The 57671-nt window shown below is 38.2% G+C and carries 53 protein-coding genes and 2 pseudogenes (1 of these 55 running past the window's edge); 25 read left to right on the forward strand and 30 right to left on the reverse strand.

The annotated features are described in order from the left end of the window. Both L1264_RS12625 and rrtA read right to left on the reverse strand, forming a co-directional pair. Nucleotides 1-394 (reverse strand): hypothetical protein (locus tag L1264_RS12625; RefSeq protein WP_235404063.1); only part of this gene is annotated, 394 nt, incomplete at its 3' end. 47 nt (nucleotides 395-441) lie between these two features. Further along, nucleotides 442-1026, reverse strand: coding sequence for a rhombosortase (gene rrtA, locus L1264_RS12630; protein WP_199526516.1), 585 nt, complete (start codon nucleotides 1024-1026; stop codon nucleotides 442-444). An 86-nt stretch (nucleotides 1027-1112) separates the two neighbouring features. On the opposite strand from rrtA, the gene ggt reads away from it, so the two are divergent. From ggt to L1264_RS12645, 3 genes are all read left to right on the forward strand, one after another. Next, nucleotides 1113-2870, forward strand: coding sequence for a gamma-glutamyltransferase (gene ggt, locus L1264_RS12635; protein WP_199526515.1), 1758 nt, complete (start codon nucleotides 1113-1115; stop codon nucleotides 2868-2870). A 174-nt stretch (nucleotides 2871-3044) separates the two neighbouring features. Beyond that, nucleotides 3045-4739 (forward strand): NAD-dependent malic enzyme, encoded by a 1695-nt coding sequence (locus L1264_RS12640; RefSeq protein ID WP_135926277.1) that lies wholly within the window; start codon nucleotides 3045-3047, stop codon nucleotides 4737-4739. Between the two features lie 136 nt (nucleotides 4740-4875). After that, nucleotides 4876-5592 carry an SIMPL domain-containing protein gene (locus L1264_RS12645; protein WP_199526514.1) on the forward strand — a complete coding sequence of 239 codons (717 nt, stop codon included), beginning with the start codon at nucleotides 4876-4878 and terminating at the stop codon, nucleotides 5590-5592. A gap of 1 nt (nucleotide 5593) precedes the next feature. Here the strand turns inward: L1264_RS12645 and L1264_RS12650 are convergent, their stop codons facing one another. Further along, nucleotides 5594-6949 (reverse strand): DUF2254 domain-containing protein, encoded by a 1356-nt coding sequence (locus L1264_RS12650; RefSeq protein WP_235404065.1) that lies wholly within the window; start codon nucleotides 6947-6949, stop codon nucleotides 5594-5596. A 120-nt stretch (nucleotides 6950-7069) separates the two neighbouring features. On the opposite strand from L1264_RS12650, the gene L1264_RS12655 reads away from it, so the two are divergent. The 5 genes from L1264_RS12655 (at nucleotide 7070) to L1264_RS12675 (ending at nucleotide 10151) form a co-directional block, all read left to right on the forward strand. After that, nucleotides 7070-7444, forward strand: coding sequence for an MAPEG family protein (locus L1264_RS12655; protein ID WP_135924515.1), 375 nt, complete (start codon nucleotides 7070-7072; stop codon nucleotides 7442-7444). Nucleotide 7445: 1 nt separating this feature from the next. Further along, the gene (locus L1264_RS12660; protein WP_199526512.1) at nucleotides 7446-8351 is read left to right on the forward strand and encodes a substrate-binding periplasmic protein; all 906 of its coding nucleotides are present in this window, start codon (nucleotides 7446-7448) and stop codon (nucleotides 8349-8351) included. Continuing rightward, complete coding sequence (locus tag L1264_RS12665; protein ID WP_199526511.1) at nucleotides 8348-8986, forward strand: sulfotransferase; 639 nt, start codon at nucleotides 8348-8350, stop codon at nucleotides 8984-8986. Before L1264_RS12660 ends, L1264_RS12665 begins: the two co-directional genes overlap by 4 nt. 49 nt (nucleotides 8987-9035) lie before the next feature. After that, nucleotides 9036-9608: a tRNA-(ms[2]io[6]A)-hydroxylase gene (locus L1264_RS12670; RefSeq protein ID WP_199526510.1), complete on the forward strand. Its 573-nt coding sequence runs from the start codon at nucleotides 9036-9038 to the stop codon at nucleotides 9606-9608. A 171-nt stretch (nucleotides 9609-9779) separates the two neighbouring features. Beyond that, on the forward strand, nucleotides 9780-10151 hold the full coding sequence (locus L1264_RS12675; protein WP_199526509.1) for a hypothetical protein: 372 nt from the start codon (nucleotides 9780-9782) through the stop codon (nucleotides 10149-10151). Here L1264_RS12675 and L1264_RS12680 read toward each other — a convergent pair. Continuing rightward, nucleotides 10143-10859 carry a metallophosphoesterase gene (locus L1264_RS12680; protein WP_199526508.1) on the reverse strand — a complete coding sequence of 239 codons (717 nt, stop codon included), beginning with the start codon at nucleotides 10857-10859 and terminating at the stop codon, nucleotides 10143-10145. The genes L1264_RS12675 and L1264_RS12680 overlap by 9 nt on opposite strands. A 285-nt stretch (nucleotides 10860-11144) precedes the next feature. On the opposite strand from L1264_RS12680, the gene L1264_RS12685 reads away from it, so the two are divergent. After that, nucleotides 11145-12716 (forward strand): ATP-binding cassette domain-containing protein, encoded by a 1572-nt coding sequence (locus tag L1264_RS12685; protein ID WP_199526507.1) that lies wholly within the window; start codon nucleotides 11145-11147, stop codon nucleotides 12714-12716. Nucleotides 12717-13803: 1087 nt separating this feature from the next. Here L1264_RS12685 and L1264_RS12690 read toward each other — a convergent pair. The 3 genes from L1264_RS12690 to L1264_RS12700 all read right to left on the reverse strand — a co-directional run bounded on the left by L1264_RS12690 (nucleotide 13804) and on the right by L1264_RS12700 (nucleotide 16857). Continuing rightward, nucleotides 13804-16176 (reverse strand): TOTE conflict system archaeo-eukaryotic primase domain-containing protein, encoded by a 2373-nt coding sequence (locus L1264_RS12690; RefSeq protein ID WP_199526506.1) that lies wholly within the window; start codon nucleotides 16174-16176, stop codon nucleotides 13804-13806. A 73-nt stretch (nucleotides 16177-16249) separates the two neighbouring features. After that, entirely contained in the window at nucleotides 16250-16603 is a 354-nt protein-coding gene (locus L1264_RS12695; RefSeq protein WP_199526505.1) for a type II toxin-antitoxin system PemK/MazF family toxin, read from the reverse strand. Next, the gene (locus L1264_RS12700; RefSeq protein ID WP_175078322.1) at nucleotides 16603-16857 is read right to left on the reverse strand and encodes an AbrB/MazE/SpoVT family DNA-binding domain-containing protein; all 255 of its coding nucleotides are present in this window, start codon (nucleotides 16855-16857) and stop codon (nucleotides 16603-16605) included. Before L1264_RS12700 ends, L1264_RS12695 begins: the two co-directional genes overlap by 1 nt. Nucleotides 16858-17257: 400 nt before the next feature. On the opposite strand from L1264_RS12700, the pseudogene L1264_RS12705 reads away from it, so the two are divergent. The 7 genes and pseudogenes from L1264_RS12705 to L1264_RS12740 all read left to right on the forward strand — a co-directional run. Further along, a pseudogene (locus L1264_RS12705) lies at nucleotides 17258-17620 on the forward strand (type I restriction-modification enzyme R subunit C-terminal domain-containing protein); the annotation flags it as partial. Between the two features lie 332 nt (nucleotides 17621-17952). Next, nucleotides 17953-18938: pseudogene (locus tag L1264_RS12715) on the forward strand (DUF3644 domain-containing protein). Between the two features lie 519 nt (nucleotides 18939-19457). Continuing rightward, nucleotides 19458-19853 (forward strand): response regulator, encoded by a 396-nt coding sequence (locus L1264_RS12720; protein ID WP_135924536.1) that lies wholly within the window; start codon nucleotides 19458-19460, stop codon nucleotides 19851-19853. A gap of 7 nt (nucleotides 19854-19860) precedes the next feature. Continuing rightward, on the forward strand, nucleotides 19861-20754 hold the full coding sequence (locus L1264_RS12725; RefSeq protein ID WP_199526504.1) for an AAA family ATPase: 894 nt from the start codon (nucleotides 19861-19863) through the stop codon (nucleotides 20752-20754). A gap of 2 nt (nucleotides 20755-20756) precedes the next feature. After that, entirely contained in the window at nucleotides 20757-21719 is a 963-nt protein-coding gene (locus L1264_RS12730) for a DUF58 domain-containing protein (protein ID WP_235404071.1), read from the forward strand. 2 nt (nucleotides 21720-21721) lie between these two features. Continuing rightward, the gene (locus L1264_RS12735; RefSeq protein ID WP_235404073.1) at nucleotides 21722-23659 is read left to right on the forward strand and encodes a transglutaminase family protein; all 1938 of its coding nucleotides are present in this window, start codon (nucleotides 21722-21724) and stop codon (nucleotides 23657-23659) included. A gap of 8 nt (nucleotides 23660-23667) precedes the next feature. Beyond that, the gene (locus L1264_RS12740) at nucleotides 23668-24990 is read left to right on the forward strand and encodes a Na+/H+ antiporter family protein (protein WP_199526501.1); all 1323 of its coding nucleotides are present in this window, start codon (nucleotides 23668-23670) and stop codon (nucleotides 24988-24990) included. A 19-nt stretch (nucleotides 24991-25009) separates the two neighbouring features. Here the strand turns inward: L1264_RS12740 and L1264_RS12745 are convergent, their stop codons facing one another. After that, nucleotides 25010-26983, reverse strand: coding sequence for a response regulator (locus L1264_RS12745; protein ID WP_199526500.1), 1974 nt, complete (start codon nucleotides 26981-26983; stop codon nucleotides 25010-25012). A gap of 169 nt (nucleotides 26984-27152) precedes the next feature. Here L1264_RS12745 and L1264_RS12750 point away from each other — a divergent pair, with 169 nt between their 5' ends. Further along, the gene (locus L1264_RS12750; protein WP_235404075.1) at nucleotides 27153-28064 is read left to right on the forward strand and encodes a gluconeogenesis factor YvcK family protein; all 912 of its coding nucleotides are present in this window, start codon (nucleotides 27153-27155) and stop codon (nucleotides 28062-28064) included. Here L1264_RS12750 and L1264_RS12755 read toward each other — a convergent pair. Continuing rightward, nucleotides 28029-28361 carry an Hpt domain-containing protein gene (locus L1264_RS12755; protein WP_199526498.1) on the reverse strand — a complete coding sequence of 111 codons (333 nt, stop codon included), beginning with the start codon at nucleotides 28359-28361 and terminating at the stop codon, nucleotides 28029-28031. The two genes, L1264_RS12750 and L1264_RS12755, sit on opposite strands and share 36 nt — an antisense overlap. A 20-nt stretch (nucleotides 28362-28381) precedes the next feature. On the opposite strand from L1264_RS12755, the gene L1264_RS12760 reads away from it, so the two are divergent. Continuing rightward, nucleotides 28382-29416 carry a glycosyltransferase family 4 protein gene (locus L1264_RS12760; protein WP_235404077.1) on the forward strand — a complete coding sequence of 345 codons (1035 nt, stop codon included), beginning with the start codon at nucleotides 28382-28384 and terminating at the stop codon, nucleotides 29414-29416. On the opposite strand, the gene L1264_RS12765 is transcribed toward L1264_RS12760, so the two are convergent. From L1264_RS12765 to L1264_RS12830, 14 genes are all read right to left on the reverse strand, one after another. Further along, on the reverse strand, nucleotides 29385-30833 hold the full coding sequence (locus L1264_RS12765; protein ID WP_138557536.1) for a sigma-54-dependent transcriptional regulator: 1449 nt from the start codon (nucleotides 30831-30833) through the stop codon (nucleotides 29385-29387). The genes L1264_RS12760 and L1264_RS12765 overlap by 32 nt on opposite strands. Before the next feature lie 103 nt (nucleotides 30834-30936). After that, nucleotides 30937-32394 (reverse strand): SpoIIE family protein phosphatase, encoded by a 1458-nt coding sequence (locus L1264_RS12770; RefSeq protein WP_199526496.1) that lies wholly within the window; start codon nucleotides 32392-32394, stop codon nucleotides 30937-30939. Nucleotides 32395-32402: 8 nt separating this feature from the next. Next, nucleotides 32403-33101, reverse strand: a complete 699-nt coding sequence (locus L1264_RS12775; protein WP_135924562.1) for an AAA family ATPase — start codon at nucleotides 33099-33101, stop codon at nucleotides 32403-32405. Then, complete coding sequence (locus tag L1264_RS12780) at nucleotides 33098-35167, reverse strand: SLBB domain-containing protein (RefSeq protein WP_235404079.1); 2070 nt, start codon at nucleotides 35165-35167, stop codon at nucleotides 33098-33100. Before L1264_RS12780 ends, L1264_RS12775 begins: the two co-directional genes overlap by 4 nt. Nucleotides 35168-35171: 4 nt before the next feature. Continuing rightward, nucleotides 35172-36026 (reverse strand): OmpA family protein, encoded by an 855-nt coding sequence (locus L1264_RS12785; protein ID WP_199526494.1) that lies wholly within the window; start codon nucleotides 36024-36026, stop codon nucleotides 35172-35174. Between the two features lie 8 nt (nucleotides 36027-36034). Continuing rightward, on the reverse strand, nucleotides 36035-36355 hold the full coding sequence (locus tag L1264_RS12790; protein WP_135924568.1) for an STAS domain-containing protein: 321 nt from the start codon (nucleotides 36353-36355) through the stop codon (nucleotides 36035-36037). Nucleotides 36356-36514: 159 nt separating this feature from the next. After that, nucleotides 36515-38326, reverse strand: coding sequence for a sugar transferase (locus L1264_RS12795; protein WP_235404081.1), 1812 nt, complete (start codon nucleotides 38324-38326; stop codon nucleotides 36515-36517). A gap of 9 nt (nucleotides 38327-38335) precedes the next feature. Then, nucleotides 38336-39415 carry a glycosyltransferase gene (locus tag L1264_RS12800; protein ID WP_235404083.1) on the reverse strand — a complete coding sequence of 360 codons (1080 nt, stop codon included), beginning with the start codon at nucleotides 39413-39415 and terminating at the stop codon, nucleotides 38336-38338. Next, entirely contained in the window at nucleotides 39412-40887 is a 1476-nt protein-coding gene (locus L1264_RS12805; protein WP_235404085.1) for a GumC family protein, read from the reverse strand. Before L1264_RS12805 ends, L1264_RS12800 begins: the two co-directional genes overlap by 4 nt. Nucleotides 40888-41058: 171 nt before the next feature. Next, nucleotides 41059-42195: a glycosyltransferase gene (locus L1264_RS12810; RefSeq protein ID WP_235404087.1), complete on the reverse strand. Its 1137-nt coding sequence runs from the start codon at nucleotides 42193-42195 to the stop codon at nucleotides 41059-41061. After that, nucleotides 42192-42902 (reverse strand): acyltransferase, encoded by a 711-nt coding sequence (locus L1264_RS12815; RefSeq protein ID WP_235404089.1) that lies wholly within the window; start codon nucleotides 42900-42902, stop codon nucleotides 42192-42194. Before L1264_RS12815 ends, L1264_RS12810 begins: the two co-directional genes overlap by 4 nt. Beyond that, nucleotides 42895-44259 (reverse strand): O-antigen ligase family protein, encoded by a 1365-nt coding sequence (locus tag L1264_RS12820; protein WP_235404091.1) that lies wholly within the window; start codon nucleotides 44257-44259, stop codon nucleotides 42895-42897. The genes L1264_RS12815 and L1264_RS12820 overlap by 8 nt, the downstream gene beginning before the upstream one ends. Next, nucleotides 44243-45661, reverse strand: a complete 1419-nt coding sequence (locus tag L1264_RS12825; protein ID WP_235404093.1) for a lipopolysaccharide biosynthesis protein — start codon at nucleotides 45659-45661, stop codon at nucleotides 44243-44245. Before L1264_RS12825 ends, L1264_RS12820 begins: the two co-directional genes overlap by 17 nt. Before the next feature lie 9 nt (nucleotides 45662-45670). Further along, a complete protein-coding gene (locus tag L1264_RS12830) occupies nucleotides 45671-46822 on the reverse strand; it encodes a glycosyltransferase (protein ID WP_235404095.1) in 1152 nt (383 codons plus the stop codon). Between the two features lie 222 nt (nucleotides 46823-47044). Here L1264_RS12830 and L1264_RS12835 point away from each other — a divergent pair, with 222 nt between their 5' ends. Next, entirely contained in the window at nucleotides 47045-47962 is a 918-nt protein-coding gene (locus L1264_RS12835; protein ID WP_235404096.1) for a glycosyltransferase family 2 protein, read from the forward strand. Then, complete coding sequence (locus L1264_RS12840) at nucleotides 47959-48360, forward strand: response regulator (protein ID WP_235404098.1); 402 nt, start codon at nucleotides 47959-47961, stop codon at nucleotides 48358-48360. The genes L1264_RS12835 and L1264_RS12840 overlap by 4 nt, the downstream gene beginning before the upstream one ends. Here L1264_RS12840 and L1264_RS12845 read toward each other — a convergent pair. The 4 genes from L1264_RS12845 to L1264_RS12860 form a co-directional block, all read right to left on the reverse strand. Continuing rightward, nucleotides 48336-49286, reverse strand: a complete 951-nt coding sequence (locus L1264_RS12845) for an endonuclease/exonuclease/phosphatase family protein (RefSeq protein ID WP_235404100.1) — start codon at nucleotides 49284-49286, stop codon at nucleotides 48336-48338. The genes L1264_RS12840 and L1264_RS12845 overlap by 25 nt on opposite strands. Before the next feature lie 107 nt (nucleotides 49287-49393). Continuing rightward, nucleotides 49394-49828 carry an acyl-CoA thioesterase gene (locus L1264_RS12850; protein WP_135924597.1) on the reverse strand — a complete coding sequence of 145 codons (435 nt, stop codon included), beginning with the start codon at nucleotides 49826-49828 and terminating at the stop codon, nucleotides 49394-49396. Nucleotides 49829-49833: 5 nt separating this feature from the next. Beyond that, the gene (locus tag L1264_RS12855) at nucleotides 49834-50652 is read right to left on the reverse strand and encodes a M23 family metallopeptidase (protein ID WP_199526482.1); all 819 of its coding nucleotides are present in this window, start codon (nucleotides 50650-50652) and stop codon (nucleotides 49834-49836) included. Continuing rightward, nucleotides 50645-51502, reverse strand: coding sequence for a 6-carboxytetrahydropterin synthase (locus L1264_RS12860; RefSeq protein WP_135924602.1), 858 nt, complete (start codon nucleotides 51500-51502; stop codon nucleotides 50645-50647). The genes L1264_RS12855 and L1264_RS12860 overlap by 8 nt, the downstream gene beginning before the upstream one ends. Before the next feature lie 207 nt (nucleotides 51503-51709). Here L1264_RS12860 and fabA point away from each other — a divergent pair, with 207 nt between their 5' ends. Further along, nucleotides 51710-52225 (forward strand): bifunctional 3-hydroxydecanoyl-ACP dehydratase/trans-2-decenoyl-ACP isomerase, encoded by a 516-nt coding sequence (gene fabA, locus L1264_RS12865; RefSeq protein WP_054553819.1) that lies wholly within the window; start codon nucleotides 51710-51712, stop codon nucleotides 52223-52225. Between the two features lie 64 nt (nucleotides 52226-52289). Here the strand turns inward: fabA and rmf are convergent, their stop codons facing one another. Continuing rightward, nucleotides 52290-52460, reverse strand: coding sequence for a ribosome modulation factor (rmf, locus tag L1264_RS12870; protein ID WP_138557519.1), 171 nt, complete (start codon nucleotides 52458-52460; stop codon nucleotides 52290-52292). Nucleotides 52461-52835: 375 nt separating this feature from the next. Here rmf and acuR point away from each other — a divergent pair, with 375 nt between their 5' ends. The 4 genes from acuR to gloA all read left to right on the forward strand — a co-directional run bounded on the left by acuR (nucleotide 52836) and on the right by gloA (nucleotide 55749). Beyond that, nucleotides 52836-53468 carry an acrylate utilization transcriptional regulator AcuR gene (acuR, locus tag L1264_RS12875; protein ID WP_199526481.1) on the forward strand — a complete coding sequence of 211 codons (633 nt, stop codon included), beginning with the start codon at nucleotides 52836-52838 and terminating at the stop codon, nucleotides 53466-53468. 61 nt (nucleotides 53469-53529) lie between these two features. Beyond that, nucleotides 53530-54522, forward strand: a complete 993-nt coding sequence (acuI, locus tag L1264_RS12880) for an acrylyl-CoA reductase (NADPH) (RefSeq protein ID WP_199526480.1) — start codon at nucleotides 53530-53532, stop codon at nucleotides 54520-54522. Between the two features lie 90 nt (nucleotides 54523-54612). Next, nucleotides 54613-55029: a VF530 family DNA-binding protein gene (locus tag L1264_RS12885; RefSeq protein WP_105180503.1), complete on the forward strand. Its 417-nt coding sequence runs from the start codon at nucleotides 54613-54615 to the stop codon at nucleotides 55027-55029. 189 nt (nucleotides 55030-55218) lie between these two features. Then, the gene (gene gloA, locus L1264_RS12890; RefSeq protein ID WP_199526479.1) at nucleotides 55219-55749 is read left to right on the forward strand and encodes a lactoylglutathione lyase; all 531 of its coding nucleotides are present in this window, start codon (nucleotides 55219-55221) and stop codon (nucleotides 55747-55749) included. A 111-nt stretch (nucleotides 55750-55860) separates the two neighbouring features. Here gloA and L1264_RS12895 read toward each other — a convergent pair whose 3' ends face one another. Together L1264_RS12895 and L1264_RS12900 are read right to left on the reverse strand one after the other, a co-directional pair. After that, nucleotides 55861-56238 (reverse strand): hypothetical protein, encoded by a 378-nt coding sequence (locus tag L1264_RS12895; RefSeq protein ID WP_135924611.1) that lies wholly within the window; start codon nucleotides 56236-56238, stop codon nucleotides 55861-55863. Between the two features lie 211 nt (nucleotides 56239-56449). After that, nucleotides 56450-57671, reverse strand: partial view of a protein kinase domain-containing protein gene (locus L1264_RS12900; RefSeq protein ID WP_199526478.1) — the 3' portion only. 602 nt of this gene lie beyond the right edge of the window; the window shows 1222 of its 1824 coding nt (coding positions 603-1824); its start codon lies beyond the right edge, outside the window — the gene reads right to left on this strand; it ends in the stop codon at nucleotides 56450-56452.

Below are 57671 nucleotides of genomic sequence, written 5' to 3' on the forward strand. Positions count from 1 at the left end.
GGTCTGATGTGTAGACATAAAAGGTGCGATATTCAAATGCCTGTTCTTGGTGAACGTAATCAGTATTTGAGTTAAACATGATATTGAATAATATAAGTAAACCAATACCAAAGAACATTAAGCATGAATACAAAATACTAATAATAAGGGTCAAATGAGCAAAAATTTTATTTTTAAACGATTCTTTAACGATACTGTATTTTGCTAACAACAGACAAAACCCAATACAAATTGAGCAAAATACTATGGTGTAATAAATATTATCAAGACTTGCCATAAACGTTGGTGAAACAAATTTTAAATTTACCAATAGGCCAAATAGCCCGGCCAAGAGTGGTCCGTAAAGGCAAAATAGGATAATGCGAAGGTAAATATGTCCTTTATTTTCATTCATTTAAAGTTCCTTTTCGAGTTAAAAAGAGTTGGAAAAAGCGAGTAAGGCTACCCGCGATTTTTTATTATTTTTATAAAGACAGGTAAAGCCAACAGTGTGCCGCCAATTGCGCCGATAAAGTGGGCGTCAATGGCAACATTAGAGGCGATTAGCTGACTCACCGACTCACTCGGGCCGGCAATTTGCTCCCAAATCACTTTAGCCCAAGTACCAGCAAACAATAACCAGCCTGAAAACATGCCTGCTTGTACGTCTTTAATTGCCCCCCAAATAATCACACCATGCAGTAGGGCACTTAATCCGGTGTAAATATGGATATCTGGGCAAAATAGCCACACACCTAAGCCACACCACAGTGCAAGAATGGAAATATTAAACGCATAACGAGGTGGGCTTGTATGCTCAGCATGTAGAGCCCAAATTAATAAAATTCCGGCACAATTTAAGCCTAAGTGGGGCCAATTTGCGTGTACGAATTGACTGGTGAAAATACGCCAAAACTCACCATTTGCGACTAACTCACGGTTAAATTCGAGATATTCATTTAAGTTGAAAAGTGCAAACAAGGAACTTAGTAGTATTAAACACATTGGGGGCAGAATATATTCTAGTTTCAGGGGCAGGTTTATCATGTTATTTTTGTTGTATCTGAGATTGTGACACTATTGTGCACGTTTAATTTTAAGATGCCAAATACACTACGGGATTAAGTATATTTATGTTATTCAAAACCAAAGCTTTGTTAGCTCTTTCCACTTCATTTATCTATTCAACGGCTCTTTTAGCGACTCCTGCAAAAGTTGAAACACGCGAACCCGAAGCTGCAACCGGCTTTGCCCATAAACAGGTTGTTGAAGGCGATAAGTACATGGTCGCAGCGGCAAACCCTTATGCTGTAAAAGCAGGTCAAAAAATGCTTGAGCTAGGTGGCTCAGCAGTTGATGCTGCTATTGCAACGCAATTAGTACTGACACTGGTAGAACCGCAATCATCGGGCATCGGTGGTGGTACATTTATGATGTACTTCGACAGCAAAACCAAAAGCCTAACCAGTTTTGATGGCCGCGAAACCGCACCAAGTAACGCTGATGAAACACTGTTTTTAGATAAACACGGTAAAGCCGTTAAGTGGATTGAAGCCGTGGTAGGTGGTCGCTCTGTTGGTGTACCGGGTATTTTAGATGCCTTTGCTTCAGCACATAAGCGTTATGGTAAGTTAGAGTGGCAAACTTTATTTGGCCCTGCCATTGAATTGGCTGAGCAGGGCTTTATTGTGTCACCACGTTTGCATCAATTACTTGCCAAAGAGTTAAACCCAGGGGTTACAAAGCTTCCTGTTATTCGTGATTACTTTTTCCCTGATGGTAAACCGCTTGCTGTTGGTACGGTGAAAAAGAACCCTGAACTTGCCGCGCTTTATAAAGATATTGCGAAACAAGGCATTGATGCTTTCTATAAAGGTGAAAACGCCAAAGAACTTGTGCATGCAGTGCAAAACTCAGCGGTAGCACCGGGGACTTTATCTGTTGAAGACTTAGCGAATTATAAAAGCAAAGAGCGTGCTCCAGTATGTGTTGATTATCGCCAATACGAGGTTTGTTCAATGGCTCCGCCAAGTAGTGGTGGTGTTGCTGTATTACAGATTTTAGCCTTACTCGAACATAAAGATATGGCTAAACTAAAACCAAATTCAGTACAAGCGTTGCATTACTTTACCCAAGCATCACGTTTAGCTTTTGCTGATCGTAACGTGTATATGGGCGACCCTGATTTTATGCCAATCCCGACACAAGGATTACTTGATAAAGACTACCTTGCAGGTCGTGCAAAGCTTATCTCTGAAAAAGATGCTCACGCAGAAGCAGGTACTCCGCCAAACTCACTTGCTTATGCACAAGATGATGCTTACGAGCTACCTTCAACAACCCATGTATCGATTGTCGATAGCCAAGGTAATGCGGTTTCGATGACCAGCTCTATTGAAATGGCGTTTGGTTCAACAGTAATGGTGAACGGGTATATTTTAAACAATCAGCTTACAGACTTTGCTTTATCACCAACAAAAGATGGCAAACCTTTAGCTAACCGCGTTGAAGCAGGTAAACGTCCGCGAAGTTCAATGTCGCCAGTGATGGTGTTTAACAAAGACGGCAGTTTACGTTTAGTGGTCGGTTCACCGGGTGGTAGTCGTATCATTGATTACGTTGCTCAAGTGGTAGTAGGTGTGCTTGATTGGAACTTAGATGCGCAAACTGCCATTAATTTACCGCGTATTACTAATCGCAACAATTATACAAGCCTTGAAAAGGGCACTGAACTTGCAAACTTGGAAGCTGATTTTGTTAACCGCGGGCACACAGTTCGTATCCTAGATTTAAACTCTGGTTTACATGCTGTTGAAGTAAAAGACGGTAAACTTTATGGCGCAGCCGATCCGCGCCGCGAAGGTATCGCTTTAAGTGATAAAAGCCACTAAAAACAAGCTCAGCAGCCTTAAAGCTGCTGAGTTTTCATGTATACTATTCGTTGTGCCGTTTAGGGCATAAAATTCATTTTCTTCAATGGTCTGACAAGGTGAATTGTCATTGCAATTTCGCCTTTAAGAGTAATAATGTCAGGTCATAATTATGACGCATCAAAGCTTGGAAATATGACTACAAATACCGATCCAAATTATCTTTATATTCCTTATTCAGGCCCAGGTCTGATCGAAACGCCACTATTAAACAAAGGCAGTGCTTTTTCACAAAAAGAAAGGGAAAGTTTCAACTTAGCCGGTTTACTGCCACCGCGTTATGAAACAATTGAAGAACAAGTTGAGCGTTGTTACCAACAGTATTCAAGCTTTAGCGATAATTTAAACAAGCACATTTACCTTCGTGCAATTCAAGATAACAACGAAACACTTTACTACCGTTTAGTACGTGATCATCTTGAAGAAATGATGCCAATTATCTACACACCAACAGTAGGTGATGCCTGTGAAAAGTTTTCAGACATTTACCGCAGTGCCCGTGGTCTATTTATTTCTTACGAAGATCGTTTCCAAATTGATGATATTTTACGTAACGCTACTAAAGGCAAAGTAAAAGTTATCGTTGTGACTGACGGTGAGCGTATTCTTGGTCTTGGTGACCAAGGTATTGGTGGTATGGGTATTCCAATTGGTAAATTGTCACTTTACACAGCGTGTGGTGGTATTAGCCCAGCTTATACATTACCAGTGATGATTGATGTTGGTACTAATAACGAAAAACTGCTAAACGACCCTATGTATATGGGTGCTCGTCATAAGCGTATTTCGCAAGAAGAGTATGACGAATTCTTAGACCTATTCATCAAGGCTGTTAAACGTCGCTGGCCAAGTGTTTTACTTCAGTTCGAAGACTTTGCACAACCAAATGCAATGCCATTATTAAAACGCTACCGTGATGAAATTTGTAGCTTTAACGATGATATTCAAGGTACTGCTGCGGTAACTGTGGGGTCTTTATTGGCTGCATGTCGTGTTAAAGGTGCGAAACTTTCAGAGCAAAAAGTGGTATTTGTTGGTGCAGGTTCAGCAGGCTGCGGTATTGCTGAGCAAATTATCAGTACTATGGTTGCTGAAGGCATTAGCGATGAGCAAGCTCGCTCACAAATCTTCATGGTTGACCGTTTTGGTCTACTAACTGATGGTATGGAAGGTTTACGTGATTTCCAACAAGCGCTTTGCCAATCTAAAGAAGGTTTAAGTGAATGGACGTATAGCGGTGAGTACGCATCACTCTTAGATGTAATGCACTGTGCACAACCAGATATCTTAATTGGTGTATCTGGCCAACCAGGTTTATTCACAGAGCAAGTTATTCGTGCAATGCATGCATCTTGCCCACAACCGATTATCTTCCCGCTAAGTAATCCGTCTAAGCAAGTAGAAGCACTTCCTTCAGATGTTATTGAGTGGACAGAGGGTCAAGCGATTGTAGCTTCGGGTAGCCCATTTGATCCGGTTGAGTATAACGGCCAAATTTTCCCAATCCCACAATGTAACAATAGCTACATTTTCCCGGGTATTGGTTTAGGCGTTATCGCAGCTAAAGCTACTCGTATCACTGATGCAATGTTGATTGTATCAAGTGAAACATTGGCTGAGTCTTCACCTCGTGCAAACACTGGTAAAGGCAGCTTGCTACCAGCGTTAACCGAAATCCAAGCTTTAAGTAAACGTATTGCCTTTGCAGTAGCGAAAAAAGCGATGGAAGAAGGTGTGGCACTTGAGTTAAGTGATGAGGCTTTATGGGCTGCAATCGAGAAAAACTACTGGCTTCCAGAATACCGTAACTATAAGCGCCGTAGTATCTAAACTATATCGCTTTGAGTGGTTAAAAAAAACAGGCTTTTAATGCCTGTTTTTTTATATCTGAATAATAGGGGTTGTTCATATTGAATTAACCCTTTAAGGTGATAATGAACGGAGTTTTTAATTAAGGAACAGTATTATGCGTAAGTTAGTTTTTACCGCTATGGCCGCCGCACTTAGTTTTAATGTGTTAGCACAAGCAACACCAGATGCACCGCATATTTATATCCAAGGTAATGCAACGGTTAAAGCAATCCCTGATAACGTTAAGTTAACTGTAGGTATTGTTGAAGTAGATAAAGATTTAATTGCCGCTAAAAACAAAGCTGATGCAACCATGGCCAAAGCCATTAAGCTTGCTAAAAGCCAAGGCGTAGAAGAAAAGGGCATTTATGCGTCTAATATCTCAATTCAACGCCAAACAGAATACAACCGTGAAACAGGCAAACAGGAATTTGTAGGGTACAGAGTATCGCGTAGTCTGTCTGTTACTCTAACTGATATTAAAAAATACCCAGTTATGCTTCAGCAACTAGTGAATGCGGGTATCAACGAAATTAATCAAACGCAATTTGTATCGAGTCGCTATGAAGAGCTACAAAAGCAAGCGCAAAAGCTAGCCATTAAAGATGCGCGTGCTGCTGCGAAAGAGTTTGCCAGTGATTATGGGGTTGAACTCAAAGGCCTTTATACTGCATCAAGCAGCCCACTCGATACAGGAAGCCAACCTTACATGCGTGCTAGCAAAATGGTACTGGCAGATGCTGCACCAGAAAACTATGTACCTGATGCATACAATGGTGGTGAGCTTACTATTAGCGCAAGCAGTTATGCAGTTTATTTTATCGAAAATTAGTCTATTTATTGTTTCTGGTAAAGCGCGCCAGCAACTTTTCACCTTGTTGCTCTGAAATACGGGCAATAGCTTTTAGCATATTAGTAATTTGTTCACGGTCGTAATCATTACTAATATGCGTATCTATATCTTCAATAATCGCCCCTAAGTAAATAAACAAACTCTTAGTCGCTTTTTCGTTATCAGATGCTCTAAACAATATGTTTTTAAACGCCTCAAGTACGTTAACCATTACATAGGCGTCATTTTTTGCATAATTGCGAATAGGTGTGAAGTTATCATGCAGCAGCTCATCGAATGATGTTTCATGTAAAAACAACTTAGGATGGTTATCATCGCATTGTTTAAGCGAATAATTCACATCATAAATGTCTAATCGCAAAATGAGTAAAATACTCAGCATATCAATAGCTTTTACTGCAGTACCTGGATCATTAATGCCCGGACTCATTGCCTTAACAGCAATCTCAGATATTTGCGTCATTCCATATCGGTAATGATCGCTAACATATTCTTCAATGTAAAAAATAAAGCATAAAAGTAGCTCATCAATGAGCTCTGGTTTGTCAGTTAAATCAGTATCGCACTTTAAAAATGGGTAACCTTTTACAGTAAAAAAACCTTGTTTAACAGAGATATAAATTTTAATGTCGTGCTCTTTACAGATAGCGCACAATTTATCGCTATGAGCGCCTTTAAAATAACCTTCCGTTTTACTTTTTATGCTGTACCAGTCGTCAAAGGTCGGAAAATCATCAACAGGATGTTCATGCTGCATAGCTTTAATACTGTTAAGTTCACTTTTAGTATTTTTAAATAAGTCATTCAGTACATTATCGACTTGGATAGCTCTGGATATAGAGTGAATAAAATAAACAAAGAAACCCAGTGAAATTAAGCCAAGTACCAGTGATATAAATATACCCAGTGAAGGGATGCCCATATTACCATTTCCTATGGTACGAATATTGATGAGCATTAGAATGGTGTAAATTATACTGCCTAAATAAAAGCCTAAAACTAGTTGATGAGATTTACGAGTTATAAGTCCGGGTAATACTCGAGGAGAAAGGCTGGCGCTGGCGCTATTTAACACGACCATAACCATAGAGAAGCTAAATACAGTTAACGAAATAATGCTTCCCGCTAAAGTACTTAGGATGGTACGTGCATTTTCTTCACTGTCTACCAGCAATACACTTAAGACTTTCTTAACACTCATTGCTGGATCAGAATACTCAACAGCTGTTGTAATTAAAGCAAAAGTCAAAAATAAAACAGACAGCATAGACGGATAAAATCCTATGCTGCTGATCATTTCACGGTAATTATCGGCTATTTTTCTTGGCGTAATCATGCACTTCCTTAAGAACTGTTAGACTTTAATTAGGATTTTGAGCTAACCTAGCAAATTATATGTCAGCCTAGCAATAAACAGTGCTAGGCGTCTAACTTTAAATAATAAATGGAATAAATTGTGATAGTTTCAACTTTTGCTGCTATTTTGGCTATTTTGTATATTCAACTTAGCTTTCGCGTTATTAAAATCCGTAAAGCTAAGCGTATTTCTTTAGGAGACGGTGGTGATGCAAGTTTACAAGCCGCGATCCGCACCCATGCTAATTTTATAGAATATGTGCCATTTTCTTTAATTCTGCTATTTTTATTAGAGTATCAAGGGTTACCCAGCCATTTTACTTATATTTTAGGTGCGATGTTATTAGTAGGTCGTTTTTGTCATAGTTATGCATTAGCAGATGAAAAAATGCAGCTACGCGTCGTTGGCATGGTTTTAACGTTTTTAATGATCTTCATAAGTTCGGTTATGTTATTAATAACACAGGTTTTTTAATATGATAAGAGTTGTATTTACGATTGCATTCGTATTTGTTTCGAATCAAGTTGCCGGCAGTACAGAAGATACAGCTCATGTCAAAAAATCAACTATTCCACCAAAAGTTTTAAATATAATTTATCCTAAAACCTTGCCCAGTTTAGTTGAAGAAGTTTATTACCCACTTATTTTGTTGGATACAGCACTAAAACGCAGTGGCTACAAATACAAACTAACTGCTGCACCAAAGTTATTAGGTCAAAATCGGGTATTAAAAGAAATTGAACATGGCGGTGATATTGATGTCACCTGGACTATGACGAACAAAGTAAGAGAAGACAAGTTACTGCCGGTTCGTGTTCCTATATTTAAAGGCTTGTTTGGTTGGCGTTTAATGTTCACAACAGAGCCGAAACTACCTTATTTAAGCCGACTAAAAACCCTCGACGATTTAAAGAAAGTTTACTTTGTACAAGGACAAGATTGGCCCGATACCCAAATATTGCGTGACAATGGCTTGGTTATATCAACGTCAGGAAACTTTGATTCGTTGTTTGTTATGCTCGACAGAGGCCGGGGTGACTTATTCCCACGCTCTGTGCTTGAAATTGAAGATGAACTAGCAGTTTTTAAGCAACAAATGCCTCTGGTTGTATTGCCTCATTTAATGTTGAAATACACCAGCCCAATCTATTTCTTCTTCAACAAAGACAACACCGCAGTTGCAAAAGCAGTCAATAAAGGCTTACGCATAATGATAGAAAGCGGTGAGTTCGATGAAATCTTTTTTAAATACAATGGTAAATTAATAGAAAACGCCCATATTCATGACAAGATTATTGTAGAATTAGAAAACAAAGAACTACCACCGCTAACCCCAGTAGGCGATAAGTCCTTATGGTTACCGATCAAAAAAGTTAAATGAACAACAAAATATTTATTATTGGCCTACCTCGCACAGGCACTACCAGTCTGTGCCATAGTTTTTTACAATTGGGCTATAAAACGGCCCACACAGCGTATACCGAATCAGCCTTAAAAGAAGCAGACGTTATTGCTGATACTCCTGTTTTTAGCGAATTCCCGTTATTAGATGCGCACTTTGCTAATAGCCGCTTTATTAACCTTGAACGAGACTTGTCTAAATGGGTACCTTCGATCCGTCAACTGCTGGCCCGAATGCACACCAATTTAATGCGAAGTGACGGAGGCTTTAACACGCATTTAAAGCGTTGCTACTTTGAGACATTTGGTAAATATTCGTTAGCAGATATTCAGTCTGATGAGTATTTGATTAACTGCTATGAGCAACATCAACAACGTGTCTCTAATTTCTTTAAAGACAAAAAAGCCAACCTATTAACGTTAAATGTTGCACAGCCACACAGCGCTAAAGCGTTACAGACATTTTTAGGTACAGATGCAGATATACAGTTCGAGCAGCTAAATATGGGTGGTAAAGTAACGGCTTGGAATGATATTAAACACCCCGATAAAATTGCCTCCACCAGAAACGGCAAAATTGATAAGTCACTTGGTTACAATCACAAGATTTTATAACAGAAATACGCTAAAATCGCCGCCATTGTTAGTTAAGTAGTTCGTTATCATGTTTGAATTAAAATATCACACTCCATTTGAGTGGACAGAAGGTGTCTTGGCAGATTTTGATACCTTTTTACAAGATCATGCCGCTGCTGAGAAGAAAGCCTCAGGTATGGCAATGTCAATGCTATCGCATTATCCTGACCGTCGTAAGCTTGTAAAAGCAATGACAGACTTAGCTCTTGAAGAAATGATACATTTTAAACAAGTACTTAAGTTGTTAATGGAACGTGATGTTTCACTTGGTAATGACCAAAAAGATCCTTATATCAAACAAATTCGTGCGGTATTCAGAAACGGTCGTGATGAGTTTTTAATGGACCGCTTACTCGTTGCAGGTGTAATTGAAGCTCGAGGGCATGAACGCTTTTCATTGGTCGCTGAAGCATTGCCACCGAGCAAAGAAAAAGAGTTTTATGTTGCAATTGCAAAGTCTGAAGAAAAGCACAAAAACCTATTTGTAGAGTTAGCGTACGAGTATTTTGATAAACACGAAGTGGATGCCCGATTAGAAGAAATTCTTGTGGCCGAAGCTGAAATTTGTAAAAAAATTCCGTTTACCGCGGCACTACATTGATTTAAATACTTATGTATTAGGTTGTAAAACCTAATACATAAAATAGGTACTTATAAAACAACAATTAAGTATTTTGTAAATACTTACAACCATCCCAATTGATTAAATAAACGGTAAATCATTCATATTATCTTCTATAGTTAAAATAGAGCTTTTAACAGGGATAGAAGTATGAAATGGATGATGACTCTTACAACTCTTTCATTAATTGGGATTGTTTTTACAGGTAACTCGATTTATACAGAGCTAAAACTATATAAGTCGAATAAAAAACCGACAGAAATTAGTGCTAGTATGTATCGTTCGCTAATTTGGCACAGTGATATATATAAAGATAATGTGTTTTTATATACCGCTGAACAGTATTTTAGTGATGGTATCATCGACACCAGTGAATATATTAAATTAAACCGCTTAGCAAAAGAAACCTCAGGGCCACTTATATTTATTCAGCAAGATAATGAGCAATTATGGCATGCTCGTTTGGCCTATAAACAATATCTTGAAGTACATGCATTAACACAGGTTGCAACCTTAGACTGAATTTAGCTGCATAAATGCTTTAATGAGTGGTTTAAGTTCAACAATGGTAGGCTTGCCACTCAAATAATGAGTATCTATATGATAAGTGTTGCCAAGCCAATAAGGTTCAGCAGTGGTGTTATGGCCATGCACAGAAAAGTCTATGGTGGCATTTATCTTTGTTATCGTTTGTTTTACAATAGTGCGATCCCACAACAACGATGCCGCGGCATATGGTTTATGCTCACTAGGAGCTTGCCAATTCCAATCTGCAGATACTGTGTGCGACAACCCTATTCGCATACCAGCATAGTCAAGCAAATAAGAAAGAGGGCACTGTAAAAGCTGCTCAGTTATCGCTTTTAATACATCATCGGTTGCTTGAGTATGCCAACGCCCACCATTTTCAACCCATAGAGAATAGTAGCTATGATCATCGGCAAGTAGCGACTCAAGCATCATGTGCTCATGATTACCCAGTGTCATATAAACACCCAGCTCTTTAAAGCGTGATAACAACGCAAAATTGTCGTTGCCTCTATCTATTGCATCACCAAGTGAAAATAAAACATCGTTGCTTTCATCAAAATCGACAGCGACTAAAGCTTGCTCAAACTTAGCTAAATTAGCATCGAGATCGCTGATAATAAACACACGTCTATTTTCGTTTATCTTAAGTTTTATTTGCGTTGGGTTATTGGCTATCGCTTGACAGTTAACGTGCTTCAAAATCCTTTCCTTTAATGCAATATCAAACAAACCCTAACATAAATTGTTGCCAATTTAATACTAACTGGCTAGTATAAAGGGCATAATTTTAGGAGTAATAGCCAACATGAACAACTAAACCTGTTATCCATTTTTACATTTTTCTTTGGAACAACAGGGCTAGTAGGCGTTGCTCACTCTTGTCAGTAGTATAAATCAATTACCATTTTGGTGGTCATACGCTTAGTTCAATTCGCTTTATAATTAAACGAATTGTATCACTGTCCCTGTATAACAGGAGGCAGTATGCCAAAATTACAAGCAGCCAACTTATCTTATCAACACGCCAATGGCGGCCAAGTTCTGAATAATATTTCAGTGTCGTTAAATGCTAAAACAACAGCTTTAGTAGGGCGAAATGGTGTAGGGAAGTCAGTATTAGCATCGCTACTTTGTAATCGCCTTATCCCGTCGTCGGGTAATGTTGTTTGCAATGGTCAACTTGGTTTTTATGAGCAACTAGTTGATAGCCACACATTAAAAAATAAAACGATTATAGACGTACTAGGGCTTAACCACTATTTCAAAGCATTACAGCAAATAAATAACGGTCATTTTACAGAGCACGAACTTAACTTACTTGATGGATTTTGGGATCTGCCCGAGCGATTTTATGCTGAGTTAACTCGTTTAGGCATTTATGGTATTAATGAGAACAGTTGTGCAACAGCATTAAGTGGCGGTCAACTAAGCCAACTCAGATTATGGGCGCTATTTACCATACACCATGACATTATAATCCTTGATGAACCTTCTAATCATTTAGATAAACAAGGTAAAAGCTGGCTTTTAAATCACATAGAACAATTCACTGGGCAGCTACTTTTAATAAGTCATGACCGTGAAATACTTCAAGTAGCCGATGAAATATGGGAACTCACATCTATGGGGTTATCAGTGTTTGGCACCGGTTTTAGTGATTACGTTACCCAAAAAAACTACCAGGTAGCAGCGCTTGAAAATAAGCTATCTCATACTACTAAAGAGCAAAATAAACTGCTATTAGAGCAGCAGCGCAGCAAACAAAAAGCAGCAAAAAGAGCCGCTAAAGGTGTAGTAACAAGAAAATCTGGTAGCCAACCTAAAGTGCTTATGGATGCTAAAAAAGATAAAGCGAGCGCTAATTTATCTTCGCAAAATAAAAATACCGCAAAGCGAGAAGAGCTACTTAATAGTAATAAAAAACATATAGTTAGCCAGCTCGAACAAATAAAACAACAGCAGTTTTATTTTACTAATCCTGACATTAAACAACGCAACGCACTAAATCTTGAAAACGTAATTTTACAATATGGGTCGCAAACCCCCATTAACCTACAGATATTCAATAATGAAAAAATACACTTAATTGGTGTAAATGGCGCAGGAAAATCGACGCTACTAAAAACCTTAACAGATGAGTTAAAAATGAGAGCAGGGCACATACATAGGAATAGCCCGTTATTGTATTTAGATCAGTACTTTTCCTTAATTAAGGCAGAGCTAACTTTGCTTGATAACTTAAAATCCTACTGTAAGACCCTTGATGAAAGCACCGCACGTACATTATTAGCAAGCTTAGGCTTTAGAAAACATGACGTATTCAAGCAAGCGACACATTTAAGTGGCGGTGAAAAAATGAAGCTTGCCATGTGTATCGTCAGTAATATTGAAAGCACCGCATTTTTGTTACTCGATGAGCCAGATAATCATCTAGACCTTGAATCAAAACAGCTCTTGGCTCAATCATTACAAAACTTTAAAGGCGGATTTATCCTAGTAAGTCATGATAATTACTTTGTAGAAAGCATCGGCTGTAATAGGCAAATTGTTCTATAAAATAGTCATTTAAAAATATACGTACTAGGGTGGTTGTAGTTAGATTACAAGTAATGACAATGAAATTTACAGCCACTAATTACAATGCTCATTGGTTGTGCAGCGATTTACATTAGTGTTATAACTTTTAAAAATGCTAAAGAAACAAGGTTACATAATGAGTTTTTAGAATTAAACACACTTAAAAGAGATGTAATAAAGCTGATTTCAGAAATGACAGCTGATCAAACCATTTCGACTAATCGAGTTAGAGAGCTTTGCAATGAAGCTATTTTATTAGATCTTGACTAACATGAAGATTATGAGTTCATAAATGCTGAAGCAGAGAAAATCCTCGAAGAACACCTCGTTGTTTATAATGATGTTAAAACAAACCTAGAGCATTTAATTTCTGTCATTCACAAATCAACAAGTATAGATAATGTGATCAATACAATTCATAATCTTGAAGAAATAAAGCTCAAAAATAAAAGTGAAACTGATGCACTTTATAACGAATATAAATTTAGATTTAAGTTAAGAGTTAAACAATTTGAAGTAGCCAAAAAAGAAAATTGCTTATGTAGAAGCTAATAATAAACCTAATCTTTGAGCTATTAAGTTAACCATAATTAATACAGACTTTGCTGTATTTGCTGCTATTAAGAAAGCTACAAACCATCTAACAATTTGTATGTCAGTAAAATGATCTCGTAATATGCTCATGGAAATGAAGTAAGTCAGGCTCAGGGTGATAGATTTACGAAATAGAAATAAGCATTTTATAGAAACAAAGAAATCGTGAAAAACCAAATTAAGCAAAAAAGGGGCTAAAAAACCTTAAAATCTAACGATGTAAATGGCACTTTAAGATTGGATCAGTTCTACTGATTTTAAAGGTGTTTTTTTGAGTTTTGACTGGATCACTTTTTTAAAAATGACACCATAAGACAGGATCCAATGTGTTTTTTAAATGATAACGCTGGATCCTACTTAAAATAACCTAGAAGCCACGTAAATAAGGGGCTGCAAGAAAATAGATGAACAGGGATATAATATATGAAAATGCTAATAATGTCGAGTTTTTAATCAGTGCTCACGAACTGTTTTAAATAAGCTTTTTATTTCTTTCTTGGGCTTTTTCTAAAACAGTGTAACCAACAGCTTTGTAACCGTTAGCTCGCTTTTTCCACATTCGTTGAAGCATTGGCAAATCATCTACAAAATCATATACAGTTACTTCTGATTTGCCTGGATGATGTCTTTGGATACGGCCAGCATATTGCGCAACCGTACCCTTCCATGAAATGGGTAAGGCGAGAAAAAGAGAATCTAAATATGGTAAATCAAAACCTTCGCCAACATATTTCCCTGTAGCGATGACGACGGTCTTGTTCGGTAAACCTGCTTGCATATCAGCAATTCGCTGCTTACGAATTTTTGCAGTTACACCGCCGTGTAGCTCAATGGCTGAGATACCTTTTGCTTTCAATAATTTCGATATAATACTGATATGTTCTTTGCGCTCACTGAGTACTAAACATTTTCTATCCAGTTGAACCACTTCAGATATTTGATTCGCAATAAGAAGACTACGTTCTTCATGATCTTGCAAGTACTGATAGACCTGTGTGATCTTGATTGCCTCGGAACCATCCAACCAGGTTTTAGGAAAAGACGTACCCGTATCACATCGATATGCCATTTGTGAAAATTTCACGCTATCTGGTTTTGATTCAAATAGCACATCTCCTAATTGAAAGTACATAAGCTTCTCTAAGCCATCTTGGCGCTTAGGCGTTGCTGTGAATCCAAGGATATATTTTGGTAATACGTTCTTTAGTAATGTCTCGTAGTTTGATGCAGGGATATGATGGCACTCATCAACAATGATTTGGCCGTATTGATAAACTTTCTCATTAATATCGACGCCATTCCGACCGATAAGGCTTTGATAAGTAGCGACATCCAATAACCCCGTGAGTTTATCTTTACCACCGAGTAAAGAGCCCATCTGAAATTCATTTAGGAAAATTTTACACCGTTCTATCCATTGTTCTGCAAGCGCTTTGTTATGAACCAAGACTAATGTGTTAACTTCACGCTTGGCAGCTAATGCCAAAGCAACAACAGTTTTTCCAAATCCGGTATTTGCAATAACCAACCCTGTTTCATTTGCCATTAACGCTTTTAATGCTTTGGTTTGCTGAGCACGAAGCACACCCGTAAATTTGACCTCTGACAAAGATTGACCGTTCTGCCGTTTATCCTGATAAGAAACAGAGCACTCTTGTTTATCCAGTAAGTTTTCAACCTGAGATTGCAATCCACGAGGTAGTTGTAAGTAGCCCGATTCAATATGCGCTGCACACAAATATCGCGGGACACCAATGGTTGAAAAGCGCATTGCTTGGCGTTTAAAAAATTCAGGATTACCAAATACGGCTAGTTTTTTGAGACTTGCGATCAGTTGGCTGGGAAGTGGATCGGTAGCGATGTATAGCTTGTCAGCCAGTATTATTTCTATTGAGTCAGGGCAACTTTGTATTTTCGTTGAAATAGAAGGCGATTGTTTTTCCCATGGTTTACTGTCTAGCTCTTGTGGTTCAATGGTGATGTATTCTTTAATTCGCTCAAGCAATGTGAGCATGACATCCGCAGTAATTTTGTCTGTACTTGCCAACGCCTGCCATTGATCACCAATCACTTCGCCATTCTTATCTATAAATGAAGCATTACCTAGCATACGTGGTTGTTTCTGCAAAGGTAGGGCGATGAGGTTACCGAAACCACCTTCAGGTAATTCATCTTGGTTGGGAAACATTCGATCAAAACAATCAAAATTAAGAGTCGGATAATTATCCATGGTCAGATTAAGCAGGGCTGTGCCTAACTGTCGAGCAGTTTTAGCATTTGTTGCTGTATCGAAGAACAGCCAAAGATGTCCACCGTGACCACTTCGAGACTTTTCAACCAAATTCGGAATGTGTAACGAATCACATACTTGACGTAAGGCGGTTATCGCTTCAAACCAATCAGCTTTATCGAAATCAAAAGCTAGAAAATAGCATTGATTTTGCTCAGTTAAAGGATAGATACCAATTGTTCGTTGTCCACGTAGATGCGCGTTTATGGCATTTTCATCTAATGGATGAAAAGCTTGATGATGACATTCAGAACAGGTAATTTTAGGTTTGTTGCAGACTCCAGTTTTCCATTCGTTGGCACATGATGGAGAATAGCCCGATTTACCTTGTTTTGATTTCCAGCGAAACGGATAGATATTATTCCGGCCACGAAAGTAGTTTTGAAATAAGGCAAGCTTAGCTCTCGGATCAGCGTATCGGTTAAAGTAGTGGGCCTGTTCAGCTGTCAATTGCTGGGTCAGTAGACGGCTTTCCTCAAGTAACGCCGCTTTACGAGTTTCAATCTCTTCCAGTTCAGCTTTAATATTTGCAAGGCGCTGCTCTGGGGTGCTCATGACATTGACCTTTTTATATACTTCACTGAATTAGGCCGCTAGCTCGATAATTATAAGCCATGATTTCCCTTCGTTATTCATCGAATAACGATTCAGCCCCAATCAACGGGATAATCCGTAGCAAAACATCTTCCATTACACCATTTTCAGCAGTGGTAATTTTCTTAGCACTGCGGTCTTTCCACGAAAGAGTTTGGATCAAACTTGAAGCTACAACACTTGGTTTATCAAGGTTATTTACTGGCACTTCGGTAGCTTGACCTCGAATGCTGGTACTAATAGGGCAGCAAATTAACAACCCCGTTTGTTGATTGTATTCTTTACTTGAAAGGACTAATGCAGGGCGATACTTCCCGATCTCCTTACCTTTCACTGGCTCAAAATCTAGCCAAATAATTTCATTGCGTTTAGGTATATACTGAGCCATTACTCACCCAACTCTTTACCCGATACTAACGCCAGCTCATCAGCATGAGCTGTATGTGCATCTAAACCATTTAATAGCTCTCGTTCACTGAACGGAAAGCGCTTCTTTTGACGTTTAATTGGTTCAATAATAATTTTCTTTCCATCGGCTTTAACCTCAATGTCAGCCCCTTCAACTAAGCCGAGTTGTTTGATGAAAGCGGCAGGGATTATATTGCCGAGACTATTACCGATTTTTCGTACTTGAGTGCGCATCTTTCACCTCTTGAGTAGGTACATTGTTATAACATGATTTATTGTACGCTTCCTATCTTTAGTGTCAACTTTGTTATAACAAACAAGCTCCATTACTAACTTTAGACCCGATATAACAATTCACCAGCATGAAAACGATTGACTGCTCATAATAATGAAAAAAAGCACTATTAATGACAATATCCGACACAATAGTGTAAAAAAGCAATATTATGGCGAGGCAGTATAGATAAGGCTCCCGGTGTTTAAGCGCAAAAATATAAAAGTATTTTAATTCAATTGATTAGGGTGAAAAATTAGTGACACTTCTGAGATTTTAGTGACACTTCCGAGCAATTAGAAACACTTCACGCTAATCTATTGCTAAAGATAACTAAACTTTGATTGCCTTTTAGAAGAGTTAGATAATAAGCTATTTGAAGCCAGCGGTATCGGTGATATGGATTCGTACCTTAAAACCATTCACCCAGACAAATCACTCGGTGTATTTATAAGAGAGCTAGTCGGCCTAGACCGAGGCGCTGCTAAAGAAGCCTTTGCGGAATACTTAGGTGAAACCAAGTTCAACAGCCAACAACTGCGCTTCGTTAACACCATTATCGACTATCTCACCCAAAACGGCGTGATGAGCCCAGCGATGTTAGCCAAACCACCATTCTCCGACATTCATTTCGAAGGCGTGTTTGGTTTGTTTGATGATGGCACGGTGATGGACTTACGTTACAAGATCAAAGACGTCGAAGCTAAAGCGGTAGGAGAGTAGGGATGGCAGGTAGGAAAAAGGATGATCGACAACAAAAGTTCTTTGAGTTTCTGAAGAAAAAACAAACGGATGGCAAACTGTTTAGCCGAGAGGACGTAATTGCAGCCACAGGATGGGAAGCGAATACGTTTAAAACATACCTAAACAAGAGGCAGATTTCACAATTCTTGGTTGAGGTTTCCCCTAATAAGTTTGAGGCAATAAATACCGTTGGTATTACGCTAACTGAGTTTAAGAAGCGGTTATCTCAAAGCAAGCACTTTCAAGAACTTGGGCATAAGTGTAAAAGTAATCTAGCCAAGGCTCTACTTAAAAAGTCTAAAGATAATATGATGCTGGCATTAGAGTTGTATAACAGACCCTCATTGGAGAATAAACTCGATGGCTTTGTGATGTTGTTCTGTACAGCATGGGAACAATTATTAAAAGCTAAACTAATTGAGAGAGATGGTGAGCACAAGATATACGAAAAAGTTAATGGTAAGAAAGGATTGAAACGCACGATACCGTTACGTGTGTGCTTAGACAGGATCTATGAGCAGAAGAATAATATTCGCCGCAATATTGAAATTATAGCGGACTGGCGCGATGAGCTGTTCATTTATTAATGCCAGAGATTCAATCGATTGCGTCCAGAATATTCCAGTCAGGCGTACTAAATTTTTCAGCTGAGTTTGAGTCATTCGCTGAAGTGCCATTTATTTCTTCCCAACATACAGGCATGTTATCTCTGGTTGGAGATTTCCAACTACCACCGGCGTCACTATTAAAGTCGCTTTATGGCTCCGCCGCAGATCAAATATTAGAATTAGCTAGCCAATTAGAACAAGATATCGAAGCAGCGGATGACATTACGTTTGCCATACCGATTAACGTGTCTTTGATGTATACGCAGGATCAGAATGGAACACAGGTGATACTTGCCAAGGCCAATGGCAAGAAAGAAGACATTGAGAATCTCAAGAACGTACTGATGGTAGAAAAAGCGGTAAACCCTGAAAAGTCTCATTCATTTACACGAAGCAAATTGCTGTCTAGCGTTTTAGAGAAGCTGCAAAAGTATGATGACGTAAAACTAGGGCGTTGCTTAGTGTACACAGCTGGTGCAAAACCATCTTTGAACACCAACTGTATCGACGCTTGTATTCATAAGTTGAAATGGAAATCCAACGACAACGAGTATCATCATTACATTAAAGTATCAGACAGACACCTTTATTCGATGAGTGCGGTCGATGAACTTGGAAAGAGAATTACAGAAAACGAAAACTTTGTAAGAGAAGCTAAAGAGAAATACAACCGGCGTAATAAAAAGTGAAAGTTATGACGCGCTACGTAAATAAATAGGCGTTGGTGCACGCATTTAAATTTAATTCACGTAGCGTCGCGTTATTAGCATATACAAATAATGTCAGTTTTCAGCCATCAAATGGCAGAATTGTTCAAACCAAATCCCAACAAAGGGATCCAGCGTTAAAATATCAAAATTTAAATTCCTTAAATCTAATGTATGTGTAACCAGTTGAATAGTGGTGTGAATTTTTGACACACAAGACTGGATCGATCCAGAGTTAAAGTGCTAATTACAACGACTAATGAGGCTGCTTATAAAGATAAATACTTTATTTAACATAATATAAATTATAGGAAGTAATGAATCTATACATAACCACACCTATACTCTGTGTATGCTAAGTCCAATACTAGACGGTATCGGACATTGCAGTGGTGTTTTATCAACTTATTCATTTAATTCGTGGCTGTTTCTTGAGCTTAGCTACTCCATAGCATATATTAAAACTATCAACTTGAGATGTAACGATAAGATGTAAACGATATGGAATTTGTGAAACCGTTAGAGCCAATTTTGATAATTGATGATATGCAAGATATCAGAGATTATTTAAATCAAATTTTAACTGGTCTGGGTTTTGACGATATTTTAGAAAGCCGAGATTTTGAATCAGCAAAAACTGTTATTGAGGAAAAGTCTCCAAATGTTATCTTTCTAGATATTGAGCTTCCTAATACAGACGGCACTGAGATCCTTGAATACTTAAATGACCATCACCCACATACTCATGTTGTTATGTGTTCCGGCCATAATAGTCTTGAGAATGTGCAAAATACTTGGGAACTTGGTGCTAAGGGTTTTATTGCAAAACCATTTAATGCCAAAAAAGTCGATACTGTCATGAAGCGCCTAGAAATGATGGAAACCATCGCAAGTTAAGTAGTTTATGAACTCAACAATCAATCTTATTATAGATGACCTATCTACTGTTATTCTTGGTAAACAACAACAAATTAAACTTGCTCTAGCTTGTTTGTTTAGCGAAGGCCATTTATTAATTGAAGATTTACCTGGGATGGGAAAAACCACATTATCTCATGCACTTGCGGCAGTCTTAGGGTTATCTTACCAACGTATTCAATTCACCAGTGATTTACTTCCATCAGATATACTAGGAACAAATATTTTTGATGCAAAGGAACATGCGTTTTCTTTTCATCAAGGCCCTGTTTTTAGTCAGGTTGTGTTAGCAGATGAAATAAATCGCGCGGGACCTAAAACACAAAGTGCGTTACTTGAAGCCATGGAAGAAAAACAAGTTACTGTTGATTCGGTTAAACATGCCCTGCCTTCTCCATTTTTTGTTATCGCAACACAAAATCCAGTAAATCAATCAGGTACTTACCCGTTACCTGAGTCACAATTAGATCGTTTTTTCATGCGTATTAGCTTAGGCTTTCCTGATAAACAAGCAGAAAAAAGCTTAATTTTAGGTTTGAATAACCGCAATTATGATGAATTACCAGTTCGCATTACCCCTGAGCAACTTGCTGTTATTCAAAAAGAAATATCTTCAGTTACATTGAGTAACGCGGTTGTTGATTATATTTTAGAACTGGTTGATTACACACGCCAAAGCTCTCATTTTGTTAATCCTTTATCGCCAAGAGCCAGTATTGCTATTTCGCGTGCAGCGAAATCATGGGCTTATATTGAAGGACGTGACTTTGTGTTACCTGAGGATGTTCAAGCTGTATTTAGCAGTGTGACTGATCACCGCCTTGGTTTGAACAATCAAGATAGTGGCTATGCATTAATTCATGTGCCTGTAAGCTTATAAGCATGTTAAAGCGCCCTGCTTTTATTATTTCTGAAATTGGCCAATCCATTTTCAATAAATTTTTGAAGAATAAACATAACGTTAATGAGATCTCTCTTCAACATAAAAACATTTATGTATTACCTTCTAAATTAGGCATGAAGTTTTTACTCATTGCACTGCTTAACTTTGTGATGGGCATCAATTATCAAAACAATCTGATCTTGGCGATGGCCTATTTGATGGTAGTTATTTTGGTGTTCTCGATTCTCACTGGTTATAAGAATATGCGCGGTTTATCTGTTAAGTATCTTTTTGTTATAAATAGTTATGCTCCAAAATCTCCATATGCGCGTTATCAGTTACAATCAACCTCTAGTAGCCAACAAGTAAAATTAATGATATCTGGCTCAGAGTCAGAGACTATATCGCTGGATAACTCGGACAAAAAAACCATTGAAATAGCACTTAACTGTACTAAACGTGGTGTTTACGGTCTTGAAAAAGCAAAAATAATAAGTCACTTTCCATTTGGTTTAGTGTCTGTGTGGAGTTATATTCAGCCGAGTGATGTGATCTATGTTTACCCTACTCCTAAATCAGCAGAAAACTTAGATATTGAGTTACATGAAGAGCTGAACGATGCAGGTGATAATGCACAATCTAGAACAGGTTCTGATGAGTTTTATCAATTAACACCTTTTATTAAAGGCTCAGCTTTGAATAAAGTATCATGGAAACACTATGCAAAAACACAGCAATTGTTGAGCAAAGAATTTACCAGTGATACGACTCAAGAGTTAGCGCTTAATTTTAATATGCTAAGTGGTAATACAGAGTATCGCTTAAGTCAGCTATGTTCTTTAGTTAATCAACTTACAGAACAACAAATCGCTTTTTCATTAACTTTGCCAAAAAAGAAAATTTCAAAAGCGTCTGGTGATGTCCATCAAACAGCTTGTTTAAAAGCCTTAGCGGAGCATTAGTTGTGAATTTATCGCTTATTAATGCCGTTTTATCATTCCTATTTATAGCAATCAGTGGCTTATTATTTAGTGAGATCCCTAGTTCGTTTTTATTCATATTAGTCGGCTTAAGTTTTTTTAATCTCGTGTTAGACCGTTTTTATAAAAAACTCACTGCACTGATGGCAAATATCCTTGCGGCACTGTGTTTAATTGCACTGTTTGTAACTGTAGGGATTAGCGATACAGTTAAACTGTTTGTATCTATGATGTTACTCGCTAGTACTTTTAAATTGTTGCAAGCTAAAGCTGTAAAACACTATCAAACCGTATGTTTACTGGTATTTTTTAACCTTTCCACGGTATATTTGTTCTATCAAGGCATTTTAGAGACCCTGCTTGTCAGCTTGCTTTACATCATTAACTTTGCGGTTCTGGGTTATTTATCAAGCCCTAAAAGCTTCAAGTCTGCCAATAAGCAAAGTATTAAAACAGTTTTACTCGCATTACCAGTATCGGTTTTTTTAATTATATTTTTACCTAAACTCCCTGCATTTTGGCAACTTCCGGGGCCAAAGCTTGCAAAAACTGGCTTATCTGAACAAGTTGACCCTTTTGCAATTGCCAAGCTTGCAGAGTCTGATGACCTTGTGTTCAGAGTTGAAGAGCAGCCGAACTCGACCTTACAAGCGCCCTATTATTGGCGCAGTTTAATTCATGATGCCTTTGACGGTCAGCAATGGTTAGTATCGGACATTTTGAAGTCTCAACAATTTAACGACAATCGTAGTGTCAATATTGAAGAACCTAACGTTGAATATAATGTTATTGCCGAGCCGTCATCATCGAACTGGCTTTTTGCGTTAGGGTTTGCCACGAGTAGTCATAATAATGTGGCAAGCACATACAACGGTTTACTAAAACGTAAAGGCAATCTAAATAAAAATATTAAATATGCTGTGCAAAGTACGCAAGTAAGTTATAGCCTAACTCCTTTTGAGCAGCGGCTTTATACACAACTTCCCGTTGAAAGTAACCCCAAGACTCGTGAGCTTGTAAATAATTTAGCCAATAAAAATACTACCGCACAATCGTATTTCAATGCTCTATTAGGCTATTTTAATACGCAACAATTTAGCTATACCCTAACTCCTACTCCTATGCTTAATAAAAACACCATTGATCAGTTTGTGTTTGAAAATAAGAGTGGGTTTTGTGGCCACTACGCCAGTACAGCAGCTTTTATGTTTCGTGCGGCAGGTTATCCAGCACGCGTTGTATCAGGCTACTTAGGTGCGGAACGACAAGGCAAAACCCTTAATATTTACCAATATGATGCACATGCATGGGTTGAAGTATTTTACGATGAGCGTTGGCATGTTTTCGATGCAACTGAAGTTGTTGCACCTGAGCGTCTCAACGGTTCATTGTCAGAGTTTCAAGCGTTGAGCGAACGGTTTAATGATAATTTAAACTTTGGCTTAAAGCGCTGGAGTCACTTAAAAGCGATTAATTGGCTTCGTATTAAATTAGAAGAGCTTGATTACAAGTGGACAAATTGGGTTTTAACTTTTGACGAGCAATCTCAACAAAACTTATTTAAAGCGCTTTTTGGTAATAATGCATTTTGGTTAACTCCATTGGTAATTATGGTAACTCTCGCACTTTGTTTTACCAGTTACTTTTTATACAGCAAGCGTTTACCTCGCAGTTCTGAACCCCTTGTTTTTGAACTGATGCAACTTTATCGCTGGGCTGAAAAACAACAAATTCACTACGATGAAACAAACACTCCTTTGCAAAATATCGCTTTGATGAAGCGCTCAAAGCCAACAGTTGCCAGCAAACTAGCTAAATTTGAACAAATATTCATCGAAGTACGTTATCAGCAACAGGCTTTTAATCAAAACCGCAAAAAGCAGGTACGACTTCTGTTACACTCCATCAAAACAGCAAAATAGAGAAAACCATGAATGCAGTAATTATTGGCGTTATTTTAATGCTGGTACTAACACTTTGCCGAATAAACGTTATTGTCGCAATGACACTGAGTGCGATTGTTGCTGGTCTAACTACCGGGCTTGGTCTATCAGAAACACTGAATGCATTTAATGACGGGCTCTCTGGTGGTGCAGAAATCGCATTAAGCTATGCCATGTTAGGGGCATTCGCTGTGGCTATTTCAAAATCAGGATTGACCCGAATACTTGCTTCAACCCTGTTAAAACAGGTGAATGAGCACAGCCATAAAGGCGAAACAACGCTAAGTTATTTTATTTTAGTTATTATCTTACTTTGCGCGATCTCTTCGCAGAACCTAATCCCAGTGCATATTGCCTTTATTCCCATATTGATCCCACCGTTGCTGGTGATATTCAACAAACTGCGCTTAGATAGGCGTGCTATTGCGTGCATTTTAACTTTTGGTTTGGCAACCTCGTACATGGTTTTGCCCTATGGTTTTGGTGGAATATACCTATATTCAATTTTACATAAAAACTTAACCGATAATGGTTTAGAAATTGTGAATACCCAGGTGCCCATGGCAATGATCATCCCTGCACTTGGCATGGTTGTAGGTTTGTTAATCGCAGTGTTTATTAGCTATAAAAAACGCCGTGACTATGCTCCACACCCGCTTACTGAAACACCTCAAAATGTTGTTATCGAACAACCTAAAAAAGTACTTATTGTGGGAATTGCAGCTGTGCTTTGCTCGTTAGTAGCTCAAAGTGTTAGCAATTCGATGATATTAGGTGGACTAGTTGGTGTAATGATTTTCAGTTTATTTGGAGTTGTTAAGTGGGAACAAAATAGTGATGTTTTTAGTAAAGGCGTTGCTATGATGGCGATGATTGGCTTTATTATGATTTCTGCACAAGGGTTTGCTTCGGTAATGCAAGCAACAGGTGATGTCACCTCCCTTGTTAGTTCAGCAGCAGGCCTTATGGAAGGGAATAAACCACTTGCTGCTGCATTAATTTTACTTGTTGGGTTACTAATAACGATGGGCATTGGTAGCTCATTTTCGACGGTGCCTATTATTGCCACCTTATTTGTACCGTTGGCATTAGAACTAAACTTTTCAGTAATGGCCACTGCGGCGCTTGTTGGCACTGCAGGGGCATTAGGTGATGCAGGCTCCCCCGCATCAGATTCTACACTTGGGCCAACATCCGGTTTAAATGCAGATGGGCAACATGACCATATATGGGATTCTGTGGTACCGACATTTATTCATTTTAATATTCCGTTGCTGATCGCCGGTTGGATTGCAGCTATGGTATTGTAAAAGGCCCTTCGGGGCTTTGTTACTGACTAAATAGCACCCTCAAAGCCCTATTTAAATCATGAAAGCGAATCGGTTTAGTTAATACTTTGTTCATTCCCGCATCTATACAGATTGCTTTATCTTGATGCGAAGCATTGGCTGTTAACGCTACTATGGGTAAGGTCATCTTTAATTCATCACGAATGTATTTTGTTGCGGTTATACCATCCATAACGGGCATCATCATGTCCATAAGAACTAAATCAAAGTGTTGTTGTTGTAACTTTTCAATTGCTTGTTGGCCATGATCAGCCAATGTGACATGGTGATTAAGCTTTTCTAAGAAAGCTTTAATCAACACTTGATTGGTCTTATTGTCTTCAGTTACCAAAATAGCGATAGGCTCTAATGTGTTTTCGTCGTCAACTACTTTGGTATCAGCACTGACAACCGTATAGGGGATCTGAATAGTAAACTTAGTACCTACATTTTGTTCACTAACAACTTTAATATCCCCTTTCATAAGATCAACAAGGCTCTTTGTTATGCTTAAACCAAGACCAACCCCTTCAATCTGCCGGTTTACACCATAATCATGTTGTTTAAAGGCATCGTAAATTGAATCAATATGCGAAGGAGATATTCCCTGCCCAGTATCTGATATTTCAAAGTGTAGGTATTGGTCAGTGTAATCTGCTACAAAATTAACTGTCCCCACTTTGGTAAACTTAAAAGCATTATCAAGAATATTAAAAAGTATTTGCCCTACTCGCGCACTATCAATATTTATTTTATCCGGTAAGCCGTCTTTGATTTGTGTAGAAAAAACAACGTTAGTGCCTTGTGTTATCTCTAAAAACTGTGATGCAATATTCTTCACCAAGGCATTGATGTCGGTTGCTTTAATGTCTAAATCTAATGAGCCACTTTCAATTTTAGAAAAATCCAGTACGTCACTAATTAAATCAAGTAATAAATCGGCACTTGAATTAGCATAATCAAGCCAGCGGCTTTGTTTGTCGCTAAGCTTTGAATCAGCAAGCAAATCTAACATTCCGACTATCGCATTCATAGGGGTACGTATTTCATGTGACATCACGGTTAAAAATTTAGATTTAGCAAGATTCGCTTCTTCTGCCTTTTCTTTTGCTAATTGCAAAGCTTGCTCACGGTCTTTGTTTACTGTGATATCTTTTGCAATTCCGAGGTAGCCTCTAAACTGACCCTGCGCATCAAACTGTGGCTTGCCACTAAATGATACCCATGCCGATGGTGAGGAGTTAACTTCAAACTCAAAATCAAGAAACTCAGCATGCTCGGCTAAAAGGTGCTTAAAGTGAGACCATTTTTTAAGCTGTTTTTGTTCTTGCTGAGTAATTATCGCATCGAAATTTTTATGTAAAAAATGACGTTTATATAAATTACTGTGGCTAGCTGTGGTCAGCACATTAATAAACCGCTCTTCTTTATTGGTGCGCCAAAACCATTCACTGGCAAAGTCTCTAAATAATTCTGACAGCTCTCCAAGGCGAGTTAATAACGAGGTCGAATGAAATTTTTGCCTATTTAAACGTGTTAATTGTGAATACTGCCATGCTACTTGCTGTAATAGCACATGGAGCGCTGTTGATGCTTTTTTAGAAAAATAGTCACTTTCTTTAACTGAAAAAAACACAAAACATTGCATGCTTTCTTCAGACAAGGCGACTTTAAATATCAAGGCATCATTAAGTGGCTCTGAGCTTAGGAAAACATGGTTAGTATTAAAAAAACACCATTCGTCGTTACTGGATTTTAGTATTTCCTTTAGTAATTGTTCATCAAATTCAAGGTGTTTTGTGGTTCTCATTTCGAAAGATGCTTTGTCATGTTCGATATTGATTAAACAAAGTTCGTTAAAAGTAAAGTACGGCGCTAATACATGTTCAAGCTGCGCTTTCAACGCTCGACTGTCATTTATACCGTGAAACTTGCGAAGTTCACTCTGTAACTGTTGTAAATTTAATTCAGCCATTGCTTTTCCACGTTGATATTGCGTCGCATATTGCAAATAAATGCCCCACTTTTAGTGTAGACACTAAACCTAGAAAATAAAGTATTTAAATTTCATTACCTTATAAAACTTAACCTTTTGGTACAGACTATGCTTTTAAGTAGTATTGAACGAGTAAGGGGTAAGAATCATGAAAATAGTATGCATTGGTGGTGGCCATGGTTTATCTCATATGCTCAGTGCTATAAGACCTCATTGTGCAGAGCTAACTGCGATTGTAGCAACAACCGATAATGGTGGTAGCACTGGCAAGCTAAGAAATAGTCAAGATGTTGTTGCATTGGGTGACATACGGCGCTGTTGTTTACAGCTTGCAGATAATGACTCACTTATTCATCAAGTATTTCACCACCGGTTTAATGGCGGTGAACTCGATGGCCACAGCTTGGGTAATTTAGCATTATTAAGTTTAACGCAGCAAACAAACTCTGCGACTCAAGCAGTAGCATGGTTTAACGCAATGTTAGGAAACTCTGAAACTATTTTACCCATGTCAGATGAACCTACCGATTTACTTGCGGTGTTACCTTCTGGTTTAAAAGTATTTGGCGAATGCGAAATTGATTCTCTGGCTGAATTACCCGATTACGTCACCCTTTCTCAAAATGTAAATGCCGCACCAGGTGTTATTCAAGCAATAGAAAACGCAGATATGCTTATTATTGGCCCAGGCAGTCTGATTACCAGTGTTATGCCAGCCATGTTAGTAGAAGATATTGCCAAAGCCGTAGAAAACACATCTGCATGTAGAGTGTTTATTGAAAACATCGCTAAAGAAACCAGTGTTATTAAATCGCTCGATATGAAACCTGTTGACTGGCTTGAAGGCATGCTGGGCTATAGTTTTTGCGATTTAAGTATTTCTTTAGATGCACTTAGTGAAATTGTTTCGCATTTTAATGATGTGGTGAAATCGGCTAATCAACAACACGATATAGAGCAGTTAAGTACGGTGTTTGGGGAAATCTTAAAAATGCCGCTCAGTTTAGAGACTGAGCATGAGCAATTAATTCGCGCTGATCAAGCTCTGCGCGTGGGTTGAGGTCTGTGTAAATTGATCTTGCAACGTACTGATTAGGCTAACAAGTTGGTCATCGAATTGTTCTGCTTTAGCTTTCATTTCAATTTGTTCGGCAAGTTTTCCGACAGCTAATGCACCATAACTCAGGCTACTGCTTTTTAAGCTATGCGCATTGATTTCGATGTCAGTTTGCTTATTTGGATCAGCTAGGCTTGAAACAATTTGACTGGATTCAGTGATATAGACTTGCAAAAGCTGTTTAGCTAAGTCATCACCAACATCCTGTTTTAACTGAGAAAATGTAGCATTATCTATCATGGTCTCACCTTGGAGTGAATATGAAATACAGTGTTATTTTATTTGTTGATTCAAGCCTGATAGGTGGAATCGAAAGTCACCTAATTGCTTTAAATAAGCTTTTAGAACGAAACAATATTAAGAGTTCAATCCTATTTTATCAAGATCATAATAATCGGGATTTTTACTATCGCTTAGAGCAAGAAAATATCGTCTATGGTTTTGCTGGCGGGAGCTTAAAAAGTTTAAACGATATTTTAAAATCGTTTCCTCGTTCAGCGTTACTGCACACCCATGGGTACAAGGCAAGTATCATGGGTAAGTTAGTATGCCGCTGGCAAAACCGCCCTTGCATTTCGACTTACCATGCTGGAGAAGTTGGCCGTGGTAAAGTCTTTTTATATAACAAGCTTGATAAGCTTTTAAGCTTCTTTTCTAAAAATTTTGCAGTTTCAAATCAATTAGCTGCCGATATTTACAATGCCGAAGTACTTGAAAACTTCATTTCTATTCCTAATGCTAACCCGACATTAGAACCTAAATGCAAAAGCAATTTAAATGTTGGTTTTGTTGGTCGGCTTTCAATAGAAAAAGGGCCCGATATATTTGTAGATGTTGCTAAGCAATTTGCCACTAGTTCTTTAAATTTTCATATGTTTGGCGATGGACCTATGCGTGACGAACTTGAGCTTTCTTCAGTATCCTTTCACGGCATGTGCGAGCAACATGAAATTTGGCAAAAACTCGATGTATTAGTGGTCTGTTCTAGGGCTGAAGGACTGCCAATGGTAGTGCTTGAGGCAATGTCGCATGGCGTATTAGTTATTGTCTCTCCTGTTGGGCAATTACCTCATATTGTGAGTCACTTAACTAATGGGCTATTAATGGCAGACAACTCTGCACAAGCGCTATCTAAGCAATTAAATAATTTAATCAATTTAACCCCTGACCAAATTACTTACATGCTTACTAATGCACATACTTTGGTCAGGCAACGGTTTGGTGGAGAGCAACAATTCAAGCAACTTAACCGAGTTTATCGAACTAGCTTACTTGCATCTCTTCCCAGCTTTTAATTTTTCGGTATAAAGTTGAAGGGCTCACATCTAATAAAGCAGCTGCTTTAGGTATGTTGTTATCACATGCTTGTATAGCTTGTTCAATGTAACGTTTTTCAACAAGCCATAATGGTTCAATGTCTGCTTGAGTGAACGGCAACAAAGTGTCATTCATGGTAGCCTGTTCAGTATGCAAGCCTGTATCTACAGCAGTAATAATGACTTCTGGTTGCGGTACTTGATGCAACGATGCTAATTGATTCTGATTAGAGGATTGAGGTAATGCGGGGATCATATCCACTTCGATATATGATTCATCATGTAACACCATAATATTACGAATCGTGTTCTCTAATTGACGAACATTACCAGGCCAACTGTAGCCCAAAAATAAGTTTTTTACGCCTTCAGACATCCCTTTATATTGACGCTTTTCTTCTTTACTTATTTTTTTAAATAACGCATCAGCAATTTCTATAACATCTTTGCCCCGTTGTTTTAGTGGCGGTAAGGCTATTGGAATAACGTGTAAACGATAATAGAGATCTTCCCGAAAGCGACCTTCTTGTACTTCTAGTAACGGGTCTCGATTGGTAGCGCAAACGAAGCGTACATCCACTTTTACTTCTTTTTCACTGCCTACTTGTTGATAACATCCCGTTTGAATAAAACGCAGTAGTTTGCTTTGTAAGTTGATATCCATCTCACAAAGTTCATCAAGAAATAACGTGCCGCCATCAGCTTGACCTGCGGCTCCTTCTCGATTTGCTATAGCACCAGTAAAAGCGCCTTTTAAGTGTCCGAATATTTCGCTTTCAATTAAGTCTTTAGGAATAGCTGCACAGTTTAGAGCAACAAAAGGCTTATTAGCTCGAGGTGATGCTAAATGCACAGCACGTGCACACAACTCTTTACCAGTACCACTTTCACCGGTGATGAACACGGTTGCTTTACTTGCCGATGCAGATTTTATGATTTGATAAACTGACTGCATCACGCTTGAGCTACCAATCAAATCAAAATATTTACCATTTTCGTATGTAGTTTGATAACTTTTTACCGTTTGCTTTAAGTCTTTTAATTTAAGCGCGTTATTTACGGTGATCCTAAAACGATCGGCTTCTATTGGTTTTTCTAAAAAGTCACTCGCGCCGAGTTTAATGGCTTTAATGGCCATTTCTTTGGTGCCATGACCTGTAAGAACAATAACTTGTGGTGCGGTGTCTGAGTCTAACGAAGATAAAATATCCAAGCCATTTATATCGGGTAGCATGACATCTAAAATTATTAAGTCAGGCTCGAATTCTTGTAATGCACACATTGCTTGCTCACCGTTATAAGCGATGCGTGTTTTCACTCCCGTTGGAATCAGATAAGACTGATACATCAAGGCGAGTGACTCAGTATCTTCAACAATGAGTATTTTAGGTGGCATTACTGGCTTCCTTTTTATAGTTTTTATGCTGAGATAAAGTGATTATTTTACAGTTCCTTACTAGTAGCTTAGTGCTTAATTGGTGACTTTGTAAACTCTATATTTAGTGTTTATTGATGACAATTAAAGATGCATCATCAACTTCGTCTGATAGTTTAACTTGGCTTGATTGCCAAAGCTTATATGCAAATTGTTCACTGTGAAGATCTTCGGCCGTTAAATTTGCTATGTGTTGACCCACCTCATTAAAATGTTGGTTGTCTAACCAGCCATCAGTAAATAGTAAAATATGCTCAACATCACTCAGGTCATATTGGTAATGTGAGTAGTGATGTTCATCACTTAAACCAAGTAAAGGGTCTGTTCCAGTTAACTGTATTAACTGCCCTTTTTTAGTAATAACACAAGGAGCAGGATGACCGGCATTGAACCAATGGAATGTGTTGTTTTCTATAAATGTTATTAATAAGGTCACTAAACTCGATTTACACAGTCGTTGTTCACAGAGTGCTGTGTTTAAGGTGCTAAGAACATTTTGTAAGGGGATCTCTGTGGCCAAACAGCCACTCAAAAAACCTTTGATGGCGAAGCTTTCTTTTAAAGCTGTAATGCCATGCCCCATCATATCTCCTAAGATAACTGGTTTTTGTGGCTGGTGGGGATATAAACAGAAATCGCCACCATTTTGTGAAATAATCGAGCCAAAATTATAGGCGGTATGATCTGTTAAACTACGCTGTGTTTGCATTCGCTCTTCGTTAATTAAATATTTTAACGCAGAGAATCGATGAACAATTCGTTCAATACTTTGTAGTAATCGAGTTTTTGTTACGGGTTTTACTAAGTAGTCATCAACCCCTAATAAATTTATCCGTTTAATAAGTTCATCACTATCATCTCCGGTTAGCATGACTACTGATAAATTTGTTTTAATATTTGACTGATTTAATTTTTTTAATAATGGCTCACTTGTGCCATTTTTTAGTTTATGGTCAAGCAACAAAATCGTTGCGCCCGATGTAAGTAGCTCTTGCCAACCTGACTCTATATCTTCACAGCAAATTACCTGAAAGTGGTTGCAAAGATAAGCATTTAGCAAAGCTAACTGAGATTTGTCATCATCGATATAAATCAGTGTTGGTCGTTTATCAATGTTTGATAAATGAAATGAAAAGGTATTTTTGTGCTTCTCTGATGTGTACTTAGCATTTGGGAAGTAGTGCTTAATAAGCGCTACACCCATACCACCTTCTACTAACTCACCACTTTCTAGATGCCAATCAGAGCTATGATTCTCAAACAAATTATAGCTTGGCATTGCATCAGTGAACTCTATAAGCAATTTATTTTTAGGTAATTTATACATTGAAAACTGCAGCTTTTTATCACTTTCCTCGCTATGACGTAGCAAGTTTGTTAGGTACTCAGTAGCAACCAAGCCGGCAGCATCAATATCTTGATTTTTAACACTTATAGCTGTTAATACATGTTTTAGAATATGGCGGATCTCACTAACAATAGGCCAATCTAATTGAAATGATTTTTGATATAAACAATCCATACAAGGCCTCAGTAAGGAACAAATAACCAACGTTGTTTGATCACTTTATTAATTAAAAAATTAGTGAGTGTTGGCCACTTTTGTTGGTATTTATTGAGTGTATTTAAAATACGACTACCAAGCGGTGCAAACTGATGTTGAGCAACAACAATTTTTATATTTTTTATCCCCGCATTGTTTAAATTTGCGACCCCGTGACACAGCGCCTCTTCATTGTTGTAACCAAGTGATACTGTCAAAAAGGTTAATTCAGTACACAGACTTAATGCATGCAGCGGCACATTACCTCGGTTACGTTTCAAGGCCGGGCTCATATCTAAAAAAATAAAATCGTACTCTTGCTTTATTCGTTCAATCGCATCATTGAGTACTGTTTTATTTTTTACCGATTCCAGCTCTTTTAGGTGCTGCATGGTTAATAAATCAACATAATCAGTATTAATAATATTAAGCTGACAAGATATATCACTAAAACACCATGATTCTGCTTTTGTTTGCGAATTCAATTTAAAAGGGTTTAAAGGGTTCAAGTCGATAATTAGTACTCTTGAACCTTGTAAACTTAAACGTCTAGCAACACTTGCACACAATGACGTTGACCCTTCGTTGCCTGTTAAAGAAATAAAACAAATGCAACGTGCTTTAGCATTATCTATTTCGTTACACACAGCTTCTAGTTCTTGGTATTGCGCAGGAATTAATTTCATAAGCCCACCACTAAAGCTAGCACAGTAATAAAATCTAAGAAGTTTGATTTAAATTGACTCATTAAGTCTTGCCCTTTATCAGGGACATAAAGTGTATCGCCCGCTCGAAGAACTGGTATATAGGCTGAGTTAGGGTTTTTCACAAACTCTTCTAAATCAAATACTCTTGATTGCTCTTTGCAGCAAGAGTGGTTCACAACCACGATTTTGTCGATGAGTGCTGAACTTGATGGACCGCCTGCTTCTGCTAAAACATCAAGCACTGTCATGGTATCGTCAAAGCTATAGCGTCCTGGTTTTTCAACTGCGCCCATGATTCGAACAACTTGCTCTTTAGGTGTACGTAACCAGTCTTTGTTTTTTTCTGGGATATAAATGGTGTCGCCAGGTAAAACATGGGGAAATAATGTTTCATCGCCGGTTTCAAAATACATTGCAAGGTTTAACCTGCTAACTTTAGCCGTATTACCATTACGATGAGTAATACGAATATTACGTAGGTCTGCATTATCGGTCGGGCCATCAGCTGCAGCCAAAATATCAATAAAGTGCATGTTGGTATTAAAAGCATATCGACCAGGTGAACCAACCTGCCCCATAATATAAATTGATTTTCCAGACTCTTGGCGGATCCACTGTGATTTGTTGTCTGCAGGATCAACAGGTAACTCTTCAACTATAATGGTATCACCCGCTTGTAAACTCGGTAACGCATGCTTTTTAGCGCCACTAATTGTGTATTGCTCTAAATCAAAGCGTTTTGTCACTTCGCCATTTCTAACAATTTTAATGTCGTTTATATTGGCCCCTTTTGTTGGGCCGCCGGCATGGGCGAGTAAATCTGTAAAATCCATTTCTTGACTCCACTCATAGCGTCCTGGTGACATGATCGCACCAATGATTTTAATTGCTCGCTTAGGTGGAACCTTTAACCAGCTTTTCTCATTTTGATCGGTTTTCTCTGGTACAAAAATTACATCACCCGGATTTAAGTTAGGTACTTTTGCCGTGATAAGGCCTTCACTGTAGCCTTGTAAATCAAATAAGATGCTTTCACCTGCGGGAGTAAGAATTTTTATCTGGCGTGTTTCTGCAAAGCGTGTTGGCCCTCCAGCATTAGCAAGAATATCTAAAAAGCTTGTATTTTCTGCGGCTTCATAGGCACCAGGCTTTTGCACCTCTCCCATGATGTACACGGTTCTTGATGTGGTATTCACATCATCGACCATAATTGGTACATAGATAGTAGAGCCCGCTTTGAGCTCTGGCATGGTATCGTTGCTTGGTTTATCTAAGTATGCTTTTAGATCAAATACCACTGGGGTTTTATCAACAATGACGCGAATTTTAGTTACATCAGCATAGCGAGTTACGCCTTCTGCACGCATTAATGCATCCAGCACACTCATATTTTCTTTAAAAGAGAAACTACCCGGGTTGTGCACTTCACCCAATAAAGTAATCGCACTGTTATCGCTCGCATCGCCAGAAGCACTTAATGTTTGAGCATCAAAATCAATTTGTACATTACCTAATAGCGGAGAAACAGGCACAAATACAGTATCAGCGCTTTGTAAGCTGGGAAGTAAATCTATGTTGCCTGAGTCTAGATACGCTTTATAGTTGAACTCTATAACTTCATTTGCACGGCGGATTTGTAAGCGGTCTAGTTGGGCGCCGGGTTTTAAGCCCCCAGCTCTGGCTATTACCATTTGAATGTTACCGTCGTTTGGAATACTAACTTGTGAAGGTTCATTCACATAACCCATTACATTAATAAAGATATCGCGCGAATGTATTTCTACATAAAAATCATCCATTGCAACAAAGACTTCACTGAGTGATTTTTTGAGCTGTGCTTCAATTTCTTTAAGTTCTAAGCCCGCCACATTAAAACGACCCAGCTCAGGCAGTGTGATAGAGCCATCTTTATCTACCTCAAATGGTTGAGAAAAATCAGCTTCACCAGGTAAATAGACGAAAAGCTTATTGCCCACTTTGATTTCTTCAGCAGCCACTGAGGTTGCGAGAAAAATTAAACAAAGTAATAAAAGTAATTGTTTCATGGTATTACTCCTTAGGCCCGTTTAAGATTTTCGTCCAACTAGATAATGCAGGATGTTGCTCATTAGCTTTTTCGTCACCCTTGTCGATAATAATTGCGTTTACACGTCTATCTGAATGGCGCTTAAAACTCGAATCAGGTTGTTCGCTGTAAGGCGATAAACTTCCTTGTGTTAGGGTGGTCATAGTTGCAGGGTTTACACCATAAACACCCAGCCAATGTTTCACTGTTTCGGCGCGTTTAAGAGCCAGTTCATAATTTGTTATTTGCTGACCACTAATATCAGCATGACCGACAAGCAATAACTCAAGATTTTTCACTTGTTTAATTAGATCTGCAGCTTGTGCTAAGCGTGAGAGATACTTCGGCGTTACCTGAAAGTCGTTTAACGAAAATTGATTATCGCTATTCAAAAGCTCTGTGATCTGTTCTTTTAGAGAAACACTCATTGGCTCTTCTGCTTTTGTTGCTGCACCGCATTTAGTCAAAGCATTAACCGTCTCGAAGTGTTTAGTTAGTTGATTTAGTCCATGGTAATGAACGAGTAAATCATGCTCGGCATCAGCCCACATTTTAGCCGCAATGAGTCGACGAATGCGGTTTTCATATATCTGTGCTTTTAATAATTGAGCAGGCATACATTGTTGAATACCTTGTGCTTTTAGTAAATCAAGTTTGAGTACGTGATGTTCAAACTCACTAAGTACAATGGTTTCCTGTGTATCGTAAATAAGCTCGTTTTGCTCATCGGTTAACGGGTAGTTCTGATATTTTTCAGCCCAGCCGCCTTGCCCTTCATCAGGCCAAGAAGCACATCCACCTAACGTGAGCAAAATTATGATAAAGAGTGTGTGCTTCATAACTCACCTCAAGCTATATCATTTTGTTCAATGAAAGGGATTGTTTTGTCTACTCTTAACAGACTCATTAACTTATGAGGCTGACCAGAGACATTAAGTAATGACAGCTTTTGGCCTTTCTTCTCAATGCGTTTATATAAAAAGACCATCGCACCTATACCTGATGAGTCGATAAAAGTTGTTTCACTAAAATCGAGTACAACGTTGGTTTGTTTACCTTGTGCTACTTCTTCGAATTGATCTTTAAAGCCGTCTACTGCAAGGCCCGAAAAATCATTTGGGAGTGTGATGTATTTACTGTCTACAGATACTTTTGTGTTGTTAGCCATGATCTTCTACCTTTGTATTTGGTTAGTCATAGTTAACAGTACAACTACAGTGCCAGTTTATAACGCATTGATTTATATATCAATAAAGGCTGACTGATGCATAATGCAAACATTTTTGATAGCAAAAATTGCATTATGCAACGTAATTTGCAGAACCTGTTATTGTCCTTTACCTGTGAAAACAACAAGTAAGGTTCGCAGGATAATTGATAATTCTAATTTTGCCCATGCAACAGGAGAAGACATACTCAATGAATAAGCGTAATCCCAACCTATCTTACTTCTGGCGTCTTCTATTGTTTCGTCGTATCCGTTCATTACTTGTGCAAGACCTGAGATACCCGGTTTCACCCCGTAAGTACGTTGACAAAAATAGGGAATATCTTTTTCCAGTTTGCCGTAGAAAACTGGGCGTTCAGGTCGAGGGCCTATTAAAGACATCTCTCCTTTAAGAACATTAAAAAGTTGCGGAAGCTCGTCGATACGGGTTTTACGCATAAAACGGCCAACCGCTGTTATTCTTGGATCATCTTTACTTGCCCAAACAGCACCTGAGTGTGACTCAGCATCAACAACCATAGAGCGAAATTTATAAACGTAAAAAAGCGACACAAATTCATCTGAGCTTTCGCCCACTCTCAACTGTTTAAATATCACTGGGCCTTTTGAGGTAAGTTTAATTACAACTGCAGTTATTAAGCAGATTGGCCATACAAGCGTGAGAAGTGCTAGCGCGCCAACAATATCAATTGTGCGTTTTATTATTTTAACTAGCGTTTTGGTTGAGGCCTTACGAATTGACCTAACCCGTTTCCAAGGTTTGTTAAAGTAGCCAAATTCGTAGCGAATGATTCCCCACAATGCTAAGAAGTAGCTATTTAATATATAGTTCATCTTATCAATCAAAGGTATAGGTGTTGTAATTTGGCAAGTTGCTTTGACTATATGTGTAATGTGTAAAGACGCTATAGCTGTTGCAAGAGCTTGTGCCCACAATGTGTGTGCAATAAATGCCTCAAAAAAAATGCTGGCATAGATAATGGCTAGAATAATAGGCATTACACCACGCAGAACTTTATGAGAAAAATAATTAAGAAAAGTCCAACCTAAACGAGGATTTAACAAAATCATTAAGGCTTTAATTTGTTGCCAATTTCCGGCGCCTAAACGTACGCGGCGGGTGTAATCATCGCTTTGTGAATCGCAATCACGTTCGTATATCACAACGTCTTCGTCGAGTACCGCCTTGCCCCCTTTGCCCAATACTTTCATCGATAAAACAAAATCGTCATTTATGGTGTTTTGTTCAAGTTCAAACGCATCGCTTGAGCGCATAGCGAACATAGCACCAGGGACACCAATAACAGCACCAAGGTTCGATTCTGATTTCTTAATTTGATTTTGGTAATGCCAATAAACCTTTTGTGACTCAGGTGCATCGTCATCCAATGTGTACACACCGGTTAAAATACTGATAGAGGGATTAACAAAATGCTCTACAACTTTATCGAGCACATCAATGCTTAATAAGGCACTGACATCGGTAAAAAGTAGAATATCGTTTTGATATTTTGCAATGCCCATCAGGGTATTCAAGCCTTGTACTTTTCCCATATTCTCATCGCGAATATGAAAAAAGCACTGTACTCCTTGGCTATGAAGCACTTGTTGAGCTTGCATTGCCTGTTCTATCGTGTTGTCTGTACAGCCATCAAAATAAACATGGATTGAATAGCGACTGTTATCATAAATTAATGAGGCTAGGTTATGGAGCTTCTCAGCAATGTGCTGCTGTTCATTGTAAGCGCACATTAACATCGCAATTTTTGGTTGATACTTATCAGCACACTCTTGCTGTGTAGTTGGTTTTAACTTTCTTGAGGCAATCAGTTTTAACAAAATTGGGTAACCAATATGGTGATATATAACAACACACACCAAGGTAATAAATAGAAGCGTAATAAATGTCATACTAACCTCCTACATCAGCAGTGCTGAGTATAAATTATCGTATTTACTGCTCATTGTTCGTGCATCAGCAACCTTAATAGCATGGTGACGGATACATAGTCCCCGCGGTAAAGTGCAGGCTCTTTGAATTGCAGGAGCAAGTTGATTAAAGTCATTAACACTGACAAGTTCACCTTGCTCTGGAGTAACGACTTCATGAATGCCTCCCACATCACTGGCCACAATTGGAATACCACATGCCATTGCTTCAATTATTGAAAGTGGAAGGCCTTCGCGTTGAGAGTACAAACACATCACATCAATACTTGAATAAAATGCACGCATATCATGTACATTTCCCAAAAAATGAACCCGCGAAGTTAAGTGCAAGCTTCTTACCAAATTTAATAAATACTCTTTTTGGTCTCCATCTCCTGCAAATACCATATGAAAATCATCGGGTAAGTAGCGAAGTGAATGAATCATATCTTTATGACCCTTCCCTTCTATGAGTCTTGCTGCGCAGCCGATTAACTTAACATTATTGGGTAAGTTGAATTGTTCACGAGCTGCTTTAGCATCAATAGCCATAAAGTTTTCGCAATCTATGCCATTTAAAATAGTGCGCTCGGGGATAATCGCAGTTTTGGCTCTAAATTCGTCTGCAACAATGCGTGCGTCAGCAACCCAATATATATTAGTTAACGAATCTAATAACTTTGTAAAAGTGCGTTGTTTTGTATTAGTGAGGTACCATGCGTCATGTATTGTTGAAATATGCCGTACTGAACCTTGCGATAACGAACTTGCTATCCCCGCATAAATCAGTGGCCCAATGTGGTGGCTATGTATTATGTCAATATCATGCTCTTTGATTAGACTTTTGATTTTAGCTATAACAGATAAACATATCCCTGGCTTTTTATCTAAACAAATGACGCGATGACTGAAAGGCTCAAGCTCAGGCCACTGTTCAAATGCAGTATTTCTATCCCCCTCAAGCGAAACAATAATACTTGAATGCTTAAATTGACTGTTTTGAAGCAGCGTTATTGCCATTTTTTCTAAGCCACCTACCTGTAAGTGTTGAACTAAATGCATAACATTCATGATTTTTCTCCTTCAATAATGCCGGTTATTTCCCCGTTATTGACGATAGGAAGTATTGTTACCACCTCAGTGTTAGTTAACTTTTCAATGGTTTGCGTGTCTTTTAAATGGCTATCACAAAGGGCTGCAACAAACACACTTGCACCACCTGTAAATATTCCTAAGATAAGACCTACAATTGCAGTCATCATAATTGAGGTATTTATTGGTTGCGTTGGGCTATATGCGCGTTCAATTGTCTTAACTTTGTCAGGGCCTTCATATTTAACAAGCTTGCCGGTCACTTTGGCCATTTCGTAACGACTGAGCATATCTTTGTATAGTGATTGTTTTACTTCATAGTCACGCTCGAGTTTACGTAATTGCTTTTCAACATCACTGGTCACTAATAAACGATCGCTCACTAGCTTCACTTGCTCTTCTAACATGGCAAACTCTTGCTCTTGCTGTAGTAAGTTGTTGCGTGCCTCTTCAAGTGCTAACAGTTGAGAAACCAGTACACTTGATTCTTTGTTATCTTGAGAAGGTAAGGTATTCACTAACTGCCAAAGCTGATCGATATTTGTTGTACTTAACTGTTCGCTTTTCTCTAGTAATGCTTGTTGACGGCTTTTTAAATTAACGAGGGTACGTTTTTTCTCGATGATTTTGCTGTGCTTATCGGTATAGCGAGTGCGCAGCAAACTGAGTTCTGATTCTGTACGGATTATTTTTTCTTCTAAGTTTCCTAAAATAGGATTTGCTTGCCCTACTTTGCTTACCAGTGCATTAAGCTTTGCTTTTGCACCAGATAGAGCAATCATTTTTTGTTGTTTTTCACTTAGTAAGGTATCAAATGTTTGCCGGTTACTATGAAGCACGGCTGGTAAAGTATTACTGTTTTGACTTTTAAATTCTGCTAGTGCTTCTTCTGAAGCCTCTAATTCTTCACGTAGACTATCAAGTTGTATGTAGAAAAATTGCTCAGACGTATCCAGAGAAGCTTTAGTTGGAGCAAGTAAACGCTCTATAAATTTTTCAACGACCTTTTCAAGCACGGGCTTCATTTGTGCTTGGTTATGCCAAATAAAGTTGATGCGGACCAGCTCATCACCAATCAAAGATAAAGATAAAGCCTTAGACAACTGTTGATGTATTTCTTCAACCTGTTTATTGCTGGCATTTTCAGGGATTAATTGTGTTTCTTTCGCTACAGAGATAAGTACTTTGCGACTGATAACTAAGGTGCGTAACGCTGCAATACGATCTGATAATTGAAATGAGAAAGATAAGTCATCTAAATATGGGTTAAGTAGTGCAGATTCTTCGATTAAAATAGTTGCATGATTGCTGTATTGTTTTTGTGCAAATAAAGCAAGCACAATTACGACGAGTGGCACAATACAAAACGGGATAATAAAAAGCTTAATACGCGTGTATAGCGCATAAAGCCCTAAATATAGTAACCGTTTGATTTGCTCTTTTACTAACATGATTTACCTATTGCTTTGCATTTTGCAAAATGTTTGGGTTATTGATTGCAAATTGAAAATAAATAACCCTGATACATTCATTTAATTAGTAAGTTGCAGGTCTCGAGCCAAAATGCAAAAAGCTGCATGTTGTAGCTATACAAGATGCAGCTTTTAGGTTTTACGATTAAATCAGCAAAATCTTAGTTGTTTACAAACTAACGTGGCTTTTGCTTGCCAACTATGATTATTAGCTTGCTGAGATTGATTAGTTCGCCAGTTTAAGTTTTGTGATTTACTTAAGCTAACTGCATAGTCAATTCGATCGATAAAACCTTGATGGGTGTCTGCTATTAAGATGGTCTCACGATAAGGATCAACCGCAGCAAAGCGTGTTGTAACGATTGGTGTGCCTGTGGCTATGTATTCTTTTAACTTGAGTGGATCACAAGATCTTATCTGCTCATTATCAACAAACGGTAAGATTGATACTTGCCAATGCTGTGAAAATGAAGCTAAACGATCATGCTCTACAGCCTTTATGTGGGTTACATTGTCCAACTTGAGTAGCTCAGAGAAATCTTCTATAAGGTGCCCTATTAACACTAATTGATACTCAGGCCTCTCTTTAGCAAGAGTCAACAATAAGGCTTTATCAAGCCAAGCATTTAAGGAGCCATAAAAACCAATAATTGGTTTGCTTATTTGCTCAAGTTCTCTGGCTTTTGCTGTTTGTGTAGTAAAAAGTGCTAAATCAACCCCATGAGAAAGCATTTTCACTTTGGATTTTGGCATTTTGTTGGCAAGTCGCTCGCTAACAACATAGATAGTATCTGCTTTTTTGATAAGTTCACTTTCAAATGGCGCAACCATTTTGTGATCAACACCAGCCAGTGCTGAGAAGTCATCACCACAATAGTAAATTACTTTATCTTGCTCTCTTGGAGAGATTAAACTAATTGCTGTTGGCACACTTAACCAATACACAATTGGCTCATCACCTATGAAACCTTTTTTATTAAAAATCCACTTATTATATAGCCTTACAATAAGGTTATCGTGCCAAGGTAAAACGGCTAATGTGTGCGCTGTTAAATCTAAATTGAGGCTATGATCAGTTGTTTTAGCATTTGGGCTTGAGCGCTTTGATAAAAAAAGGCTTTTTAATTTATTAAAAACTCGTTTCAAATCAATCAAGCGAAATGTTGGTTTGCGCATCCCAATCGAGTTAATCCAAATAACCTGATGCTGTTTTGCTAGTTGTTTGAATAGATGCTGTGTACTACTTGGGTGACTTTGCCAGTCTTCGCCGAATACAATAAATTTCATAGCGAATCCTCAAGCTGTTTAACAACTTTTGCTGGGTTACCGGCAACGATAGTGTTTGCAGGTACATCTTTAGTTACGACAGCGCTTGCTGCAACAATAGCCCCTTCACCGATTGTTACTCCTGCAAGTACAGTTGCACCAGTACCAATCCAAGCGCCTTGTTTAATGATGATATCGCCTACTTGGCACTCATCATCAGGCTCACCCTTTGCACGTCTTTGTGAATTTAATGGGTGACCAGGAAACCCTGCTAGATACACCCTACCAGCAAGACGCACATCGTCCTCTAGAATGATATTACGCCCCACTGAAAATGCGTTTTGCCAGCCAATATCAACATTACTGCCAATTATAAGCTTAGGTGTAAATTCGCCCTGACTCCGCCCACAAAATGTTGTAATACCACTAATGCGCGTATTATCTTTACAACTAATTTCGAGTTTGCCTAATATTTGTGGCATTCCTGAATAAAGATATAAATTAGCTTTAGTGCCTTTAATTTGGCTTTTAAATAACGGTGTGTAATAAAAGATACGTGCCATCTCGCTAATAGTTGTGCTAATAAGTAAATGCAGTTTAAACAGCAAGGAATGTACACCGGGGATCACCCAAATTTGCGGATTGCGAATAGCTTTTGCAAATTGAAAAAGTGATTTTGCAAATGGGCTGTCACTTGATTTTAACCAATGTTTAAGTTGTTCACTCATGTGCGTTCTCCCGTTGTCTATCCATTACCAGCTTTTCTAAGGCAATTGTTAAAGCAAGGATTATATAAATAGGCCATGTAAATGCTTGAGTTAAAAATGTTCCAGACACCATAAAGCCAATTAATCCGCCTTTTAACGCTTTCGCATTTACCGCTATTTTTTCATCATTTAACTGCGTATTTATCAAAAATACTCGGTTTAAACTGCGGTAAATACAGGCAATCACTAATATGAAAATGCATATGCCAACAATGCCTGTTTCACCTAAAACTTGAAACCATGTACTGTGTACTGCATGATTCTTGCCATCCCAATGGGGGCTGTAAAAATAGTAATTAACAACAAAATTATTAACGCCAACCCCCGTTAGTGGGTTATGAATCGCCATATTGATCGCTGCTTGCCATGCATAGATACGGCCCATAGCAGATTCATCAACTCCGCCTTCATGTGAACCACCACTTTGCCTATCAGCAATACCAGCAAACGCCACCATAGCAAGCATTCCAACAGCACCAATACAAGCTACAACTACGGGGTTCTTAACTTTTTGATAAATAAAGAAGCTAATCACTGCTGCAATACCGAGTAGTCCGCCTCGACTTTGAGTCGCAATAACGCCACTAATAGCAATCACTAAGCAAATTAATGCAATTATTCGTCTGACTTTATGCGCACTTGTATCAAACACTTCTGCTGCTAAAAACGACACAGGGAACATCATTACCAATGACAAGTCATTGGGATCGCCTAATTGCGAACGCAGTTCACGTGAGATTGTCACGCGTGTCCCTTCTACTAAACCAATCCCATTCATTTTGTTACTCAGTGCCACTAAGGCTATGGCAGCACCAGAAATCATGATGCCAATTCTGACTGCATTAAAATATTTAAGTGATGTCATCCACCAAGAAATTGCAAAGACCATTATGAGCACTTTAGTTAAAACGCCACTCCAGTACTCCATCGCAAGTCCACGATTAGACGCACTGAATACACACACGGTGAGCCAAACAAACCATAAAAAGAACACAAGGTGACTTGTTTGCCAGTGAGGCTTAAGTTTTTGAGAAATGAAAAGATGCCAAACAATACCAAGCAACGATGCAAGTGCTAGTAGCTTTGGTATTTTAAAAGGCATTAACATTGGAAATGCCTCATGGAGTCTAAAGTAACTAAACAGGATGAATAATATAATAAATGCAACACTGACTTTTACCGCAGTGAAGGCAGCGAATGGCAGGAGCAACAAAGCAAATACAGCTATTGGCCCTACCGTTGCGTATGTCACTGCTACAGCAAAAGTAATTAAAATGCCATTAATTAAAAGCGTGTTTTGTTTATAGTAATTGAGCATAATCATGCCCCTTAACTAGCTTTTTAATGGCAGGTAAAAATAGTGACTTATATTGGAAGGCTAATCCGGTAATGTAAAAGACAAGAATAAGCCCTTTAGCTGTTAGTGAACTTTCAAATTGCAGTGTTACAAAGGTTATTGATACTAATGCAAGCCAACTTGGGATAACAGCAAAAAAATCTAGCTGCAAAGGCTCAAGATGTTGACTCAAAATGTAAAAACATACTAATTTAAAGCTTTGCATGATAGCTAAAGCGGCTATTACGCCTTCAACTGCAAAACGTGGTACCAAGAAATACAGTAAAGTTAATCCTAAACATGCAGTTAGCAAATTAACAACAGATACATACACACCATTTTTATGCATGTAACAACCAATATTTAAAATGTCACTGTGATGTCTGATAGCAACAACTAATATTAGCAACACGAGCCATTCGTCATGCCCATGATAGTGAGCTGGTAATACAAAATTAAGTAATAAAGGCGCAATAATGGCCATTATAACGCACAATACAAGACCCGTATTCAGAGACAAAATAGCATACTGTTGATACTGTAATTTGTTTGTTTTGATAAGGTTAAAGCGTTTAGCAAACCACCATAGTCTAATTGGCTCAAAGGTGAATGAGGTTATAATTGCAAACTGAGCCGCAACATAATAATTAGCTAACAATTTTTCATCGAAGTAAGCAACAATGAACCAATTTTCTGCTCCATTACCTGCATAAACAAACAACCCCGATGAAATTATAGAAAGTAAAAACACACCCTGAGATTTTTTGATTCGCCAACTAAACTCTGCGTAGCTAACTTTTATTGCATCAGCAATATCATGAACAGTGAATGCTAAAATAATTAGGGTGCACACAACTCCTGAAACCATCACGCCGGTGATATTATAGCCAAGCACTAATAAAGTAATTGTTAAACACGTTTGAATCAGAGCATGAGAAACGCTGTAAAAACAATACTTTTGCGCATGATCAAATAGTCGATAATAGGTATAAGGAATACTTAATATGGCTGCTAGCGCAAGATTTATTATTAATAACTTGAGATCTATCAGCTTGATATTGGCGGGTAATGCTTTGATGATATCTTCTGAAAAAACAAATCCAAAAAGAATGAACATTAGACAGAAGAATAGAATTAAGATTAAAGCGTCACGAAACAATGCCATTTTTTCTTTAAAAGAATCGTATTGTTGCTTTAGCAATAACTCAGGTAACCCTAATGAAACGACCAGAGAACATAATGCAGACAGTGTTACTAGAAAGTTTAATTGACCAAACTCCTGTTGTTCTAAAAGGCGAGTTGTAATGGGTAAAAGTATAAAACCCATTCCTTTCACCGCAAAAATTGCACATGCAAAGTAGCCTATTTGCTTTAAGTTACTCATGGTCGTTCCTTATAAAGATTCAACCCATTGTGATAACCGTTCTGCCTGTTTTATTGCGTTATAGTTTAGATTTACATGCTGTTTAGCATTTTGACCTAGCATATAACGCTGATGAGGAGAAAGTTGGTGGAATTTAAATAGCATTTTGCTAATAGCAGAAATGCTCCCAGGCATGCATTTCATTCCAACTTGGGGTGTGACAATTTCGTTTGCCCCCATTAATGTGGTGGTGAGTACAGGTAAACCAGAGGCCATGGCTTCTTTTAACACTAACGGGCCTGTATCCCTATCACCGTTTTCAGCAATACAAAAAGGTGCGATAAGAGCTGAATAGTAAATTAGGTTTTCGCTGACCCAATCATGTGGTTTTTCACCTAAAAACCGGACAGACTTTCTTATTCCTAACTCTTCAGCCATAAAGATTAAATCGTTCAACATAGGGCCATCACCAACAATATCAACAGTGATCCCAAGCTCTTTCGGAATTTGTCTCAAAGCAGGTAATAAGAACTGCAACCCTTTTTTTTCGACTAACCGTCCTATAAAAATTAGCCGGACGGACTCATTAAGTGATGTGGGGCTATGATTAAATTGACTGGTATCGATACCACAATGCAGTAACTTAACGTTACTGTCAGAAAAGCGCTTAAATTGCATAGCCATTTCTTCACAAACAGCTATCGAAAAATCACAAAATGCGAGTTTAGGTTTTAGGTCAGCACTGTTTACATAAACATCATGTCCGTGGCCAATTGATGATACTGTTATATCAGCAAGTTTCGCTGCGACAATGCCATAAGCCAGTGGTCCATGCATAAAATGACAATGTAGATGATCAATCTTTGCCGCTTTTATATAACGTGCAATTTGATAACCGTACGCAAGTAATGATTGAGTTGAAATTGATTTAAATTGAGCTGCAGTGTGAGCTGCTTTTGCTAACTTATAAATATTTAGCATTGAAGGAAGTATTGATTTAAACGCTGGTTTAGTGATTTTTTTCACTTCAATAGCGCTGGTTAAGTTAATCAACACACTGGTTTTTTCGAAGGTTAACACCGTCACCTTGTGCCCTGCGTTTAACAGCGCTTTTATTTCTGTTACAACAAAGGTTTCTGATGCAATCGGAAAGCTTGGGACTAATATAGCAATGTGCTTCATAAAAAAACGCTCCTACAAAAACGGTTATAAGAGCTATGGCAAGTTCCATACCCGACAAAAAAGCCGCTAAATTCCCGAAATGAGATAAAAACATGCTTAGCATTTGCAAAATGCAACGCACAAAGAGAAAAGACTTAGTAATTTAACAGAAAATACAGATTTAAAGCTGGCGTCTAAATTGCGTATTCTTTACTACGTGAAGAAATGCTTTTGGAGCATATTATGAACAGCCAAGTCAGTATTATCATTCCAAACTACAACTGCTTACAGTATTTAGATACTTGTATTAACAGCATTTATCAGCAAAAAAACGTTCAGTTCGAGATCATTATTGTCGATGATGGCTCCACTGATGGCAGTATCAACTACCTACAACGACTTGCCGCTGAAAAAAATGAAGTACGGATTTTTAGTCAACAACGAAAGGGCGTTGTTGCTGCTCGTAACCTTGCAATTACACAATCAAAGTCAGAGTACTTAGCTTTTTTAGATGCCGATGATTATTGGTCTGCTGATAAGCTTGCTAGTCAACTTGCATTCCATCTAAAACATCCTGATTGTGTGTTAAGTTTTACTGACTATATGCATTTTAATGAACAGAATGAGGACATTATTGGTTGTTTCGACTATTGGCCTGAATTTAAATGCAATAAAGAAAGTAAAGATTTCCAATTACTTGAAAACCCAATCAGCCAAATGATCACCACCAATATCGTTGGTACATCATCAGTTATGGTTAAACGTTCAGCCATTGTTGATGTGGGTGGTTTTGACAATAAGTTAAGTAGCGCTACCGATTTAGATTGCTGGTTAAAATTAGCTAAACGAGGTTATGTTGCCTACTCAACACAGTGTGCAATGCACTATTTAATGCGCGCCAATTCTATTACAGCAAATAGAGAAAACCGTTTAGCGGCCATGGTCGAAATAATTAATCGTAACCAATCTGTTGTATCAAACAATGAACTTAAAAAAATCAAAGCGCGATTAAGTGAATGCTATGGTGAATTTTATAGGGAGCTTGGTTACTACTCAAAGGCATTAGCCTACTCTTACAAAGCGTTTTGGTTATTTCCACATAAACGAAATTTTAAACATGTTTTGTATGATTTAAGGCATTTACTTGGGGCTCAATCATGAAAACAACCATTTTAATCATTGATGATGATGAAGCTATATTACGTGCCCTCTCGCGTTTACTATCACCAGACCATGTTGTTGTATGCTTTAGTGACCCATGTGCAGCGATCAAATATACAAAATTAAATAATGTAAACTTAGTTATATGTGATTTACTAATGCCAACGTTAAACGGTTTAACTGTACTTAAAGAAATTCGCCTGATCCAACCACATTGCTCGCGAATGCTACTTACAGGTTATGCTGAGTTAGAAGCAACTAAGCATGCGATATATAAAAACATTGCCAATATCATCACAGCAAAGCCATGGGATAATTTTGAGTTAACGATGATAATCAATCTTTTGATAGAAAATAGCTTTCTACGCGCTAATCAATATGTCGAAAAAGAAAGTTGATAGCTTAGTAAATGGTGATCACTACCTTTGATGACTTGCGTGTGTACTCCAGAAAGTCGCGTTCCTTGGCTTACAATACAATTATCAATTGGTAAACCCGCTAACGAAATAGTCAATTTATTTTCAACAGCAGACCAACTTGCATAGTTACGGCCTTGCTGAGAACAACTGTTGTTATGATTTAAAAAATAACGTGACCAAGGCACAGTATTAAAATCCCCGGCTATAAACCAATGCCCTTTTAATTGAAGCATTTGTTGATCAACTTGCGATAAAAGATAATTTCTTTGCTCCCATAAAAGCTGATTTCTGGGAGATGGCGGATGCAGTAAAATTGTACTCACGACTGTATCTTTGAACAAAAAGTTAAGTTTTACAAAACCTAATTTTGGGTTATCTAAATACTTAATTTGTTTCTGGATAATTGGATGTTTTGAGATAACAATAATTCCAAATGGCGCCCCTTCAACTTCAGCATAGCCAAATAAATGATAACGTCCTTTAAGTTCACTAAGTAGGTGACGCTGTGTATCATTAAATTCAAAGAAAATGAGTATATCGTTGTCGCTATTAACTAGCTGAGTATTAATTATGTCGGTTAAGTATGGATTACTATAATGGACGTTTGCTTGCGCTATTTTTATATCACCTGGTTGAGAGTCAGCTTGATTAAAATAATTATAATGATGAAAGATCAGTACCGTACTTAATACCACGCACACAGCGCCCAATTTCTTAGCCTTATGAACACAAGCCATTGCAAACAGCAAGCTAAACGCAAGCATTTGCCCTCTTAATGAGGCGATAAGATCAAACCAATAGTTATCAACTTGGTTAAAAGCCAATATAAGTATGCAACTATATAAAATAAAAAGTATGAAATTCATCGACCCTCCCTTTGTTGAATTTATAGTTGCATAATTCATTCCTTGCTGAGCTTTTATTTACCCCAAATATTGTATGATGTGTTCTTCACCTTATAAATAATAAGTACCCATAGGTACTTATTACATTAAAAATATTTGTCGATTAGTTAATCGAAACCGTTGATCATTTTTTCGCAAACAACCGGTGTTGGTCTATGGTTATCATCAACAGCTACAAAGGTAAAGCTACCAGAAATAGCCAAGTGCTTATCATCTTTATGCATTCTTTCTAAGAAAATCTCAACGTCTACTTTAAGGCTGGTATTACCTACATGTACAACTTTTGAAATAAGCTCAGCAAATGTTCCAGCAGGAATAGCTTCTTTAAAGTCCACACGGTCAGACGAAATCGTTACAAGTGGCTTTCTACAAAAACGCGTAGCAGCAATAAAAGCCACTTCATCCATCCAAGCTAATGCATCACCACCAAATAAAGTATTATGGTGATTAGTACGGCCAGGAAAAACAGTTTTTGTTACTGAAGTTGTTGAATCAGCAATACGCTTTGCAATAATAGCGTCACGATCGATTTGTTGTGTCATAGTCTCTACTTTTCATTAGCTAATGTGTCTTGCATCATTAGCGCAGGGTCAAGGCGTTCATTCTTCCAATTAAAACGCCAGTCTAAATGAGGGCCAGTTACGCGACCAGTCGCGCCAATTTCAGCAATTTTATCGCCACGCTTAATTTCATCCCCTACTTTGACATCTAATTTGCTTAAATGAATATAAGTTGAAGTAACGCCATGGCCATGATCAAGAATTAACGTGCCGCCTGAGTAATATAAGTCTGCATCAGCAAATACCACAGTGCCACTTACAGGGGCATATACTGGAGTGCCTGTTTTATTTGCAATGTCTAAACCAAAATGCGGTCTGCGTGGCTCACCATTAAAGTAGCGCTGGCTACCATAAACACCTGATATACGACCGGTTGCAGGTTTATAAACTGGGTCTAAAAAGTATCTTAAGTCAGAATTAACTTGCCTAGCTTTACGCACAGCAACAGCTTCACGGCTAATACGCTCAGACACTTCTTTAGGTGGCGAAACATATTTTTTTGCAACACCAGTTATTTTATCAATTTTATAGTCACGCTTGGTGATTGTAATTGCTTGCTCGTGGCTCACACCATTACTATCAACCCAAGCAAGATTATGATTTGTCTCGGCATCACGACCAAAACCAAATACAAAATCACCATTTTCTGAAAGCTTAAGTTTCTCGCCATTAAAACTAACACTTTTAGCACCTTCAATTTGGCCTGTTACTAAACCGCCTTGGGTTAAATGTCCTTTTAATTCAACAGCACTTGCAGTAAGTGAGAACAGCCCTGCAAACGCTGCTACTAGTAATCCTTTACGCATAACTGATTGACCCTTTGCCAACACCTTCGTAAGCAGTAATTTTTACCTCTGATTCAGGGTATTGGTTTTTAACTTGAGAACTTAAGTAGTCTGCAATGCATTCAACAGTGGTATCGCAAGGTAAAATGTCGCAGCGAGACTTATCAATTGCCATTTCAAAATAGCCTTGCTGTGATGTATACGCAAAACACACATCGTTGTCTTGTGCAGTTACATGTTTAAGGTCTGCTTTGTTAATTTCATCTTCAGCAGTGGCTAAATAAATGTCTTCCCATTTATCTGCCCATTCTTTTTGTAAGCGTGGCATAGCCATACCATCAAGGCTAATACCAATTTGCGAACGATGACCATGAATAATACGCTGGCAATTACCATCATGCTTTTTAAGGCCATGGCTGTAATGATAGTAAAAGCTTTGGCTATGTTCTGGGTATAAATTGATTTCGATCTTTTCGATGTTGCTAGGTAGCTCAGGCATTATCGTTTTAATCAAAAACTCAGTTACTGATTTTTCGTCAACAACATCCGCATCAATTAAGCAAAATGCTTGGTTAGGAGCACTCATAGCTAAGTGATAATTATCACCAAAATGGCAATCTAGCACGCTATGCTCAGCATGCTGTGTTAGTGAACCGTTTAATTTGGCAGGCACTGCAAGTTTGTGGTCGATACAGTTATCAATAATGCCCTTGATTTGCTTTTTAACTAAGCCAAAATCAAGCACCATCGACTCATCATTTAATTGGCCATGCAGAGTTAAATCCACAATCCAGCTCTCGCCAACTGCGCCGCGTTTATTACACAAGTAAGAAAAATCAATCACTGTCAGTGAGTTTACAAAAAGGATCATAAATTTCCTTTAGACTGGTTAAAGAATCACAGCAATTATAATGATTTTTACTTCACAATGCGCGGTTTTATCTCCCTTTATCGGCTACAGTTTAATTAAATGGTCATAAAACAAGCGAAAAATAGTAAATAATTAACTGCTCCGAGTTGTTTAGCGTACAAGTGTACGCTAAAGTACGTGGCAATTTCTAAGCGATGAATGAGAGTTATGGAACCTAAAAACAGCTATACAAAAGAAGAATTGGTCCTTTGTGGTCAAGGTGAAATGTTCGGTGAAGGCAATTGTCGTTTACCAAGTGACAACATGCTAATGATGGACCGCATTATCTCTATCACTGCTGACGGTGGTGAGCACGGTAAAGGTCAAATTGTTGCAGAACTAGATATCAACCCAGATCTTTGGTTCTTCGACTGTCACTTTAAAGGTGACCCTGTAATGCCAGGTTGTCTTGGCCTTGATGCTATGTGGCAATTAGTTGGTTTCTTCCTTGGTTGGTCTGGTGGTCCAGGTCTTGGTCGTGCACTTGGTGTAGGTGAAGTTAAATTCACAGGTCAAATCTTACCAACTGCTAAAAAAGTAACCTATCGATTAGACATGAAACGTGTAATTAAACGTAAATTATTCATGGGTATGGCAGATGGTACTGTTGAAGTAGATGGTCGTGTTATCTATGAAGCAAAAGATCTTAAAGTAGGTCTTTTCCAAGATACATCTGCGTTTTAATCTTTAATTAAAGATACAAAAAAGCCCCTAAATGGGGCTTTTTTGCGTAAATAAGGTGCCTATATTAAGTTTTAAACATATTGCGGTTTTCAATGGCTTCTCGCCAGCCACCTAACCATTCAGATTTAGGATCGACTTGTTGATAAGGGCATTGTTCTTTAGAACGGCCTGCCAAGCCTGCTTTATAACCTTGAGAATGAGCTCTTTCTAAACGATCTCTTTTCTGTCTCTTCATAGGTAATATCCTCACCTTTTTATATTTATAGATATGTAGCGAAATTGACATCTACATTTAATGAATAGTTAATAAAACTGTTAAATTCAAATAGCAAAAAGCAATTAAATAAATTGACAATAACTAACGTGCTGATGCTCAAATGAATTAACATTTAAAATGACTAAGTGGTCGTACCTCTTTAACTAAAACCATCTATTAATACACTTAAATTCAGCTAAAAACGATACAGCTCTTTTTAGCTTCAGTATTTGTGACCAACATCATTTGCGCAAAGTTCCCAATTTAATTGTAATCATGACAAATTTATGATGATTACAATTTAAGCAATATAGTTCTTGCATATTAAAAACCAATCGGTCTAATATGGTTGGCATGGAAACAAATAACTCTGTGCCAAGCCGTCGTGGCAGGCCACCAAAAATAGCACGTTCAAATGCAGATACTCGTGCCCTATTAATTAATACCGGGTTAGCTGTATTAACCGAAAAAGGCTTTAGTGCAACCGGTATTGATTTAATCTTAAAATCAGCTCAGGTTCCCAAGGGCTCTTTTTATCATTATTTCAAAAGCAAGAATGATTTTGGTTTAGCCCTCATTGATGCATACGACAGCTATTTTCAGGCCAAGTTAAAACGCCATTTAACAAATAGTTCAACAACCCCTCTTGAGAGGATTGTGCTATTTGCCAATGACGCCAAACAAGGCATGGCAAAGTTTGAGTTTAAGCGCGGTTGCTTAATTGGCAATTTAAATCAAGAGCTCAGCTATCTTGATGACCCAATGATTGATCGTATTAAGCAGGCTTACACTAGCTGGCAAGCTTTAATTGAGCAGTGCTTAATCGACGCCAAGCAGCAAAAACAAATACCTCAAGTTTCAGATTGTAAAATGCTTGCTGAGTTTTTCTGGATTGGCTGGGAAGGTGCAGTAATGCGCTCTAAACTTGATAAATCAAGTGAACCACTTACCCTTTATACAGCACAATTTTTACGATTAATTTTATAAAGCCGTTTAAATACGGTTTTATTTTAACCATTAAAAGACGATCGGTCTAAAAGGAGTCACCATGACAACATCAGTAAAATCGGTAGTTATTAATAAAGATGATCAAGGCTATCGTGCCGAATACACAGACTTTCCTGTAGAGAGCATCCACCAGCATGATGTAAATATTGATGTTGACTACAGCACGTTAAATTACAAAGATGCCTTAGCAATCACAGGTAAAGGGCCAGTGGTAAGAACATTTCCTATGATCCCCGGGATTGACCTTGCAGGCACAGTGACAGAGTCTAAAAGCGATGAATTTAAAGTTGGCGATAAAGTGCTGCTAAATGGCTTTGGTGTTGGCGAAAAATACCTAGGTGGCCTAAGTGAAAAGGCGTCTATGAGTGCTGATTGGCTCATCCCCCTACCCGCTAATTTAACACCTAAACAGGCTATGCAAATTGGTACTGCAGGTTATACGGCAATGCTGAGTATTATTGCATTAGAAAAACAAGATATCACGCCCCAAAGTGGTGAAATACTTGTTACCGGTGCAAATGGTGGCGTGGGTAGTTTTGCTATCTACTTATTAAATAAACTTGGCTTCGATGTAGTTGCGACAACAGGTCGAATGAATGAAGCGCAGCACCTTGAAAAATTAGGCGCAAAACGCGTTTTATCTCGCGAAGAATTCTCAGCACCTGGTAAACCACTCGCTAAAGAGCAATTCGCTGGCGCAATTGATTCTGTGGGTAGTCACACCCTTGCAAATGTGTGTGCATCGATTAAATACGGTGGTGTTGTAACAGCGTGTGGGTTAGCACAAGGCATGGACTTTCCAGCAACGGTAGCGCCGTTTATCCTTCGTGGCATTAGTCTAATGGGTATAGATAGTGTAATGCGCCCTAAAGCTGATCGAATTGAAGCATGGCAACGTCTTAGTGAGTTAGTTGAAACTCAGTACCTCGATGCTATTTCGCAAGAAATACCGCTATCTAAAGCCATAGAAAATGCAGAAGCGTTATTAAAAGGTCAAATTCGCGGCCGCGTTGTAGTTAATTGCAAAGAATAAGCTCGAATATAAACATTCTTAGCAAGTTAGCTATAAAACTAGGGTAAAGGCAATTATACTTACCCTAGTTTTGTAATACCGGACAGTCTAATGAGTAATAAAGAAATTTTCAGCAATAACCCACTGCAAGGTGTAGGTATCGAGCAAGTAGTGACAGAGCTTGTCGAGCAATATGGCTGGGAATTGCTCCACGCCTATATGCGTTTAAACTGCTTTAAAAATAATCCAGATGTTAAATCTGCGGTTAAGTTTTTACGTAAAACACAATGGGCACAAGAAAAAGTAGAAAACTTTTATTTGTATCGCCTTAAAAATTTACCACGCCCAGACGATGTAAACTACGAGCTGCCACCTCGAGATCGCGTGATCCCTGCGGATCAAAAACCTGGTGAACCGTGTGAGTTAAGTTTTACCGACGCTAAACGCATTCACGCAAAAAAAGAAGCCAAGCAACAAGCACGAACGCGTAAACAGCGTTCAAGTGCGAGTAATCCTTGGGGCAACTAATCAACAATTGCTAGTTACAAGCTGTCAATTTATAAGAGCCGCCTGTTGAGGCGGTTTTTTATGTGAGTTAGCAAGTTAATATCTTCACAACCAGTCAAACTGGTCAATATTATTTTTTATTAATTTAAGGGTAACGTGGTTATGTTAGACTGAGTGCATCATCATTAATGTCAGTTAAAAAGGATGTATATGTCTAACTACAACGAATCACCTGAACAAATCGCAAACGCAACGCAAGATTTCGTGATGCAACAAACTATGTTGCGTATTAAAGATCCAAAGCCTTCTTTAGATTTCTACCAAAACGTTTTAGGCATGAAGTTACTGGGTAAATATGATTTTCCTAAAATGGAGTTTACGCTGTACTTTTTAGGTTATGAGCAAGAAATGCCAAAAGGCACCGATAAAGAAAAAGCACAGTGGGTATTTCGCCGCCCTGCTCTTATCGAGCTTACGCATAATTGGGGCACAGAAAACGACGACAGCTTTGCTGGTTATCATAGTGGAAATGATGAACCAAAAGGCTTTGGTCATATCGGTATTAGCGTGCCAGACGTTTACGCTGCGTGCGAACGTTTTGCAAAATACGATGTTGAGTTTGTAAAAAAACCAGACGATGGCTCGATGAAAGGCTTAGCTTTTATCAAAGATCCTGATGGGTATTGGATAGAAATACTCTCAGCTAAAGGGATCACTGAGATAATTGAAGAGCATAAGTAAGATTGCACCGTAAATAACCTGCTATTTAGCAGGTTATTTTATTCTTCATTCTAAGGTTTCATTTCTAAATATGAACTTGCTTTAGGGTAAAGTGTTCTACGAAGTGAAAAATTAGTTTGCATAAAAATAGACTGCAAAAAGCAAAGGGAGGTACAAAATAGAACTTACGGCTGCCAGCAACCGCATATTATTACGGCCGAGCATTTCACTAGCATAATCAAGCTTAGGTGACCAAAATAAAGGCAGCAAAGACCATACGATGGCGACGCATAACCACCCATTCCAAAATTCAGGTGTTAAATAAACTTTATCTGTGATGAAACCATAAAATGCGAACAATCCCAATGACATAAAGAGCGCGTTCGTTATTTCTTCAAATTTAACAATCTTAGGACTGTCATCTTTACCTGATAGATATCCATATATCTTAAAAGGAAATGGCACGACAGTAATGGCGAGCAAAATAATAAAGGATATTAGCCAGAACATATATTAATTCCATTTAAAAGCATATTCGACTTTTACAATTAGGCTTATCCCTACATTTTTCAATGATTCAATTAAAACTTTTGGATAATATCAGGACTAAAGGATGTAGCTAAAATTAATTTTCAAGAAAAAGCTACGAACAAAAACAGCGTAAAAAATACATATCCAATGTGATTCACATAATGAAGGTCATTTAGCAACTTTAAATAATCTACTCAATTGTTTCTCTTTTCGGATCTCTTGGAAAAAACTCATCGGGCTGTCTGGTGCATAAATCAAATTCACGGGTATTTTTGTAAGGTAGCTTCATAAAGCCTGCTACACCTACATCTGTGATACTAACCGCGTATTGCATAAGCTTACTTAATAAACGTTTAAATTCAGGTTCTTTACTGGCATCTAGCAGACGATAGTAATGGTGTATCTTCATCCTATCAGGTAAGGCTTCGAAAATGATACAGCCCGTGTGGTGTATTTGGTTAAGCTCAAATACGCATTTTATGACCTTTTTCGGGAGCTGTAATTGCTCATCCGGGTCTTTACCATCTTCAAAGTAAGAATGCGGTCTGGTTATGTCTGAGGCTTGTAAATCCATTACTTCGTAATCAAGCTCAGGTAAATGTTCAAACTTAAAAGCACCGGTGCCATCACGCTCTAGCTGAATGGTCTTACGCGCATCAAACAAACAACATTTAAAGAGACCTTTTTGTTCAATTCCCTGTGCTAACATCACCGTGTTGTTAATGGCATCGGTGAAGGCTGTACCAAGTGTTTCATCATGCAGGATAAGTGATGATTCAACAAACATTGAGTTTTCTTTCCAATGAAAACTTAAGCCCCCTACTACCGGATATTTTGCTAATCGGCTAATAGAAGCCAAAAATGCTTTTTCGGTGTCGCCGGTATCAAATAAAAACTCTTTGTAGTATCTATCGAGCTGGGCATCGTTTACATCAAGTAATTGTTGATTATGGTCAGCTTGTCTTAAAAATTGCTTTCGAGAACTGTAAACCACTGTATCTGGGTGCTCATCAAACTCACTAAACCAATAAGGGATATAAGGTCGAATGACTTTACGAGGCAGTTCAGGTAGGTACGCTTTAGCCATTGTAGGCATGTTACGCATAAAATAATCACCTGCCCCATCTCGGGTTGCTTTATCTTTTGAAAGCATGCCGTCAATGACCCGGGCAAGCTCCATAGGTAAATTTAAGCTTGTTGCCGGAATCACCGCCGCACCAAACCGGCATGATTGTGCAGATGCCAGTGCATAAAGAGTTGAAGCAACACCTTGCTCATCAAATCGTGGCGATGACTGCCCGCCTGACATTTGCTCATCACCAATAAAATAAACATCACCCATACGTGCATTGGTGGTGCTAATATCTGCAGACATAAGATCCATAAAGTTGCTGGCAACCGGATTTCCTTCT

The sequence above is a fragment of the Pseudoalteromonas sp. APAL1 genome, assembly GCF_021532475.1.
In the GTDB taxonomy this organism is placed as follows: Bacteria; Pseudomonadota; Gammaproteobacteria; order Enterobacterales; family Alteromonadaceae; genus Pseudoalteromonas; species Pseudoalteromonas lipolytica_C.

What these genes read in the sequence shown, in the direction of transcription:
- L1264_RS12645 (WP_199526514.1), top strand. Translation starts at nt 4,876, where the DNA reads ATGCGTAAGTTAGTTTTTACCGCTATGGCCGCCGCACTTAGTTTTAAT.
- L1264_RS12855 (WP_199526482.1), bottom strand. Translation starts at nt 50,652, where the DNA reads ATGCGTAAAGGATTACTAGTAGCAGCGTTTGCAGGGCTGTTCTCACTT.
- L1264_RS12690 (WP_199526506.1), bottom strand. Translation starts at nt 16,176, where the DNA reads ATGAGCACCCCAGAGCAGCGCCTTGCAAATATTAAAGCTGAACTGGAA.
- acuI (WP_199526480.1), top strand. Translation starts at nt 53,530, where the DNA reads ATGACAACATCAGTAAAATCGGTAGTTATTAATAAAGATGATCAAGGC.
- L1264_RS12660 (WP_199526512.1), top strand. Translation starts at nt 7,446, where the DNA reads ATGATAAGAGTTGTATTTACGATTGCATTCGTATTTGTTTCGAATCAA.
- L1264_RS12695 (WP_199526505.1), bottom strand. Translation starts at nt 16,603, where the DNA reads ATGGCTCAGTATATACCTAAACGCAATGAAATTATTTGGCTAGATTTT.
- L1264_RS12770 (WP_199526496.1), bottom strand. Translation starts at nt 32,394, where the DNA reads ATGGATTGTTTATATCAAAAATCATTTCAATTAGATTGGCCTATTGTT.
- L1264_RS12850 (WP_135924597.1), bottom strand. Translation starts at nt 49,828, where the DNA reads ATGACACAACAAATCGATCGTGACGCTATTATTGCAAAGCGTATTGCT.
- L1264_RS12685 (WP_199526507.1), top strand. Translation starts at nt 11,145, where the DNA reads ATGCCAAAATTACAAGCAGCCAACTTATCTTATCAACACGCCAATGGC.
- L1264_RS12650 (WP_235404065.1), bottom strand. Translation starts at nt 6,949, where the DNA reads ATGATTACGCCAAGAAAAATAGCCGATAATTACCGTGAAATGATCAGC.
- L1264_RS12885 (WP_105180503.1), top strand. Translation starts at nt 54,613, where the DNA reads ATGAGTAATAAAGAAATTTTCAGCAATAACCCACTGCAAGGTGTAGGT.
- L1264_RS12775 (WP_135924562.1), bottom strand. Translation starts at nt 33,101, where the DNA reads ATGAAATTAATTCCTGCGCAATACCAAGAACTAGAAGCTGTGTGTAAC.
- L1264_RS12845 (WP_235404100.1), bottom strand. Translation starts at nt 49,286, where the DNA reads ATGAATTATGCAACTATAAATTCAACAAAGGGAGGGTCGATGAATTTC.
- fabA (WP_054553819.1), top strand. Translation starts at nt 51,710, where the DNA reads ATGGAACCTAAAAACAGCTATACAAAAGAAGAATTGGTCCTTTGTGGT.
- L1264_RS12640 (WP_135926277.1), top strand. Translation starts at nt 3,045, where the DNA reads ATGACTACAAATACCGATCCAAATTATCTTTATATTCCTTATTCAGGC.
- L1264_RS12815 (WP_235404089.1), bottom strand. Translation starts at nt 42,902, where the DNA reads ATGAGTGAACAACTTAAACATTGGTTAAAATCAAGTGACAGCCCATTT.
- L1264_RS12780 (WP_235404079.1), bottom strand. Translation starts at nt 35,167, where the DNA reads ATGAAACAATTACTTTTATTACTTTGTTTAATTTTTCTCGCAACCTCA.
- L1264_RS12790 (WP_135924568.1), bottom strand. Translation starts at nt 36,355, where the DNA reads ATGGCTAACAACACAAAAGTATCTGTAGACAGTAAATACATCACACTC.
- L1264_RS12665 (WP_199526511.1), top strand. Translation starts at nt 8,348, where the DNA reads ATGAACAACAAAATATTTATTATTGGCCTACCTCGCACAGGCACTACC.
- L1264_RS12785 (WP_199526494.1), bottom strand. Translation starts at nt 36,026, where the DNA reads ATGAAGCACACACTCTTTATCATAATTTTGCTCACGTTAGGTGGATGT.
- L1264_RS12750 (WP_235404075.1), top strand. Translation starts at nt 27,153, where the DNA reads ATGAAAATAGTATGCATTGGTGGTGGCCATGGTTTATCTCATATGCTC.
- rmf (WP_138557519.1), bottom strand. Translation starts at nt 52,460, where the DNA reads ATGAAGAGACAGAAAAGAGATCGTTTAGAAAGAGCTCATTCTCAAGGT.
- rrtA (WP_199526516.1), bottom strand. Translation starts at nt 1,026, where the DNA reads ATGATAAACCTGCCCCTGAAACTAGAATATATTCTGCCCCCAATGTGT.
- L1264_RS12760 (WP_235404077.1), top strand. Translation starts at nt 28,382, where the DNA reads ATGAAATACAGTGTTATTTTATTTGTTGATTCAAGCCTGATAGGTGGA.
- L1264_RS12670 (WP_199526510.1), top strand. Translation starts at nt 9,036, where the DNA reads ATGTTTGAATTAAAATATCACACTCCATTTGAGTGGACAGAAGGTGTC.
- L1264_RS12810 (WP_235404087.1), bottom strand. Translation starts at nt 42,195, where the DNA reads ATGAAATTTATTGTATTCGGCGAAGACTGGCAAAGTCACCCAAGTAGT.
- L1264_RS12835 (WP_235404096.1), top strand. Translation starts at nt 47,045, where the DNA reads ATGAACAGCCAAGTCAGTATTATCATTCCAAACTACAACTGCTTACAG.
- L1264_RS12795 (WP_235404081.1), bottom strand. Translation starts at nt 38,326, where the DNA reads ATGACATTTATTACGCTTCTATTTATTACCTTGGTGTGTGTTGTTATA.
- L1264_RS12830 (WP_235404095.1), bottom strand. Translation starts at nt 46,822, where the DNA reads ATGAAGCACATTGCTATATTAGTCCCAAGCTTTCCGATTGCATCAGAA.
- L1264_RS12765 (WP_138557536.1), bottom strand. Translation starts at nt 30,833, where the DNA reads ATGCCACCTAAAATACTCATTGTTGAAGATACTGAGTCACTCGCCTTG.
- L1264_RS12805 (WP_235404085.1), bottom strand. Translation starts at nt 40,887, where the DNA reads ATGTTAGTAAAAGAGCAAATCAAACGGTTACTATATTTAGGGCTTTAT.
- ggt (WP_199526515.1), top strand. Translation starts at nt 1,113, where the DNA reads ATGTTATTCAAAACCAAAGCTTTGTTAGCTCTTTCCACTTCATTTATC.
- L1264_RS12800 (WP_235404083.1), bottom strand. Translation starts at nt 39,415, where the DNA reads ATGAATGTTATGCATTTAGTTCAACACTTACAGGTAGGTGGCTTAGAA.
- L1264_RS12840 (WP_235404098.1), top strand. Translation starts at nt 47,959, where the DNA reads ATGAAAACAACCATTTTAATCATTGATGATGATGAAGCTATATTACGT.
- L1264_RS12755 (WP_199526498.1), bottom strand. Translation starts at nt 28,361, where the DNA reads ATGATAGATAATGCTACATTTTCTCAGTTAAAACAGGATGTTGGTGAT.
- L1264_RS12745 (WP_199526500.1), bottom strand. Translation starts at nt 26,983, where the DNA reads ATGGCTGAATTAAATTTACAACAGTTACAGAGTGAACTTCGCAAGTTT.
- L1264_RS12740 (WP_199526501.1), top strand. Translation starts at nt 23,668, where the DNA reads ATGAATGCAGTAATTATTGGCGTTATTTTAATGCTGGTACTAACACTT.
- L1264_RS12820 (WP_235404091.1), bottom strand. Translation starts at nt 44,259, where the DNA reads ATGCTCAATTACTATAAACAAAACACGCTTTTAATTAATGGCATTTTA.
- L1264_RS12700 (WP_175078322.1), bottom strand. Translation starts at nt 16,857, where the DNA reads ATGCGCACTCAAGTACGAAAAATCGGTAATAGTCTCGGCAATATAATC.
- L1264_RS12720 (WP_135924536.1), top strand. Translation starts at nt 19,458, where the DNA reads ATGGAATTTGTGAAACCGTTAGAGCCAATTTTGATAATTGATGATATG.
- L1264_RS12725 (WP_199526504.1), top strand. Translation starts at nt 19,861, where the DNA reads ATGAACTCAACAATCAATCTTATTATAGATGACCTATCTACTGTTATT.
- L1264_RS12860 (WP_135924602.1), bottom strand. Translation starts at nt 51,502, where the DNA reads ATGATCCTTTTTGTAAACTCACTGACAGTGATTGATTTTTCTTACTTG.
- acuR (WP_199526481.1), top strand. Translation starts at nt 52,836, where the DNA reads ATGGAAACAAATAACTCTGTGCCAAGCCGTCGTGGCAGGCCACCAAAA.
- L1264_RS12895 (WP_135924611.1), bottom strand. Translation starts at nt 56,238, where the DNA reads ATGTTCTGGCTAATATCCTTTATTATTTTGCTCGCCATTACTGTCGTG.
- L1264_RS12730 (WP_235404071.1), top strand. Translation starts at nt 20,757, where the DNA reads ATGTTAAAGCGCCCTGCTTTTATTATTTCTGAAATTGGCCAATCCATT.
- L1264_RS12825 (WP_235404093.1), bottom strand. Translation starts at nt 45,661, where the DNA reads ATGAGTAACTTAAAGCAAATAGGCTACTTTGCATGTGCAATTTTTGCG.
- L1264_RS12675 (WP_199526509.1), top strand. Translation starts at nt 9,780, where the DNA reads ATGAAATGGATGATGACTCTTACAACTCTTTCATTAATTGGGATTGTT.
- gloA (WP_199526479.1), top strand. Translation starts at nt 55,219, where the DNA reads ATGTCTAACTACAACGAATCACCTGAACAAATCGCAAACGCAACGCAA.